The following is a 41161-nucleotide window of genomic DNA, read 5'->3' as shown; positions in this document are numbered from 1 at the left end:
GCTGAGAGCGCCGGTTCGATGGTGGTTCTAGTAGATCCTCGGAACACAAGTCAGCTATGTTCCAGGTGCGGCCTTAAAGTGCCGAAGTCGCTATCGGATCGGGTCCATGGATGTCCTCAATGCGGGCTGGTCATGGACCGTGACGAGAATGCGGCGATAAACATTCTGAGACTGGGACTACAGTCTCTGCCAAAAGCTAGAAGCCCCGCCCTTCAGGGCGGGGAGTAGTCACGAGTTTTCGTATTCTATCTCCAACAGTTCCATCTCGCTCGCGAGCCTGTGCAGCTCTTTGGTATCCAGGGCGAGAGGATCGATGTGGATTATCAGAATGCCTCTCTTCAGGGCGACCACGTCCCTCTGAGACTGGACGAACCGGAGGACCGACTCGTAGTTGCTCTGAGTTATCAGGTAGCCGAGCCCCTCCAGAAGTATAAGGGGCTCCTCGGTCTTGGAGAGGAAGTCTGAGATCATGCCGGAGAGCCGCGGGAAGTTGGTGGGGTCGACATGCCGGTATTGGGGACCGACCCCCGAGGACTGGGTCAGCCAGATCACCCCTTCGGGGGGCAAACGGTACTTCTCCATCAGCTTTTCTGGATGGTACCTGCTTATGCAGAGCCCCTCCACCCCCCGGCCGACGAGGTCGCTGTACGCCGCGAGGCTCTTTGCAGGCTTCTCCTCCTCGATGACGTAGGTCGTCCCCGGGGCTAGCCGCAGCTCAATGGGGTTGAGGCCGTACTTGGCCATCATCGGCTTTGCCGCGGTGGATAGGTTGAAGGCTGGATCCACCTCCCTGATCGCCCTCGCCAGCCGTCTCAAGGCGGCGAAGAACTCCCAGCGGCTCAACCTTCCGATCCTCTCCACCATCGGCCCACCTCCCCGGGACGCCTCTGCAAAGCCCGCCATCTCCGGATCGCAAGCGTCGCCTTCGTCCGTCCTCCTCGCGCCCCTGAAGATCTCGTCCCCATTCATCATCTCGTAGAGCCGCCTTTTGACCGCCTTCCTGCAGGGCTCGTCGAGCCTCTTGAGGAGGGCGTCAGAGAAGGCCTTGAATAGATAGGCAGGGAGGGGACCCAGGAGGAATATCAGCTCATCTGCCCGGTTTATATCTGAGGTGAGCTTCCGGTTGACGAACTCCGGCCTCACCTGGAGGACGAGCCTCGTCCGCCCCTTCCTGGAGAGTTCTTCGAGGGCGTGGACGAAGTCCAGGACCTCCGCCTCGGGAACGTTTCCCCTATTCTCATCTATCAGCTCTTCGAGGCTGTCCAGGAGGATTATGCTGTTTTTGCTGCTCTCCACAAAGGACTTTATGGTGATGAAGAGAAGGGGGAGGTTGTTGGGGGCGATGTACCGCTCCCCCCTGCCTTTCTCGTGGCTGAGCCTGATGATGGGGGTCTCGGTGAAACGCCATCTCAACCTGACCTCGTCCGGGTCAGAAGAGGTTATGCATAGCCCCTCGACCCCGTGGGTTATCTGGTCTGTGAAGACCTCGTAGCCCTTCTCGGAGGTTATGTACGTCTTTCCGGGATCTAGGGTATAAAGCGCCCTCGTCTCCTTCATCACCTCGACGACGGGCTTCACCGCCACCTCCTCTTCGACTATCATCCTGGTGGCTGTGGGCCCCAGGGAGCCGGTGAGGGTCTTCTCCAGACGGTCCCTCAGCTCGAAGAGCTGCCGGGCGTCGATCCCCTCCCTGGTTGTCTTCAGGTCGGAGAGGTTCATCTCCACGACGCTCTTAGCCCTCTCGGCACCGATGTACCGAGCCACCGTTCCCTCCAGCTCGTCTACCGTCCCGACCCTTATCACCACGCTCTCGCCGAAGGGGAGGACGGGGGAGGGTCCGGCTTCGGGACGGGCCTTATAGACGTCGACGAAGCTTTCGGCGAGGGCCTTCTCATCGTCCGTCGGCTCGTGGACGATGGAGAAGAAGACGTAAAGGGTGAAGTTCGCCAGGATCGACCAGAAGAAGGCATGAGTCCAGGGATCGAGCTGCAGGCCGAAGAGGGCCGTCGGCTGGAGGATGGCGATCCCGAAGGGGCCGGCGTCGAGGATGGCACCCGATATCCACCCTGCCTCCACGAGGGTCGGGATGAGGGCGGTGTAAGCCCAGATGACGAAGCCGGCAACGAGACCCGCCACCGCCCCCTGTCGGCACCCCTTCTTCCAGTAGAGGCCCCCGAGGGCGGCGGGGGCGAGCTGGCACGCGGCGAGGAAGGAGAGGAGGCCTATATCCACCAGGGCCGGAAAACCCACCAGGAGGGAGTAGAGATACCCCAGGGCCAAGACCAGGAGGATGTTCAGCCGCTTGAGGCTGAGGATGAGGGCCGGGAGGTTCCTTCCCTTGCCGATCTTCCTGACTATATAGGGCATCTCCAGGTCATTTAGGAGCATCGTTCCCACCGTCACCGCCGAGATGAGGACCATTGCCGTGGCTGCGGAGGTCCCCCCTATGAAGACCAAAAGCGCCAGAAGCTCCTGCCCCTGGCTCATGGGGATCGAGACCATCCACATGTCCGCCTTCCCCGGTGCCCCCAGGAGGAGGCCGCCCCAGGCGACCGCGGGAACGAAGAGGTTTATCAGGAGGAGGTAGAGGGGAAAGATCCACATCGCCTTCTTCAGGTGTTCCTCTTTCGAGTTCTCCACCACCATGACGTGAAACTGTCTTGGGAGAAACAGGATAGCAAAAGACGACATTATGATCATAGAGAACCAGGAGACGTAATCTGCCGCCAGAAGGTGAGAGTGGTCGGGGCTCGTTGCTATCCCCCTGACGATCTCGCCGTAGCCGCCGAAGAGGCCGTAGGTTATGTACATGCCGGCAGCCAAGAAGGCGACGAGCTTCACCACCGACTCGAAGGCCACCGCCGCGATCAGACCCTCGTGCCGCTCCAGGGGGTCGAGATGCCTCGTCCCGAAGATGATGGCGAAGACCCCCAGAAGGACGGCGACGAGGAGCCGCCTCACCCCCATCGCCTCGTGGTACGGGCCGCTAATTATCGTAAGAGACTCGGATATGGCTATCATCTGGAGGGCCATGTAGGGGGTTATCACCACCAGGATGGCGACGGAGACGAGGGCCCCGATGACGTAGCTTTTGCCGTACCGGAAGCTGATGAAGTCGCTTATGGTGGCCAGGCGGTGCTCTTTGGATACGACGATCATCTTCCTCAGGACCATCCAGCCCAGGAGCATCACCAGGGAGGGTCCGAGGTAGATGGGGAGAAAACCGAGGCCGTCGGTGGCGCTCCGCCCCACGCTCCCGTAAAAGGTCCAGGCGGTGACGTATACGGAGAAGGATAAGGCGTAGACGTAGGGGTTGGATACTATGCTCTTGCCCTGATCCCTCTTTCGTTCGGCGTAATGGGCTACGCCGAAGAGGAGGAGGAGGTATAAGACCATCGTCGCCAGAGCAAGGAGGGGGTTGATCAATTCGAGGTCCACCTTTCGAATAGAAATGCAAAGAGGATGATCGAGAGCCAGACGGATATTATGTAGACTAGTACGGCGGTATTGCCTATGGGATCGTCTCCCCCTCCGACCAGGGATAAAGCCGGCCAGTTGAGGAGGACGCTTCCGAGGATGAAGAGCAGGATCCAGAACTCATCCTGCTCCATAAGATCTTTCCGCGATGTCGTCATGGTGAGAGCAAGCCTGGAGTTTGAAGCAAGGATCTTATATAGTCCCCGTTTCAGATATACCTACCGCCTTGTAGGCGTATGATTCTATTTGGTCCTGTTGGGGGGGGGGTGGACCGCCCTTCCGAAAGGCAGGGCGGCCCCGAGCTTTCGGACTGCTTTTATATCAGAACCCTATTTCTCCCATCGGTGACGTTATTTGGTCCTCAGAACTCATTATTCAGGTGATATACTTCCGGAGATGGACGGGCTAGAGGTGACCCTGGCGGGCTGGGCCCACGAGGTTCGAGACCTGGGCGGAATCTGCTTTCTAGTCCTGAGGGATCGCGAGGGTCTAGCTCAGGTGACCCTGGTCGCAAAGAAGGTGGATAAAGACCTCCTCGAAAAGGTGAGGCACCTCAGCCGGGAGAGCGTCATCCTCGTCCGGGGGAGGGTGAAGGGGGAGCCGAAGGCTCCGAGGGGGTACGAGATCATACCCTCGGATATCGGGCTCCTCAACGAGGCGGATTCGCCCCTCCCCATGGACCCCACAGGAAAGGTGGGGGCGGACCTGGACACGAGGCTCGACTCCCGGTTCGTCGACCTCCGGAGGCCTTCCGTCCTGGCAGTATTCAGGATCGAAAGCGAGGTCCTCCGCTCCTTCCGCGAGTACTTCGCAGAGAACGGCTTCATCGAGGTCGCCACCCCCAAGGTGGTGGCGACGGCTACAGAAGGCGGGACCGCCCTATTTCCCATCACATACTTCGAGAGGGAGGCATTCCTCAACCAGAGCCCTCAGCTCTACAAGCAGATGCTGATGTCGGCGGGCCTCGACCGGGTCTTCGAGATAGGGCCCATCTTTCGGGCCGAGGAGCACGATACGAGGCGCCACCTCAACGAGGCGATATCCATCGACGTCGAGGTCAGCTTCGCCGACGAGGAGGACGTTATGGCCCTCCTGGAAGAGGCGATGGCCAAGGCCTACCGAGACGTCGCCGAAAGGTGCTATAAGGAGCTGAAGTCTCTGGATATCGACCTTGCCGTCCCCAGCACCCCCTTCAAGAGGGTGACCTACACCGAGGCGCTAAAGATCGCAAACGAAGGCAGGGACGCGAAGATCGAGTGGGGAGACGACCTGGACACCGAGGCGGAGAAGGCGATCGGCTCTGCCATAGGAGAGCACTACTTCATGACGGAGTGGCCGACGTCCATAAAGCCCTACTACACCCTCCCCTTCGAGGAGAGGCCCGAGATCAGCCGGGGATTCGACCTGATGCACCCCTCGATGGAGCTGGCCAGCGGCGCCCAACGGGTCCACGACCCCGACCTCCTCGTCGAGAAGATAAGACGCCAGGGGCTCGACCCCGACGGGTTCGAGTTCTACCTGAGGGCCTTCAGGTTTGGGATGCCCCCCCACGCAGGCTGGGGTCTGGGCCTAGGGAGGGTCGTTCTCACCATGCTCAACCTCGAAAACATCCGGGACGCCGTCCTCTTTCCCAGGGATCGAAGGAGGCTCGTGCCATAAATTTAGGGGGGAGTGGCGGGCTTTGGGCCCGCAGCTCCGCCATCGCCCGCCAGAGCTTTGAGATCTCGACCACCGTCGAGACCGCCTAGCCAACCTCGGCATCAGCCTTCGATTTCGAAGGCCCATGGTCCTTCGAGATCATCTCAAGGTATCGCTTTCTGTAGGGCTTTAGCTCCTCTGCCACCCCGGCGAGGCCGTACTCATCCAGGACCTTCGGGAGGGGAAAGCCCGTCTTCTCCTCCCAGCCCCTCACCTGGTAGTACCGGGGGATCAGCTCCCTCTCGGGGAAGACGACCCCCTGGTTGGGCCCGTCGGGCATCGGCTCTTCGGTGAAACGCCTCGGATTTTTATCCTCGTTCTTACCGACTAAAACTCGATTCCAGTAGGCCCTCTCCAGGTGGACGATCCGGCCGCCGACCTTCAGAAGCTCTTCGGGAGTATAATCGACCCCCGTCGCCGACTTCAATAGCCGGACCATGTCTTCGAGCTGGATCGCGAAAGACCAGGTGTGGGTGAAGGCACACTGGGTGAGGGAATCGCCTACGGCCTTCAGGTCCTCCTGGTAACGCTCCATCTCCGGCTTCTTCACCATCGAGAGCCGCTCTTCGGCAGCGCTCGTCCCCAGGATCTTCTCGACGAGGCCGGGGTAGAAGGACCCCGTCAGCTCGAGGCAGGGGAGGGCCTGGAGGTGGTCTCCGCCGCGCCTTCCCGTCGCAAAGCCGATCCCGAAGGCGAAGCCCAAGCCCCGGGGGTCGTCCTGGGACATGTCGTGCCCCTTGACGGATATCGAATAGTCCTCCCCCCGGCCCAGGATCCGGGCCGCCCTGAAGGACCCCTCGGCCAGGAGGTCGCCGAAACCCTGTCGGGCGGCGATCATCCTTATGAGGGACTCGATGAGGTCCCCGTCGCCCCATTCGACGGCGAGGCCGCCGGTATCCTCCTCGCCGATGAGCCCCTTCTCCCAGCACTCCATCGCCCAGGCGATAGCTCCGCCGCAGGAGCAGGAGTCCATCCCCAGCTCGTTGACGAGCTTGCCGTTGGCGATGACCCTGTTCATATCGAGGTGGCCCACCCTCGGACCGAGGGCGGCGAGGGTCTCGTACTCAGGGCCGCCGGTCGTCTCGCCGGCGTATCTGCCCTCCTTTATCCTGCTGAACCTGCCGCAGGAGATGGGACAGGCGAAGCACCCCTCCCGGTGAGCGAGGAAGTGGTCGCGGTGGCGTTCGCCGCTGAGGAGGTGGGCCTGGGGGTGGTTGCCCCGCTGGAAGTTCCTCCAGCAGAACCAGCCATGCTCGTAGTTGGCAGGCATGGTGAGGAGGAGCGATCCCTGGTCGTGGAGGAGCTGAGCGACGGCGTCCCGTTTGAGCCGGCCTCTCGTCTCGGCGCAGATCTCGAAAAACTCCTGGGGGCTTTCAATCTCGACGGCCCCCGTCCCCCGGACGGCGACTGCCTTCAGGTTCTTTGAGCCCATCACCGCCCCCATCCCGGACCTGGCCGCCGCCCTCGATACGTCGTTTATTATGCAGCCGTATCTCACCAGGTTCTCCCCGGCTGGCCCGATGGCGGCGACGTGAACCTCCTGGTCGGATAGATCCTCCTTGACCATGGCGTCGGTCTCGGAGATCCTCCTCCCCCAGAGGTGGGAGGCGTCCCTGATCTCCACGAGATCGTCGAGAACCGAGAGGTACACCGGCTTCTCTGACAGCCCCTGGATCACGATCTGGTCGTAGCCCGCAAACTTCATCTCCGGGCCGAAGTTGCCGCCCATATTCGAGTCGCCGAACCCCTCGGGGGTCCCCAGGGGCGACTTGGCGGTGATCGTCGTTCTGGAGCTGGCAGGCGCAAAGGTCCCCGTCAGAGGCCCCACCCCGAATATGAGCCTGTTTTCGGGGCCCAGGGGGTCGACAAAAGGTCCCACCTCCCTGTAGAGGAGCTCGGAGTTGAACCCCCGGCCTCCGAGCCACATTTTGCGGTGGGATATGTCGATATACTCCACCTTCGACGATCCAGATGTCAAGTCCACCCGGAGCCTCTTTCCCGTCCACCCTTTGACCATCGTAGTCATGATAGGATCCCTTCCCGTCTTTCTTCGGTCCTCAGACCGCCTCGCCGGGGGCTCTCAGGAGCGCCCTCCTCCTGGCCATAAGATGCTGGTCGAGATATACGAAGGACAGGGCCCCCGTGGGGCAGAACCGAGCGCAGAGGGGGTCCCCGCCGCAGAGGTCGCACTTGAATGCGAGCCCCTTTTCGGGGTGGAAGCCTATCTGAGAATGAGAACACGCGGATATGCAAGCCCTGCACCCTTTGCAGAGGGCCTCGTCGATGAGGACCGCACCTGTGGCGACGTCACGCCTGATGGCGCCCTCGGTGCAGGCCGAGAGGCACTCAGGCCTGGTGCACTGGGCGCAGACGGTGGGGACGTTCCTCCCTTCGGAGTCGAACCTGATCACCCGGATCCGGGAGAGGGCCGGGCTGCACTTTCCATCGTGGCCCAGGGAGCAGGCCATCTCGCAGCTCCTGCATCCCGTGCAGAGGGATGGCTGGACCATCAGAGTTTTAAGAGCCATTTGAGATCACCAAAGAACATTGATGTACTATTTTATCCTATGGTGGAGGAAGGCTGCAGCTTATATAAGATTTGCGAGCAGGCCAGAGCTCGTCCTCATACCACAGCTGGCGGAAAGTCTGGCCACTGACAGAAGATCGAAAGATAGGGTGGTGCGCCTGGATTCGGTTGATATATCCAAAGAGAAACGATACCGATCTTGTTTTTGTTAGATAACCCTTTGGTCCATCTCGAATTCAAAAACGCTAATGCGCAGTGCCTCTAAAAACTCTAATCGAATTATCAACCGAATCAAAGAGCACCACCAAAGATAGAGGGAAAAGGGAAGCTTCTCACGCCTTTCAGGGCGGTCTGCAGGTCCCACAGGGAGCGTACCCCCTCTCCCTCGCCACCTCGGGGCTGGAGAACCAAACCTGCTCGCCGGGGGGGATGTTCTTGGCCCATCGACAGTCAGGGTAATGGTACTTGTCCGAATACGCCCATCCGACGTAAAACCGTTTGACCTGGACGGATCCAAACCCCTCCGCGGGGAGCTCTCCTCTGGAGGGGAGATTAAAAGCTTTAGAATCTCTCCACCAGTCCCCGGGGGCTGAAAGGGGCTGGAACTCTCTCACCTTGGCGTACCCCGCATCCTCCAGAAGCCGATTGAAGACCGGAGAAGCTATGGGAACGCGGTTCACCACCATCCTGCCGTAGGGCCCCTTTCCGTCCAGGGTGCGGTCTTCTACATCGAACCAGACCATCTTGTTCAAGAGGACCGAGATCGGCGGGATATCCCCCTTCGAGGAGGCATCCGGCGTCGGAACCTTCGGGGCGCTTCCAATCGCGAGAAAGGCCGGATCGATCCGGAGGGGCATCCCAACCCCCAACTTCGGATCGTTCGATCCTTCGGGATCGTCCGGAACGTCTATCCCAGAAGGGACGTCCGCCTCGATAATCCGCCCCTCCAGAGGAGCATCGGGTATCGGGTCTAGATCAGGATGGTTCGGCGCCCCTATGGAGATTAGAGACGCGGTGAGGATCAGAGCGAGGACGACTTCAGATCGCATCCGTCTCCCTCCAACTATATCGGTCCTCCTCTTGCAGTTGAGAAAAAGTTTCCATCTCTCCGAGGTCTAAGATCCAGCAATGCAGCATAATCAACCGGATAACCTCAGCTTTCATCTCGATCTCATCGATGGGCAGGGAAAAAATGGCCATGGGAAGAGGTTAGAGTAGAGACAGATCTAGGGCCTGTCTCTCCTCTAAATCTCCTCTGACTAACCTGGTATTGGTATCCGTTTCAAGGTGGGACTATGTCACCGAGGGTGCCTTCGTCCATCTCGGGTATGACTATGTCACCAAGGGCGCCTTCGTCCATCTCGGGTATGACTATGTCACCAAGGGCGCCTTCGTCCATCTCGGGTATGACTATGTCACCAAGGGCGCCTTCGTCCATCTCTGGGGGTACGATGTCGGCGAGGGTGTCGCCGATCGTCTCAACGGGGGCCGCGACTTCCGCCTCTTCTGGCAAGATCAGGACCGAGTCGATGACGTGGATGACGCCGTTGCTGCAGACGATATCGGTCGCCGTCACGTTGGCGCCGTCCACCGTCACGCCCTCTTCGGTTACCTCAACGGTGAGGTTTCCGCCCTGGAGGGTGGGTATAGCCGTCATGTTCACGACGTCTGACTCCATGATGGCGCCGGCTGCGACGTGGTACTTGAGGATCTCTGCCAGGGTCTCGTTGTCGATCTCGTCAAGTCCCTCTAATCTTGCAAAGGCGTCGTCGGTGGGGGCAAAGACGGTGAAGGGTCCGTCGCCGCTGAGGACTTCAGCGAGACCTGCGGCCTCGACCGCCGCCACCAGGGTGTTGAAGTTGCCTGCATCTATCGCCGTCTCGACGATGTTCATGAGAGCGGGCTCCTCAACCACTGGCTCCTCAACCACGGGCTCCTCAACCACGGGCTCCTCGACCACGGGCTCCTCGACCACGGGCTCCTCGACCACGGGCTCCTCGACCACGGGCTCCTCGACCACGGGCTCCTCAACCACGGGCTCCTCGACCACGGGCTCCTCGACCACGGGCTCCTCGACCACGGGCCTCTCTACTGCAGGTACCGTGACAGATGGAACGGGAACCTCACATCCTAGGCTCGATGCTGGGGCGCCCATCCCGATGGAATAGCCCTGGAAGGCGGCTGAACCCATCGTGTATTGGTAGGGACTTTCCGAGCCTATGGTATAGGCCTGAAGGCCCCCGGACCCCATGGTATACTGATAAGGACTTCCCGAGCCTATGGTATAGGCCTGAAGGCCCCCGGACCCCATGGTATACTGATAGGGCGTTCCCGAGCCTATAGTGTATGATGGATTTGCTGAACTGCAAACGGTATATGCCATAGCTGGCGATATCATTATGGCGGCCACCAGAAGCGCCGCCGAAACCGCCAAAAATCCTCTGGTCATCTAATCCTTCCTCCGATACCTCTCTAAACATATTCACATACTGAGCTTAAATATTCTCCCCTCTGAGAAGAACCGCACTCTTGACCGGCTCTCAAAGAACTGAGGATCCTTCACGTATATAGACTTTCTTGGCGGTATCGCTCGAAAAAAAGCGGCGGTGGACTTTTATTTCGAAATGCAAACGAAGACCAAATGACCATTCTTGATGAAAACCATCAATAGATGACGCGCCCATCTTTGAGGTCTCATCAGGATCAATCTCCTGAAAGCGGCCCCAGGACGATGCGGGATCAGCCCTTTGGGCCGGAGATTGTGCCGTGGATATGAGATATCAACACATCTCCCCTGCTCCTGGAACCCGGGGTGTAACGTCCGTCTAGATGGCGCATTATCAGCCCTCCGAACCCCCGATCTAAAGACCATCGGAGGAGCTCCATCACCTCGTCGGGATCGCAAGAGACCTTCTCCTCCGCCAGAAATACTTTTGAAGATAGGGGCTCGCCAGCCACCCCTTTAAGCCCTCGGCTCAAAAGCCTCCGACGTTCTCCGTACCCTTCATCGATCATCTCCCGACCGTCCAGGTATAGGAGATCCGATGCCGCAAAGGAGGGGGTCGCCAGATCCTTTGACCTGCCTTTGAGGTTGATCCTCCCCACCATATCCGACCGGGGCGATATCCGGCCACCATGAACCAGGAGAAACTCTCCCTCCATGATGAAGTTCCCCTTTATCCTCATCACCTCTTCTGCCAGGTCGTCGAGGGGCGAAGTGACGTTTCGAAGCTGGCTCGTATAAATGAATACCTGGTCGTTCAACTTGTGTACCTGGACCCTGAGACCGCCGTACCTGACTGCGTAAGCCGCCTTCTCCTCCATCCAGATAGGAAAATCCTGCCCCCTATTATCCCCAAAGAGCATGAACCTGGCAGGATTTGGGGGTGCCAGCTTCACCTCGAATATCTCCCCTCTATAGGCGCTGAGGGCCACGATGCCGAAATCCGGGAGAAGGGCGTACGCCCTCTCAACCTGAGCAGCCTCGACAGAGAAGGCCTTTCCGATGGCATCAGCCATCAGAGACGGGCCCAGCCCCACCATCATCCTCCCCAGAACGGTCCTGGCTATGTACTTGGCCTCCAGAGGGGTGGCGTTCAGAAGAAGCCCCTTAAGGATGGACTTCTTCCTGGAAAGGGAACCCGGCCCCCTCTGATCTGATATCTGGCGGAGGGAGTCGTAGACCTGAAGGGCATCCGTCGAGGAAGAGGTGAGGGTCTGCTGGGACCGCCTCTGAACCATCATAAAAGCCAAATCTCCCAGGTCAGACCCTTCCGATTCTGCAGATCTGCCCCGGCCAGATAGCTCTCCGATGACCTCTCCCAGGATCTCAGGGCCGATCCCCATCTCCCGCGATTCCCAGGGAGGCCAAAGCCGGCCCGATAGAAGTCTAGCCGTCGGTCGGAGCATCTCCGGGAGCATGCTCCTGAGAAGAGATGCCACAGCTTCTGCCTTATCGTCCCTCCGTTCCTCTCTTCTGACCGCCTCCAGAGCTCTGGCGACCTCTATATATGGGAGCATCGGATGCTACCCTTCGACCTTCAGTTCTTTAAGCCCGTCGATCATATCCCGAAGCTGGTCTATGGCATGGTCCAGATCTTCGAGAAACGACCCTGTACGCTCCGTGGTGACCGCTCCAGGCGCCGAGGCGGCGATGAGCCCCTCCTGCTCCAGCACCCGCAGAGAGTATCGGACTTTGTGGCTCGGTATCCCCGTCTCTTCGGCGAGCTTCAGGATGCCGATCGGCTCGTTCTCCACCACATATTTCAGGATTATGAGGTGCCTTTTGAGCATCTCAAGCTCCTTCTTCACCTTCTCTGTCACCATAATTTCACACCCAATCGTAGCACCCATAACAATATTTAGCGAGCAATCTCGATGCTTTATAATTCCATCGATTGACATGGTCCATGTTATCATTCAGATCTTAAAGGTTCGCCCATCCATCTCACATAGGACGCAGGCTGAAGTTCTTCATGGCATATCCGGGTCGCTGAACTCTCAAGACAGGCTACCTCATCAATTTCATGAGAGGTGGCATAAGAGCGTAATCTCCACCGGATGCGATCCTCGGCGTTTGATATCCAGCCATGATATAAAATATCTCGCCCATCAATCCGCAGTTATTTTGAATCAATAAGTTCATATATGAGAGACTAGTTGTTCACAGTATAAAATCAAAGAGATTCGAAAGTTAGGCGCCGGAGCTTCGCGAGAGCTTTTTGGAGTAAAGAGATCTCAGGTGGTCTGGAGATGACGCGAACCTTAAATTCGGAGTTCGACCTGATGCGGCTTGCACCCTGCGATGAGGAACTCATAATAGCCTTTATGCCATCAAACCGCGACATTTATAGGATTCTTCAGACCTGTCACAAGCTCAAAACCGTTCGCATCCATCCCGATACCTTAAAAGAGATGCCCTGCGTCGGCCAGACTCTCCTCTACATGCAGAAGGTAGAGATCTCCGTCGACGACGGCGTCCCCAAAAGTCCGTCTAGAGGAAGCGGCTACACATCTCAGAAGAAGGATGAGACCCCGGCAGAAGCCCACCATTCCGGGGTCATGATTATAGCCCGTTGACCTCTGGATCGATTAATATTCCAAGGCCTTGAGGGCTCTCGCACTTTCATCCCAGCCGCCGCGAGCCAGGTCAGATATCCGTCCGCCTTCTCCTGACGAAATCTATGCCGTGCTTGGATACGACACGGCTCGCTTTGAGGTCCTCTTTGCCCAGGATCTGGGGAGAAGATACCCCGGTCACCACCAGCATCGTCCTTATACCGTTGTCGAGGGCGGGGTCGATCTGGGCACCCCAGATGATCCGAGCTTCTGAGTTGATCCTTTCATAGACCTCTTCCACCACCGTCTCGGCATCGGATATCGTCATGCTGGACCCGCCCACGACGTTGACCAGCGCCGACGTAGCCCCCGATATGTCCACGTCCAGAAGGGGGCTACGGAGGGCTTTGATCACCGAGTCTTTGCTCTTCATCTCGCCTTCCGCCTCCCCCAGGCCGATCATGGCGACGCCGCCGTTGGACATTATAGTCCTGACGTCTGCGAAGTCCAGATTTATCAGCCCAGGCCTCGTTATAAGCTCCGCAATGCCCTTCACCGAACGCATCAGCACCTCGTCCGCCACCTTGAAGGCGGCCTGGAGGGGCAGATCCGGGACGACTTCCAACAGCCGATCATTGGGGACGACGATGGCGGTGTCTGAGACCTCTCGGAGCCGTTTCAGCCCGGCGTCGGCGTTGGCCATTCTGATCGCACCCTCTGCGGCGAAGGGGAGGGTCACCACGGAGATGGTGAGGGCCCCCATCTCTCTTGCCACCTCAGCCACCACGGGAGCGGCTCCGGTACCCGTCCCGCCCCCAAGGCCGCAGGTTATGAAGATCATGTCCGCCCCCTCCAAGGCGGCCCTGATATCATCGATGCTCTCTCTCGCAGCCTCCTCCCCGATGGAAGGGAGGCTTCCCGCCCCAAGACCCCGCGTGGTCCGTCGCCCGATCAGGAGGCGACGGTCCGCGTTTATATGGAGGAGGTGTTGAGCGTCGGTGTTCATGGCAAGGAGCTGTGCCCCCTCGACCCCGGTCTCGGCCAGCCGCTCGATGGTGTTGGACCCGCCACCTCCACAGCCAACTACCTTTATAACCGTCGTCAGCTGCTCCAGAACCGCCACCAGATCCTCGTCGTTCTCCATTGCCCTCGACGGAGATCTCAGGCCCACCAGATCTTCGTCGCTTTCCATGGCCCTTGACGGAGGAGCTGCGCGACCCTCGAGCTCAGATCTGTTAAGAGCCTCATCTATAATCGACTTCACGTCCATCACCTGGGCTTCTTTGTTCTTGAATCTAGCAGCCTATTGGTATATGGATTTTTTCATAGTGAACTCAAAATAGCTCTCGAAAAATGGGACACAGCGACTATTTTATTAAGCTTCTTATAATGAGTAATATTATATCATAAATGTTAGTGGCGAAGTCGGCATAATCCATCGCCGCCTTTTCCGAAGTCGTGACCCAGACATCCTCGTGACCCAGACATCCGTTCGTGGATCCCCCTCTCGATGAGCCGACCTCCGCCTCCAGAGCCATCTCGTCTCCGCGACGACCTTCGATCCTCTCGTTTCCCTTCAAACCCTCCTTCGACTTTCGTCCAGGGCAGCGACGATCCCTCCGAAACCGAGGCTGACGGATATCAGCTTTATTACGGGTCCTGCATAGGGCAGAAGGAAGAGGACGCTCAGAATTATGTAGCCCAGGACGAAGGCTGTGAGATCGTTCCTATCCTGGTTCAGGGTCGATAGAGCCCATCTGCCGAGGCTATAGGAGACGAAAATGTCTGCGAGCAGAAGGGCTGCGACGAAGAACGCCAGGAGGAGGAAACCCAGGGGAAGGCCGACGACGGTCAACATCGAGATGACGATGAGGATCGACGAAGCGACGATGAGCCCGAAGCCCAGCAGGGCCCTTGCCGGCGCAGACTCCCTGATCTTCCGATCGACGGCGGAAACGCCGCCCGGTGACAGCCGAAGGGCCAAAAGGCCGACGATCAAATAGCCCAGGATCATGAGGAAGCTGAAGGTCGATATGACGGCCTTCGACTCGCCTTCAAAAGCCCCCTCCTGCCACCTCTGGAACTTGACGGCGCCAGCGGAGCCAAGGTTCTCGAAGTTTCTGGCGCTGACCCAGAGAGTCCCCTTGACCATTCCGGCGTTATAGACCTCGCCTCCGGATAATGCCGCATCCCTTCCAATCTCCGAGGTGGGGTGGACCCTCACCTGGCCTCCTGCCATCACCACGTTCCTCTCGACGTCGCCCCGGAGGTTTATGGTGCCGCCTGCGGCCACGACCTTTCCGCCGACATCGGAGTTCAGTTCAATCACCCCTCCGGCGACGACCAGGTCGCCATTTATGGGGGCGTTTACGAAGACGTTCCCACCGGCGATGAAGGCGCTATCGACAGGAGCGTTGACGTTCACGGTGTTGCCGCCGGCGAAGAGGTCGTCGGCTATCGGGGAGTCTATGTTGACTACATCGCCCCCCACGATCTCCAGAGCTTCGGCAGCCGGAGCCGTTGCCAGGATCGATGTCAGAAGCAGAATGCAAAACCATCCCATCTTGCCACCGGACATAAGATTATCACCCGTAATAACGATGATCAGGATAAATAAAAAGTGTTCTGAGGTCGGGTCTTTTTGACTGTTTCAGAGCGGCCCACCCACTACGAGACCTGGTAGGTGACGACGACCCTCGATCTGACCGTCACCATCCCCGGCTCGCCGGAGACCTCCTCCTCGAAGGGGTCGAGGAGAGATAGCATAGAGAGGTCGAAGAGGCCCGCCACCTCCAAAGCCCCCGGGTCCGTCCCCGAGGTGGGCTGCAGGACCCGGGGCGGCGAAGGCTCGAATATCTCCAGCCTCTCTTCGAGGACGAGCCCCGCAGCTGAAGCCAGGGATTCTGCGACCCTCTCTGCGTCTTCGACCGCCAGCCTCCGCGCCTCGGCGAAGGCCGCGCCCTTCTCCGCCAGAGCGTACCCGGATATCTCCACCTCGGCCCCCTGGGCCTTCGCCGCCTCGAGGGTTCTATCGACCAGGGCTTCATCTTCCGCGTCGAGCCGGACGGTCGCCTGATCCATCACCCGACTAACCCCCACCTCGGCGACGGTGACGGCGTTGGAGTTGTTCGATAACCTGCTGATGGAATGGATTCTTGATACGCTTCTGGCCCTGCCGGACCAGACGTCTTCGATCTTCAGGCCGGCGTCTACGAGGGCATCTATCGTTCTGTTCAGCCCTTCGGAGCTCTTCATCGATGCGACGGTGGCGTTCTCGTCCTCGGCGGTCACGGTGAAGGTGACATAGACCCTGTCCGCCGGGACGAGGATCTCCCCTTCGCCGACGACCGTCAGGGTTGAGGCCGCCTCCGCCGATCCAAAGAGGGTTAGAATTAACAGACCAAGTAAAATCGCTGCTGCCTTCATAGCCATATTCCCCAAGGCCTTTATTATGGGCGAAGGGGACCATAAAGTAAACGGTCGGATGGGGGTTTATAGAGCCCTTCACGAAAATCTCAGCAGGATGCCCCCGACTTCAGTCGGGGGAGGAATGCGCGCCTACTCCCGCTTCTCCTTGGCACCGAAATGTTCATCTCCATAGATGGGATATGTATATACACATGATGCAGACGCTCAAGGTCAAACTTGAACCGACCCCAGAACAGGTTCAAGCTATCCGCGAGACGATGCATCAGTTTAACGCCGCCTGCAACTTCGTGGCTGACAAAGCGTTTGAGCTTCGTAACGCGAATAAAATCGAGCTGCAGAAGGTCGTTTATTATCCGATTCGGGAACAATTTAACCTCTCCGCTCAGATGGCGGTCAGAGCCATCTCTAAGACCTGCGAAGCCTACAAGAGAGACAAATCGATCAAACCGACCTTCGATCCTGACGGATCTGTCGTCTACGATCAGAGACTCATGTCCTGGAAAGGTCTCGATCTCGTTTCTCTCTTGACTCTCGAAGGCAGGATAAAGGTCCCTGTTGTCATCTGCGAGTACCACGAACCCCGGCTCAATCGGATCCGAGGACAGGCCGACCTCATTTTCGAACGGGGTGAGTTCTATCTCTGCGTCGTCGTCGAAGTTCCCGAGTCTGCGAAGATAGAACCGATGGGTGTTATCGGCGTCGATCTCGGGATCAAGAACATTGCCGTTGATTCGACCGGCGAAGAGTTCTCCGGTGACGGCATCGAGAACCTTCGATCCAAGATAGATAACCTCAAGGCCGATCTTCAAAGCTGTGGGACCGATAGCGCCAAACGTCATCTCAAGAAACTCTCGGGTCGAGAGGCCAGGTTTCGTCGGGACGTAAACCACTGCATCTCCAAAAAGCTGGTTGCGAAAGCCAAAGACACCTCTTCTGTGATCGCCCTCGAAGATCTTCAGGGTATCCGGGAGAGGATGACGGTTTCGAAGGCTCAGAGACGCAAACAGCATAGCTGGGGATTCTATCAGCTCAGGCAGTTCCTCGAGTACAAGGCAGCGATCGCTGGAGTTCCAGTGGTCTACATCGACCCTGCCTCATCGGTCATCGGTTAAGGATATAAAATGCCTTTATCTTGAAGTTCATATTACGCTTTATGCGTTGAAAGAATGAGGTCAGAATTTGAGAACGGATTGCTGCACCCATTTTGATCCCGCCAGACTTGGAGGACTTGCTACCAGGAATGCTATTGCATCGCGATTTTTCCCTTAACCGATGACCAATGGACCCTGCCTATACGTCCCAGGAATGCCCCGTTTGTCATCATATATCCCGGTCAAACCGACCTACTCGGGATCAGTTTGCCTGTGTCTGCTGTGGTTTCTCTGGCCCTGCTGACACCGTCGCAGCTCGGAACATAGCTGCAAGGGTGGGCTGTCAACCTGCCCATCGTGGCCCGATTTTTTGCGGAGCCGCAAGCCCCCAATACTGGCGAGCATCATGCCCGCCAATTCATTGGCGGGTAGTTGACGCCAGGTTATTGTAGACCTTCGTTCCAAAAGATATCTGGGAAGACGCTTCTGCCGGATAGACGGAGGACGGGGCGGGAAGGAAAAACGGATCCATGACCGAAAGATTCACAGAGAGGATCAAAGCGGGGGGAAGAGAGCTCTTCATCCGAGCCGACGGCTTCAGCCGTGGCTCGTTGGGGGTATCGTTGAGAGCTCTTCGCAGCTTCAACGATGCCCAGGGATCCCAGGCTGCTGCAGCTATAGCCTATTATGCCCTCTTCTCCCTCTTTCCGCTTTTTATCATCCTTCTGGTTTTGGCCAGCACCCTATTGCAGAGCAGAGAAGTTCAGGTCCAGATCTTGAGCCTCGTCGGAGAGGTTCTGCCGCCGGGGGAGGATCTGGCGAAAGAGAGCGTCCGGAGGATAATGGAACTGGGTGGCCTTCCACCGGCGGAAGAATTTTTGCGCGACAGCCTCGATGAGGTGATGAGGCTGAGGGTGCCGGCGGGGATCGCGGCGGCGTTGGGGCTCGTCTGGGCCTCCACCTCCGTCTTCATCGCCCTGGCCAGGAACGTAGATAGAGCCTGGAGGGGGTCTGCCCAACGGAACTATCTGAGATGGCGAATCCTGGGCCTCACCATGGCCGGAGGTCTGATGGCGGGGCTATTGGTCGTCTCTCTATCCCTGGCGGCCCTCTTCCGCCTCCTATCCGAGGTTCAGGGCGGTGGCCCTCCCCTCTACGGGGGGTGGCTGGTGAAAGCCCTCACAGACCTCATCCCCGTCCTCCTCGTCTTCTTGATCACATTTCTGCTTTATCTGCTGGCACCCAACACCGATGTAAGACGATCCGAGGCGGCCTGGGGCGCCATCGTCGCCACCTCCGGCTGGACCGCCACCAGGGTGGCCTTCACATGGTACCTGGATATGGGGCCGGCGAGGGAGCAGCTGGTATACGGCTCTCTGGGGACGGTGGTGGCCCTGATGCTCTGGGTCTATCTGAGCGGTATGATCGTCCTTTATGGTGCGCACATCAGTTCCGTCCTCGGCCAACGGAGACGCCTCAGGTTGGACGAAAAGTTGGACGAAAAATAAGATCTATCGACCTAGGGGCAGGCCATCCATCCCGGGGAGCCGGGAGAAGAGCAAGGGTCCGATCCCAGCTTGATATTCATCTCGATGGAGAATATCCCCACCAGATCGGTCGCCTTCCTGCCGTACTCCTCATGACGGCCTCCTCCGCCCATCCGGGGATCCCCCGAGGACCAGCCCAGGTGGGCGGCGCCGACGAGAAGGGAGCTCGCAGGACGGCGGACGGGGGACGTCGTCGAGTTGAGATCAGACGAGACGTTCTCCTCCTCCGCAACCCTCAGGTCGCCCTCTCCGCCAGGGAAGTCGAGGCTGAAGGCGGCACCTTGCCACCAGTCGATGACGAGAAGACCGTCCTCGATCCGATAGAGGCTCTTAGGGGCGACGTCGGCTCCTGCTTCGTCGACGGCTCCGGCTGAAGAGACGACTATGGATAGGAGTAGAAGAGCCATATGCGGCCCACGAGTCGAAAGCGACCCTGAAGATGCCAAGGGAATCACTCCCAAAGAGGGTTTATGCTCTCCTTGTATAAAGCCTTCGCTTCTGAACTCACCGCCTCTCCTCGATGAGGTTGCGGTACGCCTCCTGCGCCAGATCCCTCACGTCGATCCCCATCTCTCTTGCCACGACGAGGGCCACGGCGTCCAGGTTCACCACCCCCTGGAGGGAGTCCTGCCTCTCGTTGACCATGGAGATCACCTCTTTCCTCCCCATCCCCGTCTCGGATACTACGAGCCGAACGGTTCTGTCGAAGAGATCCTCCTCCTTGGACGGCTTGAAGCCGACGGGGACCTCGGCTTGGGCGTCATCGAAGGCGGCGAAGACGTAGTCACCCTCGATCCTGACGAGCCCCTCATCGGCCGCCTCCTGCAGAAGGGCCCTCACCTTATCGGGGGAGCCCCACTTCAGGTCTAAAGAGAGGGCGAATACGAAGTCGCTTATCTTTAGCCTCTTCTTGTCCCGCTTCTTGAAGGGAGTCGCCACCAGATATGCACGCTCACGATCCAAGATATTCACCATACCCTGATGATCTTATCCTCACCATATCCATCTTGGCTCTTTTTTGCGCCAGAAATATGTGTCGATCGAAGGTGTCCATCGGTCTTGGGCCGGCTCATAGATCTGACCTCGCCTTTCCCATCGATGACGACGATGATGACGATCAATTCGATGATTATTAAGGTGACGATGGTGAAGAGGATTGAGGTGACGCAGAAAAAAGTGAGGGTCGCGAGACGGTCCCTCAGGCCCCTCGGGACTGAAGGCCCATAGCGCGGTCTCACGCCCTATAGCCTGGGATCAGATCACCAGACATAGACCCATATCGGGTTGCTCCATCCGGACCTGCTTCCCCAGACTGCGATCTGGTGCCAACCTTTGGCATCGGCTCCGAACCAGGCGTGGTGATAGCCGGGCTGCCAGTATCCCCAGTACTTCCAATCCACCCACCCGTTGGGATACTTCTCATAAGACCAGATGCTCTGATACTGATCGTTTCTTATGATGGTGTTCGTCCTCTGGCCGTACCAGAAGGCTGCGGGACCGCCAGTCCACCTCCCACAGTAGTAGATCCACTGCTGAAGGCCGCCGTAGTACATATGGTACGCCTGGGTCCCACCGTAATAGCTCTTGAACGCGCCAGCTCCCCCGGACGCCATGGGCGTCGACATTCCGCCGGAGGGCATGGGCGTCGATATTCCGCCGGGAGACATAGGCGCCGACATTCCGCCGGGAGATATGAGGTTGGCTCCTCCCGGAAGGCCGCTCACTTCCCTTTCAGAGAGAGATACTCCATCTCCAAGGGAGGATATCGGCGAACCGGTCGAGGCGGAAGGCTTGCTCAACGGCTGCGAGCCTCCGGGCCCGCTGGACGTGGGTCTGCCGTCGGGATAGGTCCCCGTCGGAGTTCCCGGCCCAGCCGTCGGCTCTGGGGTCGAATAAGGTATATCCCATTGCCACTGCCAGTCATATTGCCACTGATCCTGCTGATCGTACTGGTCAGCCCAGGGGTTCAGCCAGGAATAATCGTCTGGATACTGTCCCGGAAACCCAGGCTGTGCTGAAGAGATCGCAGCCATCGATATGAGAACCGCGAAGGCCAGCGTCAAACTTCTCATCGTCCTTTCGGTCAAATATAACACCTCACTTTCAGTCCATGGGCTCTGGGGACTGCGAAGATCTTAAGGAGGTGACCCCCTCTCCATAAGCAGACATAAGCCCAACCGTCGTTCCACCAGTTTGACTCGCCTCGCATTTATAACTTATCATGAGTGTATCTCAGGGCTCACGGGGAAGGACGGTCCGAAATTCGCGGCAGGGTCGTATCCAGGACGAAAAGAGACGGCATTTTGGAGGATGGGCTTCATTAGATCGATTATTGATGGGGGAATCGCCGCAAAGCTTATTCATCCGTAGTCCTTCTCATTCCCCTGCGCATATGAAATGTCAGTACCCAACAGGTCAGCAGAGAAAAATCGGAAGATGAGAACCCGCCCCCTCTGACGACATCGTTGAGGGGGTGCGCGATCTCGTGGGTTCTCACCGGCGTTCCCCCCCGGCCCCGTGCCGGGATTAATACGAGGATGGCGCCGATCAGGACTGAGAAGTCGGGCCTTTCCCCGGGGACGGGGTCCCCGACCGACGAGACGAAGGCGGACCCATCGTCCAAACGATCCGCGATCAACCTAACGTGGTGCCCAGATGAAGCTATTTAACCTGCTCGCCATCCTGTCGCTGCTCGTCTCCGTTTCCGCGGGAGAGCTAGCAGCAGATAGAGATCGATTCGAAGTGGAACTCCATCCCGGTGAGATGACAAAACGAACCCTTATCCTCGAGAATATGGGGGATGCGCCCATATTCGAGATCATCTCCATCCCCGTGGCAGGGACGGCGAAAGACCTGGTGAAGGTCTCTATCCCGAAGTTCAAGTCCCTGGGGCCAGAGGCCGAGGACGTCTACGACGAAGAGGCGCTGAAGGTCGAGATCACCTTCTCATCGCCACCGGAGACCGCCCAAGGCACATATTCCGGATTCGTCTACTTCTTCGACGAGACCAGATCGTTGCCCCTGATGGTGGAGTTCGAGGTCGTCATCACCGACGAGGAGAGCTATGGGGTCAGCCTCAGCATAGACGATGCGAGATCGGCCTCTTCGACGGTGGACCCTGAGAAGGCCGCAGAGTTCAAGCTTCTGGTCAGAAATGCGGGGCTCTTCAAGGACGTGATATCCGTAGACGCGCCCCACCTTCCCAGGGGATGGAGAGCTACGCTCTTCGACGGCTCAACACCCGTGAACCTCCCCTACAACCTCACCCTCTCCTCGGGGGTGAGCCGTCTCCTCGACCTGGAGATAGGAGGAGGGATGGCCGGAGATAAGCGTCAGATAGAGATATCGGCTACATCCCTCAGCGATCCGTCGAAGAACGCCTCGGTCCGGGCTGAGGTGGAGGTAAACCAGGAGATCCGCACCTACGAGGCGATTCTGAGGCTGCCCGAAGAGCTGGTGGTCAACAGAACCCATACAGGATCGATCACCATCAAGCTTAACGTCGACGAGAAGATATCCGTCGAGGTGGTCTCTGCGCCGGAGCTGTTGGTGATGCCCAAAAGCCAGACGATCTCGGTGGGAAAGACGAAGTCCGGGGAAGGGGAGTTCACTCTGATGGCTACGAGGCCCGGCAGGTTCGATATCGTATTTCTCCTTCACGACTCCTTCGGAATCCCCCTGCCTACTGAGAGAGCTGAGGTCTTCGCCGCAGATACCGGGACCTTCGCCATCGTGACCGGGGACGGCCTCCTCTATCGAGCCCTAGCCCTCTCCTTCGCTGAGGGCAGGGTGAATGATACCGTGCCGGTGATCACCCTCATCGGAGGCGAGCTGGACGGCGACGACCTCGAGGAGATGGAGCAGATGCCTCTCGCCAGGGTGGTGATCCTCGGGGACGAATCGGTCGTCCCCTCCACAGTCGAGAAACTCCTCGCAGAGGTTATGCCCACCGAGAGGATCGGGGGCGAAGATATCTGTGAGACGTCGTGGCTCTTCGCTTCGACGATCTGGGCAGGGGGGGTAGAAGTCGTCGTCCTGACGGGAACTGACGATGTGGAGGCCTTCGCCGCGTACGAGGCGGCGAAGAAGATCGGAGCACCCCTGATAATCTGCGCAGGACCCCTTTCGGAGGCGAGCTCCTATGCCCTGGAGAAGATGATGGACGGTGGCCTCGCAAGAGCCATCGTATGGGGAGACGGTGTCGATGAAGGCCTGGCGGGGGCGCTTAAAGATGCTGGGCTTTCCATTGAGGAGGCGGAGTAATTGAGACGCTTTTTGACGCTCCTGACGTTATTTGCGGTCTTGGCGATCGCCGCTTGCGGCCAGATGGAGAGGGGGACGAAGTCACAACCCCCTGAAGAGGTGATCATGGTGGGGGCTGACGACTGGCGCGCTGCGGTCGCTGCGACGCCCCTTGCCATCTGGTCGGAGGAGGGGGCCGTCGAGACGAGGCCCCTCATAATAATGCCGAGAGATATCGCCGCGGGGGAGAGGATGGGCTGGATCGATCGGTCTGATCTCGACCGTTACGGCCCGACGTCAACCCTCCACTCCATGGCCGCCGGCAACGTATCGGCTGTGATGATCGACGGCGAGGGTGACCTCGTCAAGAGCCTTGTCAAAGCCGCCAAAAAAGAGGGGATAAAGGCCTACGTCACCGCCACCCTTGAGGTTCCCGAGGGCTCCGAGAAGGAGGTCTCCGATGAAGACGTCCTGGCCGCAACCGACAGAGATGCGGCGATCGGCCTTTTGGGAGAGCTCCTCGTCCAGGACCGGGGGGCTCAAAAGGCCCCACGATCCGGTCCCGCCCCAGAAGGGTATAGAGACCTCTACCCCGACTCGGCCCAGATCGCCGTATCCTCGGGAGGGGTCGTCGTCGCCGACCGGCTCTGTCCTGTGGACCCTGAAGCTAGGAGCCACCTCTACGACCGGGTCCAGGAGGTGATAGAGGATTACGGCGCCGACGGCGTCGTCCTCTATAAGTTCGGGTTCGTCGACGAGGAGCACTGCTTATGTGACGTCTGCAAAGAGGAGTTCTACAACGACACCGGTGTTGACCTATCGAGGGTGGGGTCCAGCAGCTACAACCGCCAGCTATGGAACCGATGGAAGGAGGAGAAGGTCCTAGAGGTCGTCGAGGAGGCGGGGAGGATGGCAGCTGAGCTCGGTCCCGTTGAGTTCGGCGTCGCCATAGGAGATCCCTTCGGCAGGAGCGAGGGGTACAACTACGCCGAGATATCTGACCGCTCCGACTTCGTGGTGGTGAGCCCCGTCGCCCCCGCGGATATGAAGGTGGCCGTCGGATTGACGGAGACGCCGACCTTCGTCAGGCTCAGCGACGACTACGTCGAGTACACCATATCCACCCAGAACGTGATGGGGACCGTCGGCAGGATCGAAGAGCTGGCGAGCGTCGGAGCCGCCGGCATGGTCTTCGAGTACGACGTCGTCTACACCCCCCTCTGGTCGGAGCTCCAGCCCCCCTCCCCCTCCGTCCGGTGGCTCCTGGACCGCCTCGATGGAGAGGTCCTGGGGATCGGAGACGTCTTCTGGGACTGCGATGACTGGATAGAATCCGACGACAGCTTCCAGATGGCGGCAGAGATCGCCTCCAGGTGGGATAGGTCGCCGGGAGCAGTCCTGGTGGGCGACAACTACAGCGCCGCCCTCAACGGGGCTGCGATCGCATCTTATCTCAACTGGCCGATCCTCTTCGTCGGTGACGACCTCACCAACTCCACAGAAGACAGCCTCGTCCGCCTCGGGGCCACCGCGGTCGTCGCCACGGGGCCCATGGGTGAAGCTGCCAAGGCCCGTCTGTCAGACCTCAACATGACGGTCGTCGAGGGGGACGTGGGGCTTTTGATCCGGGAGATGGGGGCTAGGGGGGACGATGTAGAGTCGGTGATACTCACCAACTCTCGCGACATATCCCTCCTGGCTCCAAAGCCCGAGTCGGAACTTTTGAGGACGGATATAGACGACGACCTCATCCTGGAAGTCGAGGTGAACCCCACCGCGATACCGTCGGAGAGGGAGGGAGAGATCGTCAGGCTGAAGGTCACCCTCAAGAACCGCGGTGAAGAGGAGGTCACCAACGTGACTTTGACCGACCTTTTCATGCCCGGCAGGCTCGTGGTCTGGTGGAGCACCGCATCGGAAAAGGTCCAATTCTCAGATCCCCTCACCGGAAGGGAGCCGAGCCCCGAGGGGGCGTTCCTTCGAGGGAGCAGACTGAACTGGACGGTGGATCGTCTCGGCCCCCGCCAGTTCGCCACTTTGAACCTGGAGGTGATGATCCTCCACGCCCTCGATGCCGGGTGGACTCAGCCCCTGGACGGCGGGATCTCGGTGACTTATACAGGTCCGAAAGGGGATAACGATAACGAGGTCGATGGCGGCGAGCCGCCGAAGAGAACCGCCGACGGTCCCTTCGTCAACGTGACCCATCCTGGAAGGATGCAGCCTGGATGGACCGAGATATCCTGGGAGGTGACCCGGCAGCTCCACCACGTCGTTTTGAACTGCTACAGCCCTGACGGATCGAGAGAAAGCCGGATCATCTCAGAGAGCATCCCCGGAAAGGTGTCCAGCGCCACCGTCCTCTTCAGCGGTCCTGGTTCCTGGACCTTCAACCTCGAGGCCTGGAGGAGTGAGGGGACGATGGACCACATGACCAAGAACTTCACGGTGGACGTCAACTCCTCCGCCAGCCCCATAAACGTCAACGCCTTCAGCTTCACCAAGATCCCGAAGCTCTCCCTCCTCTCAGCCCAGATGGCAGCAGCGAGGAAGGGGGTCGTCTTCGACGCTGCAATAGACCCCCAAAAGCTGAACCCGACGGGGGTAGAGGAGGACCTCCAGGCGAAGGTCGAAGAGATGGAGATCTCTCCAGAGTACCTGATGGTGGTGGGGGGACCAGGTGCCCTACCCTTCATCTCTACGGGGGGGAGGCAGTCGTCGAGCGCCTTTGAGTACGACATTCAAAGAGAGTACATGATAAAGCTCGACGACGACGGCTACCAGGACGTGGCATCGGGGAGGATCATCGGCCTCAGCGTCTACGACGCATCCCAGATGGTGGCGAGGACCCTCGCCTACGACAGGATAAAGGGTGACTGGAGAGACTCAGCCCTGGTGATATCTTCACCCAGCGACTATCCGGCCACATGGCCCCAGTCGCCGATCCCCAACCGGATCGGAGAGTACCTGAGGGCTGCGGGGCTCGATGCCGAGAACCTCCGGTGGGAGGAGGCGACCTACCAGAGGGTCTCCTCGAAGATGAACAGCGGCGAGAACATCGTCTACTTCGATTATCACGGCGTCGACTGGGGCTGGCAGCTCTCTCGTTGGGCGCTGATGGACCATGTCATGGACGGAGAGCAGGTTAAGAAGTTGACCCTCGCCCCCCAGACCACCACCACATCGGCATGCCTGACGTCGAAGCTCAAGGGCCAGATCTTGCCCTATCGAGGCGGGATAGAGATTTACATCCCCACCAGGCTTGAGGACTCCATGGCCCTGGCGTTCCTCAAGGCAGGGGCGGTCAACTACGTCGGGTCGAGCGCAAATTCCTGGATCTTCGTATCGGACGATCACCCCGGGAGGATGTATCAGGCCCTGGTATTCGAGAACGCCACCATCGGCGAGGCGATGATGGCGGCAAACAACCTTTACGTATCGAAGATCATGGCCGCAGATGGGATCGACCTCGCAAAGATCGACGAATACCAGCCGTGGTACGTATCCATCGGTGATATGCTCAACCAGACCGCGAGCATTTACACCCTCTTCGGCGATCCCGCCTTCAGACCGACGATCCCATCAACGCCGGATTTGCCGTACCGGATCGAGGTTTCGAACGCCACAGAATCGAATGCCACCGATGAGGTGACCGTCTCAATAACCCCCACCTCCGAATGGTCCAGCGACTGGATCTACTGGATCGTGAAGGACTCCGCAGGAGGGTATCGGAGCCTCAACGCCCCCCCAGCCCTGATGGGAGAGCTGATCCTCCCTGAAGACGCCGAGGAGATCGTGGTCAAGGAGCGGGGACGTGCGGTCTGGCACGGCGAAGAGCTGATCGGATCCGAAAAACGGGTGATGTGGCCGGTTTTGAGCCCCGCCATCGGCGAGATGAGGAGCTTCACCGTCGAGTACAGGCTGGTGCCGGGGACCGTCCAAGTCGTCAACGTCTCGGTGGGTTGGAGCCCCTTCTCGATCCACCTCAACCCGAAAGATCCCTCCGTCGCCAAACTCCTCCAACGGAAGAGCTACCGGGGCATATTCTCCCTCTCCGAAGACGGCTGGAACTTCACCATCAAGGACGACAGCGCCGCCAACGTCACCGACCTCTTGCCCGGGAGGGGTTACGTCATCGACGGCACCGAGAGCTTCTCCCTGGAGATAGCCGGAAAGCCTGTGGACCTCCCCTACATGGTGGAGCTCCACCAGGGGTGGAACCTGGTGGGGGTTCCCACCAACGAGACTGTGGCTATAGCAGACGTCAGCGTCAGGGCGAACCACAAGCGGTATACCCATTCAGCGGCCGTCAGCGAGGGGATAATCTCGGCATTCCTCTGGAGATATCAGGACGGGAGCTGGGAGCACGTCGGGAAGGACGAGCCGATGATCCCCGGGGAAGCCTACATGGTGGAGGCCGCCGTCGAGTGCAAGCTGGAGTTCGGCTGAAGAGCCGAACCCCCTCTTTTTTTTAGTTTCATCATCCATTATTTTCATCATCCTTCTCTCATCAGCCCCCGCCTTTCAACAAAAAAGGTAACTATTCAGCCCACCGCAAACAGCATCATCAGACCCGCTCTTAGAGATCTCGTGTGGCCAGTTCCAGAAAGCTAACTTCAAGTAACCTCGGCATTGGATATCGTTTTTCATTTTGGTGCAAGTTGTTGATCGGCATACCGTTATAATCAAAGTCAGCATCATGCGGGCGATTCGGTATAGCTGAATAGTTACCAAAAAAGAAGGTGCCATGACCTATTCCAAGGTCAAGGCGACCTCAACTGACGGCGCGGAATTGGCATTTGCAGGGGCTTATCCCGTCGCACTCCCACCATCCGACGTAGAACCTCCCCGAATCCTCGTCACTCTCTCCGTTGCAGGTCACATTGCAGGTGTAGTAGCCCGCATCATCGGGCGAGACGTTCCTTATGACGTAGGCGCTCTTGGTCTCACCGTCTATTATCTCCCCCTCTCCCGTCTTGGAGGAACGCCCCTTATACCACTGGTAGGCGGCATCAGAGCATCCCGAAGCTATTGCCCTCAGCGTCGCGGTCTCCCCGGGGCACTTCGCCTCGTTGAGGACTACGACAGCCAGGTTCTCGAAGACCCTGTACTCGATCACATTGCTCGTGGTGGTGACGTTCGCCTTGGCGTTGTAGACCTCATACCATACCGCGTAGTCGCCGGGGGCGTCGGCGGTGAACCAGGCCCTATAAGCCCTCTTTGCCTTCACCTGCCAGTCGGGGACGTAAGTCAAGAGAGTATTGTCGGGCTTCAGCTCGTAGATCGTCAGCTTCCCGTCCATGCCCGGAATTAACAGCTCCTTTGCGAACCGATCCTTCTGGAGAACGAGCTTCGTCGTCTTCACGTTGGTGCTGTACGGAAAGACGATCCAGAGGGCGTTCTCCTCCGGGCCAGGGATTCCAGGATGATCATCGGTCTCAGACCATCCCGGTTCCTCCCCCATAGATCCTCCGAAATCGCTGTAGAACCCCTCGTCGATGATCCAGTCGTCGACGGGATAGTCCCAGTCCGACGGTGCGTCCTGCTCGTCGTCTGCGCAATGGTCTTCTCCGACGGAGGGGGCGTCATAAATCCCGGCGTTACCCCAGACGAAACCGTCGCCGAGATTGAGGTCATACCCGAAGTCGAAGTCGAAATCCAGGTCACCGCTCCAGAAGGAAAGCTCCTCCCCGAAGGGCGAGCCGATCTCGTCGTCCTCTCCCACGGACGAAGAGATGGATACAAGACCGATGACCATTACGGCCATCACCAGTTTAATCGCCTTCATGCTAAACAATCTCCCTGGCATAGACTCTGTAGCCTACTGATATAAAAGATTTATTTTCAATATTTTTTGGGTTTGGACTATAGATCCACCCTGGAAGAGGTTAAAATACTAAAGTTGCCAGAACCCTACTATCCGCCCCTGGAGGAGATACCATTGGCAAGACCTCTGGTTTTGGGAAACGGCAGAATTCTGATATGCGAGGACGAGTGGGGGACTATAAGGGACGTCTACTTCCCCTTCGTGGGGCTCGAAAACCACGGCCATTCCGTCAGGGCGGGGATCTGCGATCTGAAAGGGTCTCGCCGATGCAGCTGGTTATTTGAGTGGTGTCCGGTCCAGAGGTACAAGTCGAGCTTCCGCCGGGAGTTCACCAGAGGGGCTCAAAGCCTGGCAGGAGATCGTAAGCTCGACGAGGAGGGGGTCGTTTGTGGCCTGATATCGAACATCGGCGAGACGACATTTCGAAGCCCCTCCATGGAGCTGGAGGTCGTCGTTCTGGACGCGGTACACCCCTCTTCCAACGTCTTCTCCAGGATCTTCGAGGTGAAGAACCTCTCGGAAGCCAACAGAGAGCTGAGGCTCTTTTCAAACCAGAATTACAGGCTCCTGGAGAGCAAGATCGGCGAGACGGCGGTGGTGGACAGGGACGTCCTGATCCACTACAAACGGGACCGGTACATCCTCCACGGCAGCGATCCCAACTTCGACCAGTATGCTGCGGGCACCGCCGAATGGAGGGGGCTGGAGGGGACATGGCGGGAGATCCTGGAGGGGGGAGAGCTCAGCGGAAACCCCGTCGCCCACGGGTCGGTGGACTCGACCCTCGGCTGGACGATCTCGGGGCTTGGGCCCGGGCAGTCCCGGAGGGTCCAGATGTGGATCGCCTTCGCAAAGAGCTACGAAAAAGTGATGAGAGCTCACAGGCGGCTCAAGAAGGTTGAGAGAGCGAGCCTTTACAGGACCTCATTCAACTTCTGGAACTCCTTCCTCGAACGGATCTCCGTCCTCCCCGAAGCCGGCCTGATGAGCCGCCTCACGGAGAGGGTCCGCCAGATCTTTTACCGAAGCCTCCTCGCCACCGTCGCCCACATGGACATCAACGGCTCCGTCATCGCCTCCTGTGACTCCGATATAAGGCAGTTCGGGGCCGACCTATACACATACTGCTGGCCGAGGGACGCCGCCTGGGCCTGCATAGCCCTGGACAGGGCGCGCTACCACCACCTGAGCTGTGAGGTCTTCGACTTCTTCGCCAAGACCATCACCGATCGGGGATACTTCCTCCACAAGTACACCCCGGCCGGAGACTTCGGCTCCACATGGCACCCGGTCCCCATGATCCAGATCGACGAGACGGGCCTTCCCCTCTTCGCCCTCTACGTCAACTGGATCACATCGAGGAACGTCTGGACCGCCGGGAGGTACTTCGGGTCGGTGGTGTCTCCCGCCGCCAACTGGCTCCTGAGCGTCCTCGGCGAATCCGGCCTCCCTCCACCGAGCTTCGACCTCTGGGAGGAGAGGAAGGGGGTCTACACCTACAGCGCCTGCACCGTCTACGCTGGGCTATTGGGAGCCTCGGAGCTCGCCCTCGCCCTGGGAGACGACGCGCACTCCGATGCCTGGTCGACGGGGGCGCAGAGGGTCAGAGAAGCGATAACAAGCCGGCTTTATGACGATCGGCTGGGCCGGTTTCGTCGGTCGGCGGAGGATACGGCCATCGACTCTTCCTTATTTGGAGTATGGTGGTTTGGGGTTCTGCCCCCCGACGACCCCCGGGTCGCAAGGACGATGGAGGCGGTGGAGAGGTATCTATCGCGGCCGTCGGGGGGCGTCGCCAGATACGAAGGCGACCAGTACGGAGGCAGGATGAACAGCTGGATCATCTGCACCCTCTGGCTCGCTCAGTGGCATGCGGCGGTGGGCAACTTAGAGCGGGCCCTCGATATGATAAAATGGTGCGCAGATCACGCCCACCCCACCACCGGCCTCCTCCCCGAGCAGGTGGCCGACGACGGCAGCCCAAGATCGGTTCTGCCCCTCACCTGGTCGCACGCAGCTTTCATCCTGGCGGTTTTAGAGTACCTGGAAGCCCTCGGGAAGAGGGTGGGTGGAGAGAAGGAAGTGAAAGAAGGAGGGGAGGGAGGAAGGTGAGGGGAGGTGAGGTGAGGAGTCGGGCCGGCCGGCTGAAGCTGAGATCGTCCATCAATCCAGACCCTGGGGGCTCTCGGCCTCGATCCTCTCGGCGAGGCGGGATTTGAGAAGGTCGATGATCCTCTCAGCCACCTGGGAACGGGGGAGGACCTCCCGGGTCCGTTCTAGGTAGCCCCTCTCCTCGACCTCCACCAGAGCCGGCCGGAAGTTTATGTCGAAGATCCAGCTCGCCTGGAGGAGCTTGAAGTCGTTGAGGCTATTGAGGTCCTTCACCTTCACGATCTCTCCTGCCAAGAGGGCCCGGCAGACCTCTTCCGAGATCCCCGGCGCATCGGGAAGGTCCAATTCCAGAGCCCCGTTCCGGTACCCTTCACCAGCCCGGCGGCTGTAGTAGTCGAGGAGGAGGGCCCAGACGTCCAGCTTGTCCGCGTCCCGGAGGAGCTTGGTGAAGAAGAGGCACCTATCTTCCTCGTACTCCGGAAGGTGGGCCCGGTTGTGATACGATATCGCCTTCAGGATGAGCTTTCGCTCCGAGGGATCCAGGTCGTCGAGGATGCAGCCCTCGATGAGGACCTGGACTGAGAGGGCGGCGTGGTCGCAGGATCGCCGGTCAGAGAAGGTCTTGTATCGGGCGTACTGGGGGAAGCGGCCCAGGTCGTGGAGGAGGGCGGCAGCCTCCGCGAGGCAGAGGTCCTCCCCGGAGAGGCCGAGGGATAGTCCGATCTCCCGAATCTCCCGGCGGACGCGGGTGGTGTGCTCCTCCTTCAGGATGATGTTTCTGTCCGCTTCAGGGTAGCCGGCCTTGAAGGTCTGGACGTATCCGGAGAACCAGCGGACGAGATCCTTTAATGTCTCTTCGTCCATCCCGGCCCCCCCGAGAGCTCCTCACTCTTCGAAGGGGACGATGTATACGCCGTCCACTCTCTTCTGCCCCTTGACGAGCTCGCAGTGCCTCAGGATCGCAAACTGGTTCTCCAGCTCCTCAGCCGGGAGGTCGAACTTTCCTGCGATCTCCTCCCTTCTGGCACCGCCCTTCGACGCGATGAACTCGTAGATCTCCCTCTGGGAGTCGGTCAGCCCCTGCGTCCCCACCAGCCCCGCCCTCTCCCGGAGGATCTTTTTGGACCTGACCGCCCAGGGGTCGCAGACCTTGATCCTCGAGTGGGCGTTGATGTAGCAGTTCTCGCATATCCTGACCCCGCCCTCCTCGATGAGGTCATCTTCGGGGAAGTCGCGGCCGCACCGATCGCAGTTTGACCCGTCATCTCCCTTATCCACCATTTTTATCCGCCTCCTTCGAACTTCCAATATCATTCAGGCTCTTCAAGATCGCTTCGTACCGCTCCCTGATCCTGTCGATGATGTCCATCTCGTAAGGCTGATGGGTCGGGACCTGAATCTCGGCCTCCACCCCCATGTAGTCGGGGGCGGCAGAGATCCCGTCCTCGTCAGTCAAAACCCCGAGGTCCAGGGCGATCTCCTGGATCATCGGCGAGAGGGGCCTTATCGGCCGGGCTCCTATCGCCCTCCCCCTGTAATCCGCGAGGAGGGCATCGATCTCCGCCTGAAGGGACTCGGTCTTCTCCTGGTCGAACCTCCCCGACTTCTCAGCGATGAGGTTTATGGTCTCCTTCAACTGGGTGAAGGTCCTGACGGAGGCCTCCAAAAGCTCCCCTGAATAGTGCTCTTTTGCCCTCTCCTGGTAGCCTGGAGCTATGATCAGGAGGTCGAGGCTCTTCATCGCCTCGATGTCATTTTTGTAGGGGTTGTAGGGGTTGACGACGGCGAAGGCGAGGCCCATCCTCTCGGCGAGGCTCCTGTACATGGGGGTGACCCCGAGCCTCTTTCTCTCCTTCATCACCCTTTTGACGAAATCGGGGTCATCGAAGTCGAGGCCGAAGTACTCGGCGAAGGTCTTGGTGGTGGTGATGATCTTCGTCCTCCCCATCTTCGCCGCCTGGATGAGCCCTCGATCCTCCAGCTCTTTGACGTGGGAGTAGCTCTTGTTGCCCCGGATCCGCGCCAGCTCTCTCTGGGCCATCGGCTGGTTGTAGGCGATGATGGCGAGGGTCCGGAGGAGCGGGGCCTCCAGCTCCTTCGGGCCGACCTTGCTCACCCTCTCGGCGACGGAGGAGCGGACCTGCATTACGTACCGGTCCTCAAACTCTCGAATCTCGATCCCGCCGCACCTCTCCGAATATTCCCGGACCAGACCATCGGCGAGGCTTCTAACAGCCCTTGCGGGCAGGTCCGTCGCCTCCGCGATCTCCGCGATCGAGAGAGGCCTTCCGGCAGCGAAGAGGGCGGCCTCCACCACCGCTGACAGCTCTTCGTCCTCAGATACTTCGCCCGCCAAAAGCGATCCACCTCACCCCAAAGGCTCCCCCGCGCCCCCGGGGTGCCTCCTTATGTAGAGCTCCCCGAAGAGGGTCTCCTGCTCGAGCCAGATCTCCCTCCTCCCCGCCATGAAGAGGAGAGAGACGTAACTGAGGACGTCGCCGGCTATATCCGAGAAGGAGATCCGGTCCGCGGCCTCCAGCCTCTCGAAGACCACACCCCGGAGGGCCCTGATCCGGTCCTCGATCCCCTCCTCGTGGGCCCGCTCCATCGCCTCCTCCACCGTCGGCTCGGGCTTCTCCCTCACCCTCACCACCTTCCTCTCGGCGACGACCTCCGCCCTCTTAAGCTCGTATATCAGCTCCTCCAGGGTGACGGGCCTCTTAGTCCTCCTCCTGATGGGAGGGGCGGGAAGCCCTTCGACCCGCCGCCGCCTGTATATCGGTCCGTCGTCGAGGTCGTCGAAGAGGTCGTCTTCGGCCTCATCCTCATCTCCCTCGATGGAATCGGACTTCATCCGGAGGAGTATGCTGGCGTATAGGAGGGTTCTTCCCAGGGCCGGAAGGTCTCTATCCCCCAGGGCCTCGATCTGCTCCAAGAATTTCTCAGTCACCGATGAGAGGTCCACGTCCCAGGGGTCGATCTCCCCCCGCCTCGCCAGGTCCAAAAGGACCTGGACGGGGTCCGGCTCCAGGCCGAAGGTCTGCGAAACCTCCAGGACTTCGACGTCGCTCAATTGAGGCAGACCCCCGTCACGGTAGATATATTGTTCTCCTGCATCGTCACCCCTACTATGTACTTCGCCTCCTGGATCATGGGCTTTCGCAAAGAGACGACTATGAACTGGGCGGTCTGGGCTATGCCCTTGATCAGCTTCGCCACCCTCTCGACGTTCGCCCCGTCCAGGAACATGTCGATCTCGTCCAGGGCGTAGAAGGGGGCGGGCCTAAACCTCTGGATGGCGAATATGAAGGAGAGGGCTGTGAGGCTCTTCTCCCCCCCGGACATCGCCTCCAGCCTGTGGAATGCCTTCCGGGCGGGCCGGGCCCTGATCGTCATCCCGCCGCTGAGGGGGTCGTCCTCGTTCTCGAGAATGAGCTCCCCCTCACCGTCGGAGAGGGCGTGGAACGTATCTCTGAAGTTCTCGTTGATCCCATTGAAGGCCGCCATGAACGTCTCACGCTTCATCTCCTCGTACCGGTCGAGCTTCGCCAGGAGATCTTCCCTCTCCCTCTGGAGCGTCTCTCTCCTCTCCCTGAGGGTCTCCATCCGATCGAAGACCCGGTCGTACTCCTCGATGGCCAGCATATTCACCGGCTCCAGCTCCTCCATGGACCTCTCCAGGGCGTTGATCTTCCGGATTATCGTCTGGCTCTTGGGGGGGTCCTCAGAGACGTCGATCCCGAACCCCTCAATCTCGGCCCTGAGACCTTCGGCAGAAGATCTGATCTCACGGGCTGCGCCTTCGGCCGCCGCCATCCGGGCCCGGACCCGGTCCACCTCCCGTTCGATGGAGTCCACCGCCCTCCCCTGGGCTGCGACCCTGTCGAGGAGCCGGCTTCGTTCGCCCTTGAGGCCGGAGAGCTCTTCCTCGATCTCCCTCTCCTTTCGGGCCAGCTCGACGAGGGCGGCCTTCGCCTCGACGACCCTCTCGGCCGCAGCCCTCTTCTTCTCCGCCGCAGCCCTCTTCTTCTCTTCCCGGGACTCTTTCCTTTTGGCGAGCTCTGCCTTCCGGGCAACGCAGCTCTCCCGCCTCAGCCGGTGGCCGGTGATCTCTGCCTCGATCTCGGAGGACTTCCGCTCAAGTCCCCTGATCTCGGCCTCGAGGCCGTCGGCGAGGGCCGATATCTCCGGGATCTCCGAGCCGGATAGAGCCCTCTCGAGCTCTTCGGCCCGCTCCTGGTGACCCCTCGACTCCGCCTCCACCTCCCGGATCTTCCCTTCCAGGGAGTCGAGCTTCTCCCTCACGCCGGCGGCGTCGGCGGTCATCTCTGCGAGCCTCGTCTCCCTATCCTGGACGAGCCTTTCGAGCCTGATCATCTGGGACTCGATCTCCTCGGTCCGGACCTCGATCCGCGAGAGATCCCTGCCCAGCTCTTCGGCATTCCTCCGGACGGCTGAGACCTCCCCCTCGACCCGGTCGAGCCTCTCGATGAGAGCCTCCCTCTCGGCCTGGGCTGCGACGACCATCCTATTCGCATCCTCCAGCCTCTGCCGCTCGTCGGCGGCGAACTTCAGCCTCGACTTGAAGTGGCCTCCCGTCATGGCGCCGCCCTTCTCCACCAGGTCCCCCTCCAGGGTCACCATACGATAGCGGCCCATCAGCCTTCTCGCCGTATTCAGGTCTTTCACCACCAGGGTCTCCCTGAAGACGCTCCAGAAGGCGGGGTGGAAACGGGGTTCGAACTCGACGAGGTTTATGGCGTAGTCGACGACCCCATCCTCTTGGGGCGGAGGCGGTGGGTTGCCCATAGGCATCTTGTTGAGGGGGAGGAATGTAGCCCTCCCGGCCTTCGACCTCTTGAGCCCCTCGATCGCCTGGGCCGCGTCTCCGTCGGTCTCGGCGACGATGCTCTGGAGCCTCGCGCCTGCCGCCACCTCCAGTGCGGTGGAGTGGACGGAAGAGACGTCCCCGAGCTCGGCGATGGTACCGTAGAGCCCCGATAGCTGGCCGCGGCTTATGGCGGACCTGATCGCCTCCACAGCCCTGCTGTAGCCAGACCCCTCCCCGGCGGACCGGAGGCTCGCCTCGGCCCTCGCTCTCTCCATCTGGAGCCTCTGGAGCTTCTCGTCGACGGCGGCCATCTCCCTCCTTATCGATATCCGCGCGGAGTCGAGGTCGTCCCTCTCCTCTTCGATATCCGATATCCTCTCCTCGATCCCCTCCTGCTCCCCCCCTATCCTCTCCTTCTCCCTCTGGAGGGCGGAAGCCGTCTCCTTCGCCTCGGCGATCTCCATCGCCGCCTCCTCCCGCTCGATCGACCTCCTCCTGGCGGCGTCCAGGTGGCGGTCCCTCTCCCTCATCAGGTCTGACGCCCTCGACTTCGTCTCCTCCACATCCCTCTTGACGGAGGCGAGCTCGTCTCTCAGACCTGAGTACCGCGCGTCGGCCCTGGCGATCTCGTCCCTGTAGCCCTGGAGGGACTCCTCCCTCTCGGCTACCTCGGCGAGGATGCTCGCCTTCCTGATGGAACCGTCCCGGATCTCCTCGGCGAGGACCTCCGCCTCTCGGCCGATCCTGTCCGCCTCCAGGTAGTCGGACCTCTGTTCAGCCTCGATCTCGGCGATCTCGGCCTCGGCCATCTCGATCCTGCTCTCGTCGGCCTCGATCCTCCCCTTCGCCTCCACCATCCGCCGCTTGACCTCGATCTGCTCGTCCTCGCCTTTGTATGTGATCTCGGCGTTCAGCTCTTGAAGCTCCCCCTCGAGGACCGAGTGGGCGGCCCTCTCCTGGTCGAGGCTCTCGGATAGGAGACGTTCCTTATCCTGAAGCTCGAGCCCCTCCCTCTCCAGATCTGCGAGGTCGGATTCGGCCTCCTTCAGCTTCGCCAGGAGGAGGAAGGCCTCCATCCGCCGTTTCTCCTCTCGATGGGCCTGGTAGGCGAGGGCCCTATCCCTCTCCTCGGCGAGCCTCGATAGCTGGGACTCCACCTCCACCAGGATGACGTCACCCCGGTCGATCCTCTCCCTCACCACCTCCAGCTCCTCCAGGGCCTTCTTCTTCTTCTCGTCGAACTCGGCGACGCCGGCTATCTCGTCGACGATCCTCCTCCGTTCGAGGGGGGTCATCTCGATGATCCTGGTGACGTCCCCCTGCATCACCACGTTGTACCCTTCCGGGGTGATCCCGGCTCGGGATAGGTGGTCATGGATCTCCGTCTGGGTGCAGGGGTTGCCGTTAAAATAGTAGATGCTCTGGTACTTGTTTTTGGTCAGCCTGACCTTCCTCGCTATCTCGAGGACGTCCCCGTCCAGCGGAATGGTCCGGCTGGAGTTGTCGAACTTGACAGTCACCTGGGCGAAGTCGGGGTTTTTGCCGTTGTCGCCGTGATAAATCAGGTCGGGGAGCCTCTCGGCCCTCATCGCCCTGCTGGAGGAGAGGGATAGGGCGAAGAGGAGGGCGTCGACGACGTTCGACTTGCCGCTGCCGTTGGGGCCGGTGACTGCGACGAAATCGTTCTCGAGGGGTATCACTACCTTCCTGCCGAAGGACTTGAAGTTTACGAGCTCTATCTCCTTGATATGCAACCCCGACCACCTTTGCCACTCCGATCGAGACCGGAAAGCGCCTATAACGCCTCCGGACCGAAAATCTCGGGGCGCTTACCCCCCGAGGACCCCCTGGTCGATCTCTAACCGGAAAATCCTTTGTATCTTCTCATTAAAATACCTATTCAACCCCCCATATACCGTCCTCCCCGAATTTAGGCCGATCTCGGATGGTCTTAGACCGCCTCATCCGGCCCTTCGGCGCCATCTCCCAATATATACCGCCACCGCTAGCCGGGCGGAAGACGGATTGATTAATTAACGAGAGACGCCTGGTAGCTAACGGGGCAGATCCGTTGCAGGAGTTTCTGATCTTCGTCGGGAGCCTCGTCGCCCTCTACTTCGGGGCGAAGGCGATCACTGATAGCGCCGTCCATTTCGCCAAGGTCCTGGGGGTGTCCGAGTTCGTCATAGGGGCGACGGTCGTCGCCTTCGGCACAGCCCTTCCGGAGTTCTCGACCTCCATGACGGCGATGCTAGTCGACGGCGGGAAGCCCGAGATCGTCGCAGGAAACGTCCTGGGATCGATCCTGGCTAACATCGGCCTCGCCCTCGGCTCGGCGGCGATCTTCTACGGGATATACATCGATAGGAAGATCCTGGAATTGGACCTATCCTTCTTCCTCGCCACCATCCTCGCCCTATACATAGTCTTCCTCGACTTCATCGTCACCTGGATTGAGGGGATATTTCTGATCGCCATCTACCTATCCTTCATCCGCCACGAGATATTGGAGCGCAAAAAGAGCGGGGAGAAGGGGACCGAGAGGCTCCGGCCGGGAAGCGTCGCCCTCTTCCTGGCAGGGATGGCGACCCTCGCCGTCGGCGCCAAATACATGGTGGAGGCGATAGGGGAGATCTCCATCACCCTGGGGATCTCAGAGGCGGTGGTGGCGGTGATCCTCCTCGCGGTGGGAACTTCCCTGCCCGAGGTATCCACCGCCGTCGTCGCCGCCAAGAACGGCAGGGGGGAGATCGCAATGGGGGACATCATCGGTGCCAACACCTTCAACGCCCTGATCATCCTGGGCGCATCCTCCATGGTGGGAGACGTGGCAGCGAGCGAGCCCTTCGTTTCCGCCACCGTCCCCGTGGTGGTGCTGGTCAGCCTCCTCCTGGGGTTCATGGTCCTGGGAAACAGGATCACGAGGTTCGAGGGGTCGATGCTCCTCGCGATATACTTCCTGGAGATGATGGCGATCCTGACGATCCTCTGAATTCGAAGAAGAAAAGAATTAATAAAGGGAGTGATAATAAACTCGACGATCTGACGTCTAGCTCGATATTATCTTCTGGATGAGGGCCATCATCCCCGGCTTTGCACCCTCGGACGGCCCCGATGAGAGGCAGGCCGAGCCCATCCCCATGGACCCGAAGATCTCTTTATTGAACCTGTCGGCGATCTCGTCGAAGATCCTCTTATATGCTATGCAGTGGGGGTCGACACCCAACAGCTCCCCCCCGGAAGGCGCTATGGCGTTGTAGGGGCATCCCCCCCGACAGTATCTGATATGCCTGCAGCTCTTGCACTCCCGGTCCACCATATCCTTGAAGGCCCGCATCCTCTTTCCGGCCTCTGATCCGGCCAGATCCGCCACCGTCGGCCGGTCCCGGACGTTGCCCATCGCCCACTCCTCCATCCCCACGAAACGGTAACAGGGATAGATCGTCCCGTTGGGGCCGACGGCAAAGGTATCCTCCATGCAGTCGACGTAGGTGCAGACCGTCCCCCGACCGGTGAAGACGCAACGGCAGAGGTCATTGATATTTCTGACCTCGATATCGTCCATATTCTCCAGGTATCTGTCCAGAAGATAGACGAGGAGGTCGCCGTACTTCACGGGGGCGAGAGCCCACTGGTCGGGGTCGTCGCTTTTGATGGAGGGGAGGGCCGGGTGGAGCTTGAGGGTGAGGCCGTTCTCCAAAAAGAAGTTGAATATATCCTCCTTGAAGTCTATCGAGTATGATGTGAAGGTGCAGATGAACTGGACGGAGAGGCCATGGGCCCTGGCGATCTCATATCCCGCCATCGTCTTATCGAAGTAGCCCGCAGACCTCTGAAGGTCGTTCAGATCCTTCGGGCCGTCGAGGCTCGAGCCGATGGGGACCCTGTACTCAGCGAGGACCTGGGCCATCTCCGGGGTCATCTTCCAGAGGTTCGTCTGGAGGGCGAAGGCGATCTTCCGGGGGCGGAGCCCCTCGGTTATCAGGGAGAGTGCCTCCCGATAAAAGTCGGGGCCCGCGAGGAGGGGCTCGCCGCCGTGGAATGTGAAAGTGATGGGATCATCCCGGAACGTCTGCAGCCACTCGACCATCTCTTTGACGGTCTCCATCGTCATTATAGGGGACCTCTCGTCGGAGGACCAGCAGTAGCTGCAGCTGGATGGACAGCCTAGGGTGGGTATGATCATCACATGAAAGGGCTTCTTATGAGCCACGATCAATTTTGGTCTTCTTCAAGGTACTAATAGTTTTCTGGCTTTCGATTTTCCCCTTGGTCGCACTATCAGGAGAAGGGAAAGGAGGAAGATCAACCCGGCGCAGGGCATCTAGGATGAAATAATATGTACAGTTATAAAATGATCCTTCGGACTCTCCGCTTCATGTCCTCCACCCCACCTCAGGGCTCCGGTCCCAAGGAGGCGGGGTGGGCGCCGACGGCTGCAGAGTGTGGTGGTAGAGGCAAAGATGGTGATGAAGGCATGGAGATAAGTCCCAGGTCGCCGACCGAAACCCTAACATCTCAGGAGAGCCTGATAGGAGAACGGATATGCAACGAGTCGAGATCATCGCTCGCGGAGAAGTCCAGCGGGTCGGCTTCCGGGACGTGGTCCAGAAGATGGGCCGGGACCTGGGCCTCTCCGGGACCGTCGAAAACCAGGAGCCCTACGACGTCAGGATAGTAGCCGAGGGGCAAGAGGATCCCCTGAAGGAGTTTGTGAAGGCACTTAGAATAGATGAGGGGCCTATCCAGGTCCGGGACCTGGACGTCACCTGGACTTCTGCCACCGGCGAGTTTCCCTACTTCAAGATCCTGAGGGGGGACTGGCAGGAGGAGCTGGGAGAGAGGTTCGACGTGGCGGTGGTACTGCTCCACAGAAGCGCACAGCTCGGCGAAGAGAACCTGGCCGTAGGAAAGATGATGCTCGATAAGCAGGATCAGATGCTCGATAAGCAGGATCAGATGCTCGATAAGCAGGATCAGATGCTCGATAAGCAGGATCAGATGCTCGATAAGCAGGAGACTTCGATATCCCTGCTCAAGAAGATCAATCAGGACACCTCCGAGATCGGGTTCATAAGGGAAGAGGTCGCAGCATCCCGCATCGAGGCCCGCCGCGGGAAGGATGAGATCATATCTGCTATCAAAGGCTCCACTCCGGACGAGAAGTACGAGGAGCTCCGCCGGGAGATTGCCGAGATCAAGGCTGCCATCGAAGATCTGAGGGCGAAGGTGAGCTGACCCCCGGAGGCTCTGACCCCAGCATCTCTTTTATCAAAGGGTTTCGATCGTCGAAGATGAGCGCTCCGATCTTTCGGCTCAGAT

General features: G+C 59.5%; 34 protein-coding genes. 12 read left to right on the top strand and 22 right to left on the bottom strand.

All coding sequences use genetic code 11. The annotated features are described in order from the left end of the window. Positions 1-228 (top strand): transposase (locus P0O24_RS01695; protein ID WP_316968008.1); only part of this gene is annotated, 228 nt, incomplete at its 5' end. Here the strand turns inward: P0O24_RS01695 and P0O24_RS01690 are convergent. Further along, on the bottom strand, positions 229-3426 hold the full coding sequence (locus P0O24_RS01690) for a DUF835 domain-containing protein (protein ID WP_316968007.1): 3198 nt from the start codon (positions 3424-3426) through the stop codon (positions 229-231). Beyond that, on the bottom strand, positions 3423-3611 hold the full coding sequence (locus P0O24_RS01685; RefSeq protein WP_316968006.1) for a hypothetical protein: 189 nt from the start codon (positions 3609-3611) through the stop codon (positions 3423-3425). The genes P0O24_RS01690 and P0O24_RS01685 overlap by 4 nt, the downstream gene beginning before the upstream one ends. Before the next feature lie 262 nt (positions 3612-3873). Between P0O24_RS01685 and aspS the strand changes: the two genes are divergently transcribed. Then, positions 3874-5136: an aspartate--tRNA(Asn) ligase gene (gene aspS, locus P0O24_RS01680; protein ID WP_394356651.1), complete on the top strand. Its 1263-nt coding sequence runs from the start codon at positions 3874-3876 to the stop codon at positions 5134-5136. An 85-nt stretch (positions 5137-5221) separates the two neighbouring features. Here the strand turns inward: aspS and P0O24_RS01675 are convergent, their stop codons facing one another. The 6 genes from P0O24_RS01675 to P0O24_RS01650 all read right to left on the bottom strand — a co-directional run bounded on the left by P0O24_RS01675 (position 5222) and on the right by P0O24_RS01650 (position 12025). Further along, complete coding sequence (locus P0O24_RS01675; protein WP_316968004.1) at positions 5222-7201, bottom strand: aldehyde ferredoxin oxidoreductase family protein; 1980 nt, start codon at positions 7199-7201, stop codon at positions 5222-5224. Positions 7202-7232: 31 nt separating this feature from the next. Then, entirely contained in the window at positions 7233-7703 is a 471-nt protein-coding gene (locus P0O24_RS01670; RefSeq protein WP_316968003.1) for a 4Fe-4S dicluster domain-containing protein, read from the bottom strand. A 340-nt stretch (positions 7704-8043) separates the two neighbouring features. Beyond that, positions 8044-8751, bottom strand: a complete 708-nt coding sequence (locus P0O24_RS01665; RefSeq protein WP_316968002.1) for a hypothetical protein — start codon at positions 8749-8751, stop codon at positions 8044-8046. Positions 8752-8984: 233 nt separating this feature from the next. Then, complete coding sequence (locus tag P0O24_RS01660; RefSeq protein ID WP_316968001.1) at positions 8985-10151, bottom strand: fasciclin domain-containing protein; 1167 nt, start codon at positions 10149-10151, stop codon at positions 8985-8987. Between the two features lie 290 nt (positions 10152-10441). Next, positions 10442-11722, bottom strand: coding sequence for an ATP-dependent DNA ligase (locus P0O24_RS01655; protein ID WP_316968000.1), 1281 nt, complete (start codon positions 11720-11722; stop codon positions 10442-10444). Positions 11723-11728: 6 nt separating this feature from the next. Continuing rightward, entirely contained in the window at positions 11729-12025 is a 297-nt protein-coding gene (locus P0O24_RS01650; RefSeq protein WP_394356655.1) for a winged helix-turn-helix transcriptional regulator, read from the bottom strand. Positions 12026-12454: 429 nt separating this feature from the next. Here P0O24_RS01650 and P0O24_RS01645 point away from each other — a divergent pair, with 429 nt between their 5' ends. Further along, positions 12455-12781 carry a DUF1699 family protein gene (locus tag P0O24_RS01645; protein WP_316967998.1) on the top strand — a complete coding sequence of 109 codons (327 nt, stop codon included), beginning with the start codon at positions 12455-12457 and terminating at the stop codon, positions 12779-12781. Between the two features lie 70 nt (positions 12782-12851). Here the strand turns inward: P0O24_RS01645 and ftsZ are convergent, their stop codons facing one another. From ftsZ to P0O24_RS01625, 4 genes are all read right to left on the bottom strand, one after another. After that, positions 12852-14024, bottom strand: a complete 1173-nt coding sequence (gene ftsZ, locus P0O24_RS01640; RefSeq protein WP_394356650.1) for a cell division protein FtsZ — start codon at positions 14022-14024, stop codon at positions 12852-12854. 103 nt (positions 14025-14127) lie between these two features. Continuing rightward, positions 14128-14340 carry a hypothetical protein gene (locus P0O24_RS01635; protein ID WP_316967996.1) on the bottom strand — a complete coding sequence of 71 codons (213 nt, stop codon included), beginning with the start codon at positions 14338-14340 and terminating at the stop codon, positions 14128-14130. Further along, the gene (locus P0O24_RS01630; protein WP_316967995.1) at positions 14337-15338 is read right to left on the bottom strand and encodes a hypothetical protein; all 1002 of its coding nucleotides are present in this window, start codon (positions 15336-15338) and stop codon (positions 14337-14339) included. Before P0O24_RS01630 ends, P0O24_RS01635 begins: the two co-directional genes overlap by 4 nt. 89 nt (positions 15339-15427) lie before the next feature. Beyond that, positions 15428-16186, bottom strand: coding sequence for an SIMPL domain-containing protein (locus tag P0O24_RS01625; protein WP_316967994.1), 759 nt, complete (start codon positions 16184-16186; stop codon positions 15428-15430). A 194-nt stretch (positions 16187-16380) separates the two neighbouring features. On the opposite strand from P0O24_RS01625, the gene P0O24_RS01620 reads away from it, so the two are divergent. From P0O24_RS01620 to P0O24_RS01610, 3 genes are all read left to right on the top strand, one after another. Then, a complete protein-coding gene (locus tag P0O24_RS01620) occupies positions 16381-17301 on the top strand; it encodes an RNA-guided endonuclease InsQ/TnpB family protein (protein ID WP_316967993.1) in 921 nt (306 codons plus the stop codon). A 167-nt stretch (positions 17302-17468) separates the two neighbouring features. Further along, entirely contained in the window at positions 17469-17732 is a 264-nt protein-coding gene (locus tag P0O24_RS01615; protein ID WP_316967992.1) for a zinc ribbon domain-containing protein, read from the top strand. Between the two features lie 78 nt (positions 17733-17810). Then, the gene (locus P0O24_RS01610; RefSeq protein WP_316967991.1) at positions 17811-18788 is read left to right on the top strand and encodes a YihY/virulence factor BrkB family protein; all 978 of its coding nucleotides are present in this window, start codon (positions 17811-17813) and stop codon (positions 18786-18788) included. Positions 18789-18799: 11 nt separating this feature from the next. Here the strand turns inward: P0O24_RS01610 and P0O24_RS01605 are convergent, their stop codons facing one another. Then, entirely contained in the window at positions 18800-19234 is a 435-nt protein-coding gene (locus tag P0O24_RS01605) for a hypothetical protein (RefSeq protein WP_316967990.1), read from the bottom strand. A 97-nt stretch (positions 19235-19331) separates the two neighbouring features. Next, positions 19332-19790, bottom strand: coding sequence for a DUF2240 family protein (locus P0O24_RS01600; protein WP_394356649.1), 459 nt, complete (start codon positions 19788-19790; stop codon positions 19332-19334). Positions 19791-19925: 135 nt separating this feature from the next. Between P0O24_RS01600 and P0O24_RS01595 the strand changes: the two genes are divergently transcribed. Then, positions 19926-20054 carry a hypothetical protein gene (locus P0O24_RS01595; protein WP_316967989.1) on the top strand — a complete coding sequence of 43 codons (129 nt, stop codon included), beginning with the start codon at positions 19926-19928 and terminating at the stop codon, positions 20052-20054. A 32-nt stretch (positions 20055-20086) separates the two neighbouring features. On the opposite strand, the gene P0O24_RS01590 is transcribed toward P0O24_RS01595, so the two are convergent. Next, positions 20087-20914 (bottom strand): hypothetical protein, encoded by an 828-nt coding sequence (locus tag P0O24_RS01590; protein ID WP_316967988.1) that lies wholly within the window; start codon positions 20912-20914, stop codon positions 20087-20089. Positions 20915-21482: 568 nt separating this feature from the next. Between P0O24_RS01590 and P0O24_RS01585 the strand changes: the two genes are divergently transcribed. Further along, entirely contained in the window at positions 21483-23090 is a 1608-nt protein-coding gene (locus P0O24_RS01585) for a hypothetical protein (protein ID WP_316967987.1), read from the top strand. Further along, on the top strand, positions 23091-27518 hold the full coding sequence (locus tag P0O24_RS01580; RefSeq protein ID WP_316967986.1) for a C25 family cysteine peptidase: 4428 nt from the start codon (positions 23091-23093) through the stop codon (positions 27516-27518). Between the two features lie 325 nt (positions 27519-27843). Here the strand turns inward: P0O24_RS01580 and P0O24_RS01575 are convergent, their stop codons facing one another. Then, the gene (locus tag P0O24_RS01575; RefSeq protein ID WP_316967985.1) at positions 27844-28857 is read right to left on the bottom strand and encodes an immunoglobulin domain-containing protein; all 1014 of its coding nucleotides are present in this window, start codon (positions 28855-28857) and stop codon (positions 27844-27846) included. Between the two features lie 72 nt (positions 28858-28929). Between P0O24_RS01575 and P0O24_RS01570 the strand changes: the two genes are divergently transcribed. After that, a complete protein-coding gene (locus P0O24_RS01570; RefSeq protein ID WP_316967984.1) occupies positions 28930-31008 on the top strand; it encodes a glycoside hydrolase family 15 protein in 2079 nt (692 codons plus the stop codon). Positions 31009-31059: 51 nt separating this feature from the next. On the opposite strand, the gene P0O24_RS01565 is transcribed toward P0O24_RS01570, so the two are convergent. Genes P0O24_RS01565 through smc form a run of 5 tightly spaced genes read right to left on the bottom strand, consistent with a single transcriptional unit; the run spans position 31060 to position 37593 of the window. Continuing rightward, positions 31060-31872, bottom strand: a complete 813-nt coding sequence (locus tag P0O24_RS01565) for an HD domain-containing protein (protein ID WP_316967983.1) — start codon at positions 31870-31872, stop codon at positions 31060-31062. A gap of 21 nt (positions 31873-31893) precedes the next feature. Next, positions 31894-32289, bottom strand: a complete 396-nt coding sequence (locus tag P0O24_RS01560) for a hypothetical protein (RefSeq protein ID WP_316967982.1) — start codon at positions 32287-32289, stop codon at positions 31894-31896. Beyond that, the gene (gene scpB, locus P0O24_RS01555) at positions 32279-33364 is read right to left on the bottom strand and encodes an SMC-Scp complex subunit ScpB (RefSeq protein ID WP_316967981.1); all 1086 of its coding nucleotides are present in this window, start codon (positions 33362-33364) and stop codon (positions 32279-32281) included. Before scpB ends, P0O24_RS01560 begins: the two co-directional genes overlap by 11 nt. A 12-nt stretch (positions 33365-33376) precedes the next feature. After that, positions 33377-34081, bottom strand: coding sequence for a ScpA family protein (locus P0O24_RS01550; protein WP_316967980.1), 705 nt, complete (start codon positions 34079-34081; stop codon positions 33377-33379). Next, positions 34078-37593, bottom strand: coding sequence for a chromosome segregation protein SMC (smc, locus tag P0O24_RS01545; RefSeq protein WP_316967979.1), 3516 nt, complete (start codon positions 37591-37593; stop codon positions 34078-34080). The genes P0O24_RS01550 and smc overlap by 4 nt, the downstream gene beginning before the upstream one ends. Positions 37594-37910: 317 nt before the next feature. On the opposite strand from smc, the gene P0O24_RS01540 reads away from it, so the two are divergent. Next, positions 37911-38831, top strand: coding sequence for a calcium/sodium antiporter (locus P0O24_RS01540; protein ID WP_316967978.1), 921 nt, complete (start codon positions 37911-37913; stop codon positions 38829-38831). A gap of 57 nt (positions 38832-38888) precedes the next feature. Here P0O24_RS01540 and P0O24_RS01535 read toward each other — a convergent pair whose 3' ends face one another. Continuing rightward, positions 38889-40025: a TIGR04083 family peptide-modifying radical SAM enzyme gene (locus P0O24_RS01535; RefSeq protein WP_394356654.1), complete on the bottom strand. Its 1137-nt coding sequence runs from the start codon at positions 40023-40025 to the stop codon at positions 38889-38891. Between the two features lie 359 nt (positions 40026-40384). Here P0O24_RS01535 and P0O24_RS01530 point away from each other — a divergent pair, with 359 nt between their 5' ends. Beyond that, positions 40385-41077, top strand: a complete 693-nt coding sequence (locus P0O24_RS01530; protein ID WP_316967976.1) for an acylphosphatase — start codon at positions 40385-40387, stop codon at positions 41075-41077. Positions 41078-41161: the final 84 nt, after the last annotated feature.

Source organism: Candidatus Methanocrinis alkalitolerans (assembly GCF_029167205.1).
In the GTDB taxonomy this organism is placed as follows: domain Archaea; phylum Halobacteriota; class Methanosarcinia; order Methanotrichales; family Methanotrichaceae; genus Methanocrinis; species Methanocrinis alkalitolerans.
The sequence above is the reverse complement of the archived record's forward strand: the minus strand, read 5'-3'. Positions and strand labels throughout refer to the sequence as shown.

What these genes read in the sequence shown, in the direction of transcription:
- P0O24_RS01630 (WP_316967995.1), bottom strand. Translation starts at nt 15,338, where the DNA reads ATGTCCGGTGGCAAGATGGGATGGTTTTGCATTCTGCTTCTGACATCG.
- P0O24_RS01575 (WP_316967985.1), bottom strand. Translation starts at nt 28,857, where the DNA reads ATGAAGGCGATTAAACTGGTGATGGCCGTAATGGTCATCGGTCTTGTA.
- P0O24_RS01560 (WP_316967982.1), bottom strand. Translation starts at nt 32,289, where the DNA reads ATGGTGGATAAGGGAGATGACGGGTCAAACTGCGATCGGTGCGGCCGC.
- P0O24_RS01620 (WP_316967993.1), top strand. Translation starts at nt 16,381, where the DNA reads ATGATGCAGACGCTCAAGGTCAAACTTGAACCGACCCCAGAACAGGTT.
- P0O24_RS01675 (WP_316968004.1), bottom strand. Translation starts at nt 7,201, where the DNA reads ATGACTACGATGGTCAAAGGGTGGACGGGAAAGAGGCTCCGGGTGGAC.
- P0O24_RS01610 (WP_316967991.1), top strand. Translation starts at nt 17,811, where the DNA reads ATGACCGAAAGATTCACAGAGAGGATCAAAGCGGGGGGAAGAGAGCTC.
- P0O24_RS01605 (WP_316967990.1), bottom strand. Translation starts at nt 19,234, where the DNA reads ATGGCTCTTCTACTCCTATCCATAGTCGTCTCTTCAGCCGGAGCCGTC.
- P0O24_RS01625 (WP_316967994.1), bottom strand. Translation starts at nt 16,186, where the DNA reads ATGAAGGCAGCAGCGATTTTACTTGGTCTGTTAATTCTAACCCTCTTT.
- P0O24_RS01585 (WP_316967987.1), top strand. Translation starts at nt 21,483, where the DNA reads ATGAAGCTATTTAACCTGCTCGCCATCCTGTCGCTGCTCGTCTCCGTT.
- P0O24_RS01665 (WP_316968002.1), bottom strand. Translation starts at nt 8,751, where the DNA reads ATGCGATCTGAAGTCGTCCTCGCTCTGATCCTCACCGCGTCTCTAATC.
- P0O24_RS01685 (WP_316968006.1), bottom strand. Translation starts at nt 3,611, where the DNA reads ATGGAGCAGGATGAGTTCTGGATCCTGCTCTTCATCCTCGGAAGCGTC.
- P0O24_RS01670 (WP_316968003.1), bottom strand. Translation starts at nt 7,703, where the DNA reads ATGGCTCTTAAAACTCTGATGGTCCAGCCATCCCTCTGCACGGGATGC.
- P0O24_RS01615 (WP_316967992.1), top strand. Translation starts at nt 17,469, where the DNA reads ATGGACCCTGCCTATACGTCCCAGGAATGCCCCGTTTGTCATCATATA.
- P0O24_RS01565 (WP_316967983.1), bottom strand. Translation starts at nt 31,872, where the DNA reads ATGGACGAAGAGACATTAAAGGATCTCGTCCGCTGGTTCTCCGGATAC.
- P0O24_RS01660 (WP_316968001.1), bottom strand. Translation starts at nt 10,151, where the DNA reads ATGACCAGAGGATTTTTGGCGGTTTCGGCGGCGCTTCTGGTGGCCGCC.
- P0O24_RS01645 (WP_316967998.1), top strand. Translation starts at nt 12,455, where the DNA reads ATGACGCGAACCTTAAATTCGGAGTTCGACCTGATGCGGCTTGCACCC.
- P0O24_RS01530 (WP_316967976.1), top strand. Translation starts at nt 40,385, where the DNA reads ATGCAACGAGTCGAGATCATCGCTCGCGGAGAAGTCCAGCGGGTCGGC.
- P0O24_RS01595 (WP_316967989.1), top strand. Translation starts at nt 19,926, where the DNA reads ATGACGACGATGATGACGATCAATTCGATGATTATTAAGGTGACGATG.
- P0O24_RS01535 (WP_394356654.1), bottom strand. Translation starts at nt 40,025, where the DNA reads ATGATCATACCCACCCTAGGCTGTCCATCCAGCTGCAGCTACTGCTGG.
- P0O24_RS01655 (WP_316968000.1), bottom strand. Translation starts at nt 11,722, where the DNA reads ATGCTCCCATATATAGAGGTCGCCAGAGCTCTGGAGGCGGTCAGAAGA.
- aspS (WP_394356651.1), top strand. Translation starts at nt 3,874, where the DNA reads ATGGACGGGCTAGAGGTGACCCTGGCGGGCTGGGCCCACGAGGTTCGA.